56 protein-coding genes (1 of these 56 running past the window's edge) are annotated in these 56639 nt (G+C 64.0%); 38 read left to right on the top strand and 18 right to left on the bottom strand.

Annotated elements, in window-relative coordinates; translation table 11 throughout:
* Together BG61_RS22235 and BG61_RS22230 are read left to right on the top strand one after the other, a co-directional pair.
* Positions 1-694, top strand: the final stretch of a protein-coding gene (locus tag BG61_RS22235; protein ID WP_035928619.1) for a nitrite/sulfite reductase. It extends 1094 nt beyond the left edge of the window; only the last 694 of its 1788 coding nucleotides appear in the window; its start codon lies off the left edge, out of view; the stop codon is at positions 692-694.
* Positions 691-1071, top strand: coding sequence for a DUF934 domain-containing protein (locus BG61_RS22230; RefSeq protein ID WP_035928616.1), 381 nt, complete (start codon positions 691-693; stop codon positions 1069-1071). The genes BG61_RS22235 and BG61_RS22230 overlap by 4 nt, the downstream gene beginning before the upstream one ends.
* Before the next feature lie 109 nt (positions 1072-1180).
* On the opposite strand, the gene BG61_RS22225 is transcribed toward BG61_RS22230, so the two are convergent.
* Entirely contained in the window at positions 1181-1411 is a 231-nt protein-coding gene (locus tag BG61_RS22225) for a hypothetical protein (protein WP_035928612.1), read from the bottom strand.
* Positions 1412-1793: 382 nt separating this feature from the next.
* On the opposite strand from BG61_RS22225, the gene BG61_RS22220 reads away from it, so the two are divergent.
* Both BG61_RS22220 and BG61_RS22215 read left to right on the top strand, forming a co-directional pair.
* Positions 1794-2510 (top strand): SDR family NAD(P)-dependent oxidoreductase, encoded by a 717-nt coding sequence (locus tag BG61_RS22220; protein ID WP_035928610.1) that lies wholly within the window; start codon positions 1794-1796, stop codon positions 2508-2510.
* A gap of 148 nt (positions 2511-2658) precedes the next feature.
* Positions 2659-3204, top strand: a complete 546-nt coding sequence (locus BG61_RS22215; RefSeq protein ID WP_129572087.1) for a histidine phosphatase family protein — start codon at positions 2659-2661, stop codon at positions 3202-3204.
* 13 nt (positions 3205-3217) lie between these two features.
* On the opposite strand, the gene BG61_RS22210 is transcribed toward BG61_RS22215, so the two are convergent.
* Positions 3218-3430, bottom strand: a complete 213-nt coding sequence (locus BG61_RS22210) for a hypothetical protein (RefSeq protein ID WP_035928607.1) — start codon at positions 3428-3430, stop codon at positions 3218-3220.
* 106 nt (positions 3431-3536) lie between these two features.
* Between BG61_RS22210 and BG61_RS42085 the strand changes: the two genes are divergently transcribed.
* The 4 genes from BG61_RS42085 to BG61_RS39345 all read left to right on the top strand — a co-directional run bounded on the left by BG61_RS42085 (position 3537) and on the right by BG61_RS39345 (position 9480).
* The gene (locus tag BG61_RS42085) at positions 3537-3878 is read left to right on the top strand and encodes a hypothetical protein (protein WP_129572086.1); all 342 of its coding nucleotides are present in this window, start codon (positions 3537-3539) and stop codon (positions 3876-3878) included.
* Positions 3879-3955: 77 nt separating this feature from the next.
* Positions 3956-4411: a response regulator gene (locus BG61_RS22205; protein WP_035928604.1), complete on the top strand. Its 456-nt coding sequence runs from the start codon at positions 3956-3958 to the stop codon at positions 4409-4411.
* 218 nt (positions 4412-4629) lie between these two features.
* Positions 4630-5244 (top strand): dioxygenase family protein, encoded by a 615-nt coding sequence (locus tag BG61_RS22200; RefSeq protein WP_035928601.1) that lies wholly within the window; start codon positions 4630-4632, stop codon positions 5242-5244.
* Between the two features lie 192 nt (positions 5245-5436).
* Positions 5437-9480 (top strand): response regulator, encoded by a 4044-nt coding sequence (locus tag BG61_RS39345; protein ID WP_051672709.1) that lies wholly within the window; start codon positions 5437-5439, stop codon positions 9478-9480.
* A 28-nt stretch (positions 9481-9508) separates the two neighbouring features.
* Here the strand turns inward: BG61_RS39345 and BG61_RS22190 are convergent, their stop codons facing one another.
* A complete protein-coding gene (locus tag BG61_RS22190; RefSeq protein ID WP_035928599.1) occupies positions 9509-10198 on the bottom strand; it encodes a TetR/AcrR family transcriptional regulator in 690 nt (229 codons plus the stop codon).
* Between the two features lie 180 nt (positions 10199-10378).
* Between BG61_RS22190 and BG61_RS22185 the strand changes: the two genes are divergently transcribed.
* Complete coding sequence (locus BG61_RS22185; RefSeq protein WP_035928892.1) at positions 10379-10909, top strand: DUF6622 family protein; 531 nt, start codon at positions 10379-10381, stop codon at positions 10907-10909.
* A 145-nt stretch (positions 10910-11054) separates the two neighbouring features.
* Here the strand turns inward: BG61_RS22185 and BG61_RS22180 are convergent, their stop codons facing one another.
* From BG61_RS22180 to kdgD, 4 genes are all read right to left on the bottom strand, one after another.
* On the bottom strand, positions 11055-12017 hold the full coding sequence (locus BG61_RS22180) for a 2-hydroxy-3-oxopropionate reductase (protein ID WP_325099856.1): 963 nt from the start codon (positions 12015-12017) through the stop codon (positions 11055-11057).
* Positions 12018-12046: 29 nt separating this feature from the next.
* Positions 12047-12790, bottom strand: coding sequence for a FadR/GntR family transcriptional regulator (locus BG61_RS22175; RefSeq protein WP_035928592.1), 744 nt, complete (start codon positions 12788-12790; stop codon positions 12047-12049).
* A gap of 132 nt (positions 12791-12922) precedes the next feature.
* The gene (locus tag BG61_RS22170) at positions 12923-14296 is read right to left on the bottom strand and encodes an MFS transporter (protein WP_035928589.1); all 1374 of its coding nucleotides are present in this window, start codon (positions 14294-14296) and stop codon (positions 12923-12925) included.
* An 89-nt stretch (positions 14297-14385) separates the two neighbouring features.
* Positions 14386-15303, bottom strand: a complete 918-nt coding sequence (gene kdgD / locus BG61_RS22165; protein ID WP_035928584.1) for a 5-dehydro-4-deoxyglucarate dehydratase — start codon at positions 15301-15303, stop codon at positions 14386-14388.
* Positions 15304-15511: 208 nt separating this feature from the next.
* Between kdgD and garD the strand changes: the two genes are divergently transcribed.
* The gene (garD, locus tag BG61_RS22160; RefSeq protein ID WP_035928582.1) at positions 15512-17089 is read left to right on the top strand and encodes a galactarate dehydratase; all 1578 of its coding nucleotides are present in this window, start codon (positions 15512-15514) and stop codon (positions 17087-17089) included.
* Between the two features lie 154 nt (positions 17090-17243).
* Here the strand turns inward: garD and BG61_RS22155 are convergent, their stop codons facing one another.
* Complete coding sequence (locus tag BG61_RS22155) at positions 17244-18035, bottom strand: HpcH/HpaI aldolase family protein (protein WP_035928580.1); 792 nt, start codon at positions 18033-18035, stop codon at positions 17244-17246.
* A 618-nt stretch (positions 18036-18653) separates the two neighbouring features.
* On the opposite strand from BG61_RS22155, the gene BG61_RS22150 reads away from it, so the two are divergent.
* The 9 genes from BG61_RS22150 to BG61_RS22110 all read left to right on the top strand — a co-directional run bounded on the left by BG61_RS22150 (position 18654) and on the right by BG61_RS22110 (position 26512).
* The gene (locus BG61_RS22150) at positions 18654-19133 is read left to right on the top strand and encodes a carboxymuconolactone decarboxylase family protein (protein WP_035928575.1); all 480 of its coding nucleotides are present in this window, start codon (positions 18654-18656) and stop codon (positions 19131-19133) included.
* 70 nt (positions 19134-19203) lie between these two features.
* Entirely contained in the window at positions 19204-19608 is a 405-nt protein-coding gene (locus BG61_RS22145) for a cupin domain-containing protein (protein WP_035928572.1), read from the top strand.
* A gap of 109 nt (positions 19609-19717) precedes the next feature.
* Positions 19718-20731 (top strand): LysR family transcriptional regulator, encoded by a 1014-nt coding sequence (locus BG61_RS22140; RefSeq protein ID WP_035928569.1) that lies wholly within the window; start codon positions 19718-19720, stop codon positions 20729-20731.
* A 213-nt stretch (positions 20732-20944) separates the two neighbouring features.
* Entirely contained in the window at positions 20945-21700 is a 756-nt protein-coding gene (locus tag BG61_RS22135) for an SDR family oxidoreductase (protein WP_035928566.1), read from the top strand.
* A gap of 25 nt (positions 21701-21725) precedes the next feature.
* Positions 21726-22241 (top strand): Ohr family peroxiredoxin, encoded by a 516-nt coding sequence (locus BG61_RS22130; RefSeq protein WP_035928563.1) that lies wholly within the window; start codon positions 21726-21728, stop codon positions 22239-22241.
* A 501-nt stretch (positions 22242-22742) separates the two neighbouring features.
* The gene (locus tag BG61_RS22125) at positions 22743-23912 is read left to right on the top strand and encodes a hypothetical protein (RefSeq protein WP_035928560.1); all 1170 of its coding nucleotides are present in this window, start codon (positions 22743-22745) and stop codon (positions 23910-23912) included.
* Entirely contained in the window at positions 23909-25042 is a 1134-nt protein-coding gene (locus BG61_RS22120) for an HBL/NHE enterotoxin family protein (RefSeq protein WP_035928556.1), read from the top strand. Before BG61_RS22125 ends, BG61_RS22120 begins: the two co-directional genes overlap by 4 nt.
* 37 nt (positions 25043-25079) lie before the next feature.
* The gene (locus BG61_RS22115; RefSeq protein ID WP_035928553.1) at positions 25080-25877 is read left to right on the top strand and encodes a hypothetical protein; all 798 of its coding nucleotides are present in this window, start codon (positions 25080-25082) and stop codon (positions 25875-25877) included.
* 35 nt (positions 25878-25912) lie between these two features.
* Positions 25913-26512 (top strand): hypothetical protein, encoded by a 600-nt coding sequence (locus tag BG61_RS22110; RefSeq protein WP_035928550.1) that lies wholly within the window; start codon positions 25913-25915, stop codon positions 26510-26512.
* A 9-nt stretch (positions 26513-26521) separates the two neighbouring features.
* Here the strand turns inward: BG61_RS22110 and BG61_RS22105 are convergent, their stop codons facing one another.
* The gene (locus tag BG61_RS22105; RefSeq protein ID WP_035928548.1) at positions 26522-26971 is read right to left on the bottom strand and encodes a helix-turn-helix transcriptional regulator; all 450 of its coding nucleotides are present in this window, start codon (positions 26969-26971) and stop codon (positions 26522-26524) included.
* A gap of 936 nt (positions 26972-27907) precedes the next feature.
* On the opposite strand from BG61_RS22105, the gene BG61_RS22100 reads away from it, so the two are divergent.
* On the top strand, positions 27908-28663 hold the full coding sequence (locus BG61_RS22100; protein ID WP_051672708.1) for a hypothetical protein: 756 nt from the start codon (positions 27908-27910) through the stop codon (positions 28661-28663).
* A gap of 368 nt (positions 28664-29031) precedes the next feature.
* Here the strand turns inward: BG61_RS22100 and BG61_RS22095 are convergent, their stop codons facing one another.
* Positions 29032-30216, bottom strand: a complete 1185-nt coding sequence (locus tag BG61_RS22095) for an iron-containing alcohol dehydrogenase (protein WP_051672707.1) — start codon at positions 30214-30216, stop codon at positions 29032-29034.
* A gap of 241 nt (positions 30217-30457) precedes the next feature.
* Here BG61_RS22095 and BG61_RS22090 point away from each other — a divergent pair, with 241 nt between their 5' ends.
* Positions 30458-31276, top strand: coding sequence for an alpha/beta fold hydrolase (locus BG61_RS22090; RefSeq protein WP_035928545.1), 819 nt, complete (start codon positions 30458-30460; stop codon positions 31274-31276).
* 56 nt (positions 31277-31332) lie between these two features.
* Here the strand turns inward: BG61_RS22090 and BG61_RS22085 are convergent, their stop codons facing one another.
* On the bottom strand, positions 31333-31824 hold the full coding sequence (locus BG61_RS22085; protein WP_035928875.1) for a nucleoside deaminase: 492 nt from the start codon (positions 31822-31824) through the stop codon (positions 31333-31335).
* Positions 31825-31878: 54 nt separating this feature from the next.
* Positions 31879-32784, bottom strand: coding sequence for a LysR family transcriptional regulator (locus tag BG61_RS22080; RefSeq protein ID WP_035928542.1), 906 nt, complete (start codon positions 32782-32784; stop codon positions 31879-31881).
* Positions 32785-33179: 395 nt separating this feature from the next.
* Between BG61_RS22080 and BG61_RS22075 the strand changes: the two genes are divergently transcribed.
* Positions 33180-33788, top strand: a complete 609-nt coding sequence (locus BG61_RS22075; protein ID WP_081868151.1) for a 2,4'-dihydroxyacetophenone dioxygenase family protein — start codon at positions 33180-33182, stop codon at positions 33786-33788.
* A gap of 286 nt (positions 33789-34074) precedes the next feature.
* On the opposite strand, the gene BG61_RS22070 is transcribed toward BG61_RS22075, so the two are convergent.
* The gene (locus BG61_RS22070; protein ID WP_035928538.1) at positions 34075-35334 is read right to left on the bottom strand and encodes a PAS domain-containing protein; all 1260 of its coding nucleotides are present in this window, start codon (positions 35332-35334) and stop codon (positions 34075-34077) included.
* 209 nt (positions 35335-35543) lie between these two features.
* On the opposite strand from BG61_RS22070, the gene bufB reads away from it, so the two are divergent.
* On the top strand, positions 35544-36404 hold the full coding sequence (gene bufB / locus BG61_RS22065; RefSeq protein ID WP_035928534.1) for an MNIO family bufferin maturase: 861 nt from the start codon (positions 35544-35546) through the stop codon (positions 36402-36404).
* Entirely contained in the window at positions 36388-37161 is a 774-nt protein-coding gene (locus BG61_RS22060) for an HvfC/BufC N-terminal domain-containing protein (protein WP_035928531.1), read from the top strand. Before bufB ends, BG61_RS22060 begins: the two co-directional genes overlap by 17 nt.
* 27 nt (positions 37162-37188) lie before the next feature.
* Here the strand turns inward: BG61_RS22060 and BG61_RS22055 are convergent, their stop codons facing one another.
* Complete coding sequence (locus BG61_RS22055) at positions 37189-38241, bottom strand: sensor histidine kinase (protein ID WP_035928528.1); 1053 nt, start codon at positions 38239-38241, stop codon at positions 37189-37191.
* 7 nt (positions 38242-38248) lie between these two features.
* On the bottom strand, positions 38249-38956 hold the full coding sequence (locus BG61_RS22050) for a response regulator transcription factor (RefSeq protein WP_035928525.1): 708 nt from the start codon (positions 38954-38956) through the stop codon (positions 38249-38251).
* A 264-nt stretch (positions 38957-39220) separates the two neighbouring features.
* On the opposite strand from BG61_RS22050, the gene BG61_RS22045 reads away from it, so the two are divergent.
* The 4 genes from BG61_RS22045 to BG61_RS22030 all read left to right on the top strand — a co-directional run bounded on the left by BG61_RS22045 (position 39221) and on the right by BG61_RS22030 (position 42240).
* Positions 39221-39538, top strand: coding sequence for a BufA1 family periplasmic bufferin-type metallophore (locus tag BG61_RS22045; RefSeq protein ID WP_035928522.1), 318 nt, complete (start codon positions 39221-39223; stop codon positions 39536-39538).
* 84 nt (positions 39539-39622) lie between these two features.
* Entirely contained in the window at positions 39623-40132 is a 510-nt protein-coding gene (locus BG61_RS22040) for a DoxX family protein (RefSeq protein WP_081868150.1), read from the top strand.
* A gap of 37 nt (positions 40133-40169) precedes the next feature.
* Entirely contained in the window at positions 40170-41558 is a 1389-nt protein-coding gene (locus tag BG61_RS22035; RefSeq protein WP_035928519.1) for an NAD(P)/FAD-dependent oxidoreductase, read from the top strand.
* A gap of 382 nt (positions 41559-41940) precedes the next feature.
* Positions 41941-42240, top strand: a complete 300-nt coding sequence (locus BG61_RS22030; RefSeq protein WP_035928517.1) for a hypothetical protein — start codon at positions 41941-41943, stop codon at positions 42238-42240.
* 398 nt (positions 42241-42638) lie between these two features.
* Here the strand turns inward: BG61_RS22030 and BG61_RS22025 are convergent, their stop codons facing one another.
* Both BG61_RS22025 and BG61_RS22020 read right to left on the bottom strand, forming a co-directional pair.
* Positions 42639-43124 (bottom strand): DUF302 domain-containing protein, encoded by a 486-nt coding sequence (locus tag BG61_RS22025; protein WP_051672706.1) that lies wholly within the window; start codon positions 43122-43124, stop codon positions 42639-42641.
* Between the two features lie 340 nt (positions 43125-43464).
* The gene (locus BG61_RS22020) at positions 43465-44364 is read right to left on the bottom strand and encodes a LysR family transcriptional regulator (protein WP_035928514.1); all 900 of its coding nucleotides are present in this window, start codon (positions 44362-44364) and stop codon (positions 43465-43467) included.
* Positions 44365-44659: 295 nt separating this feature from the next.
* Between BG61_RS22020 and BG61_RS22015 the strand changes: the two genes are divergently transcribed.
* The 7 genes from BG61_RS22015 (at position 44660) to BG61_RS21985 (ending at position 52573) form a co-directional block, all read left to right on the top strand.
* Positions 44660-46540: a TRAP transporter large permease gene (locus tag BG61_RS22015; protein ID WP_035928512.1), complete on the top strand. Its 1881-nt coding sequence runs from the start codon at positions 44660-44662 to the stop codon at positions 46538-46540.
* A 67-nt stretch (positions 46541-46607) separates the two neighbouring features.
* Positions 46608-47651 carry a TRAP transporter substrate-binding protein gene (locus BG61_RS22010; protein ID WP_129572085.1) on the top strand — a complete coding sequence of 348 codons (1044 nt, stop codon included), beginning with the start codon at positions 46608-46610 and terminating at the stop codon, positions 47649-47651.
* A 25-nt stretch (positions 47652-47676) separates the two neighbouring features.
* On the top strand, positions 47677-48378 hold the full coding sequence (locus tag BG61_RS22005) for an HpcH/HpaI aldolase family protein (RefSeq protein ID WP_035928506.1): 702 nt from the start codon (positions 47677-47679) through the stop codon (positions 48376-48378).
* Between the two features lie 37 nt (positions 48379-48415).
* A complete protein-coding gene (locus BG61_RS22000; protein ID WP_035928504.1) occupies positions 48416-49150 on the top strand; it encodes a dienelactone hydrolase family protein in 735 nt (244 codons plus the stop codon).
* A gap of 76 nt (positions 49151-49226) precedes the next feature.
* Entirely contained in the window at positions 49227-50222 is a 996-nt protein-coding gene (locus tag BG61_RS21995; RefSeq protein WP_051672705.1) for a D-2-hydroxyacid dehydrogenase family protein, read from the top strand.
* Between the two features lie 57 nt (positions 50223-50279).
* Positions 50280-51032, top strand: coding sequence for a 2-keto-4-pentenoate hydratase (locus BG61_RS21990; protein ID WP_035928501.1), 753 nt, complete (start codon positions 50280-50282; stop codon positions 51030-51032).
* Positions 51033-51085: 53 nt separating this feature from the next.
* The gene (locus BG61_RS21985) at positions 51086-52573 is read left to right on the top strand and encodes an aldehyde dehydrogenase family protein (RefSeq protein ID WP_035928500.1); all 1488 of its coding nucleotides are present in this window, start codon (positions 51086-51088) and stop codon (positions 52571-52573) included.
* A gap of 156 nt (positions 52574-52729) precedes the next feature.
* Here the strand turns inward: BG61_RS21985 and BG61_RS21980 are convergent, their stop codons facing one another.
* On the bottom strand, positions 52730-53275 hold the full coding sequence (locus BG61_RS21980; RefSeq protein WP_035928497.1) for a Uma2 family endonuclease: 546 nt from the start codon (positions 53273-53275) through the stop codon (positions 52730-52732).
* Positions 53276-53891: 616 nt separating this feature from the next.
* On the opposite strand from BG61_RS21980, the gene BG61_RS21975 reads away from it, so the two are divergent.
* The 3 genes from BG61_RS21975 (at position 53892) to BG61_RS21965 (ending at position 56423) form a co-directional block, all read left to right on the top strand.
* Entirely contained in the window at positions 53892-54101 is a 210-nt protein-coding gene (locus tag BG61_RS21975) for a hypothetical protein (RefSeq protein ID WP_035928495.1), read from the top strand.
* A 442-nt stretch (positions 54102-54543) separates the two neighbouring features.
* Positions 54544-54831: a hypothetical protein gene (locus BG61_RS21970; protein ID WP_035928492.1), complete on the top strand. Its 288-nt coding sequence runs from the start codon at positions 54544-54546 to the stop codon at positions 54829-54831.
* A 758-nt stretch (positions 54832-55589) separates the two neighbouring features.
* Positions 55590-56423: a class II glutamine amidotransferase gene (locus BG61_RS21965; protein ID WP_035928489.1), complete on the top strand. Its 834-nt coding sequence runs from the start codon at positions 55590-55592 to the stop codon at positions 56421-56423.
* The last annotated feature ends 216 nt before the right edge of the window (positions 56424-56639 follow it).

Genomic DNA, 56639 nt, shown 5'->3' with positions numbered 1-56639 from the left:
CATCGTGACGCTCTCGTTCAAGCGCCTGCTGCAATCGCCGGGCGATGCGTCGGGGGACCAGCTGGACCTCGTCGCCGGACTTGCCGAGCGCTTTTCGGCGGGCGAGGCGCGCGTCACGCACACGCAGAACCTCGTGTTGCCGTGGGTGCATGCAGACGATCTGTTCGCACTCTGGGAGGCCGCCCGCGACGTGGGGCTCGCGAGCGCGAACGTGCATCTTCTCACCGACATGATCGCGTGCCCCGGCGGCGATTTCTGCGCCCTTGCCAACGCGCGCTCGCTTCCTGTCGCGCAGGCGATCACCGAGCGCTATCAGGACCTGGACGAACTCGACGACCTCGGCGAGATCGATTTGCACATCAGCGGCTGCATCAACTCGTGCGGCCATCATCACAGCGGGCACATCGGCATTCTGGGCGTCGACAAGGACGGCGAGGAGTGGTATCAGGTCACGCTCGGCGGCTCGGACGGATCGTCGGCGAGCGGCGCCGCGCAGCCGGGCAGGGTGATCGGACCGTCGTTCTCGGCGGAGCAGGTGCCGGACGTGATCGAGGCGATCCTCTCGACCTATCGCGACATGCGTGAAAGCGCGGGCAGGCGCGAAGCCTTCATCGACACGCTGCGCCGCGTCGGGCCCGAGCCCTTCAAGGCGGCCGCCAACGGTGTGCGCGCAAGCGTGGAGGCGGCGGCATGACGAACGCAGCCCGCATGAAGATCCTGACGCCGCTGGACCACGCGGAAAGCGGCGCTCTCAACGTGGTGCAGCTTGCCAACGACGACGACCCGTTCACGCTGAAGGACGGAATCGCCGGCATCGACCGGATCGAGCTCCACTTTCCGCATTTCACCGATGGCCGTGCCTACAGCCAGGCCTATTTGCTGCGTCGCAGGCTGGGTTTCAGGGGCGATCTGCGCGCGACCGGTGACGTGCTCATCGACCAGCTCGTGCAGATGGAGCGCACCGGTTTCTCGAGCGCCGTGCTCAAGGAAGGCGTGGACCCCGCGGATGCAGCGCGTGAATTCGAGCGATTCCCGGCTTTCTATCAGACGGACCTGTCGGGCGCCGTCTGAGCGGTGCTGTCTACATGAAGGAGCGGCACGCGCGGTGCCGCTCCGCATTCCTCGGGCGATTGGCGCTTGCCAATTGCCGCTTGCCGGGCAATGCGGCGATCAGATGGCTTCAGACCGCGTCGATCTGCCGACGCCTCCCATTGACGTGCTTCGCCGGCACGCGGGTTCCCGCACCCCCATCCGGATCATCGTGGTCCTCTTCTCCGAGCGTCGCGAAGCGGCCGTGCGGCTGCGATCGCTTCATGATCGCCTGCGGTATGGTCCAGACGAGCGCGAGCGTCCCGGCAGAACCGGTGATGATCAGCACGATCGCATAGATGATCAATGACGAGATGTCCATGTGCAATTCCTTTCTAGCCAGCCAAGCGGGGGCGGCTGCCCTTCAAACATGTTGCATTTGACCGGCATCCATACCTTCAGTTTGCTGACGCGCGCGTCTTGCCGCAACGGCGGCCATGCGCCGAAATCTGCCAACTTCACCCTGTTTTCAGCCCCTTGGGGAGCGCGCAGCCGCAGGCCCCGTGCCGTGGCGGCGCTCGCGGCGGTGTGTGGCCGGATGCGGCCGGCAGACGCGAAACTTGCAGGGAACAAAGGTCTCGTCGAAAGCGTTCTATAAGCAAGCGACAGAGTACTGCCATCTCGCGGCCACAATCAGCTTGGCAGCGCAGCTTTGCCGCGGAACCGGCATCGGTTCGCTCAACTGTTTGCGTCGGAGAACAAGCATGACCAGTGGAAAGAAAACGGCCATCGTCACGGGGATCTCGAGTGGCATAGGCTTCGCGATCGCGCAGGCGTATCTCGCGCGCGGCCTGAACGTCGTGGGCTGTGCGCGCACGCCCGAGCGTCTCAGGGCCGCCCAGAAGCTCGGCGGTCCGGGCCGGTTCGCGTTCCTGGCCGGTGACATCTCGAAGCCCGTGACCGCGAGGGCGCTGTTCCGGCATGCGATCGACTGCTTCGGAGCGGTCGATATCCTGATCAACAATGCCGAACTCTTCATTGCGAAGCCGATCGTCGACTATTCGGGTGAAGAGCTCGAAAGCATGGTCGATGCGGACCTGCGCGGATTCTTCTATCCGTCCCAGCAGGCCGCGAGGCACATGTCCGCGCGGGGACGAGGCCATATCGTGAACGTCACGGCAAGTCTCGCCGCGCAAGCCAGCGCCCGCGCACCGGCTGCGCTCGCCTCGCTGATGATAGGCGGCATCGACCACGCCACGCGCTCGCTCGCCCTGGAGCTTGCGCCGCATCACGTGAACGTGAACGCAGTGGTGCCGCGCGGCTACGACACGCCGGACGCCGGATCGCTTCATCGTGCGGCGAGCGAGGGCACGCGCGAAACGATCCGGGAAATCGTCGACGCCGTGCTGGACCTCACCGATACGGATTCGATGACGGGCAAGGTGATTCCCGTTGGCGGCTTGCTCGCGGACGCCGCCTGAGACTGCATCGGCGGGGGGATTCGTCTGAATAGAAGGCTGGCCCATATCGCCGGCATCCTCCAGTAAGCTGATTGTCACCGGATGCGTGTCTTCGATCCGCTTGCAGCAGGGTCGCAGCGCATCCAGACCGGACGATGGGGAGAAAGCCATGAAGCGATGGATGTTCCTGTTGCTCTTCGTGTGCGGCGTCGCGCGCGCGGATGTCGACCCGCTCGACGTGCTGCGCGAGCCGGGAGCGGTGGGCGTGATGCGCCATGCGCGTGCGCCCGGCACCGGCGATCCGCCCGGGTTCAGGCCGGGCGATTGCCCGACCCAGCGCAATCTCGATGCGGCGGGGCGCGAAGAAGCGCGCGCGTTCGGCGACATGCTGAGGGCGCGCGGCATCCGGGCCGAGGTGTTCAGCAGCGAGTGGTGCCGCACGCGCGATACGGCGGCGCTTCTCGGGCTGGGCCCGGTCACGCCTCTGCCGGCGCTCAATTCCTTTTTCGACGACCGCTCGCAGTCGGCGGCGCAGACCGCGGCGGTGCGCCGCTTCATTGCCGGCTGGCGAGGTCCGACCTTGATCCTCGTCACGCATCAGGTGAACATCACGGCGCTGACCGGCATGCATCCCGGCGACGGCGAGATGATCGTATTGCGGCGCAGCCCCGACGGCCTGGTCGTAGCCGGACGCATCTCGCCGCCGAAACGATGAAGACTCGAACCGACTACTGTCCGAAGAAGATATCGCAGTTGGGCGACGCGCTGCACGCTCCCTGACGATGTCCCGCGACCGTGCGCACGGTGCCCGTGCCGCCATACGCGGACTGGTCGGCCGATGTGGACGACGATCCGGCAAGCGAAGCGTCCTGCGCGCATCCCGACAGAAGCAGCACGAATGCGGTGGCGGTGCAGGCCGCGAGAATTTGCCTCGGTTTCATTTCACTCTCCTGAGTCATGCCGCCTTGCCGATAGCGAGATACGGACGCGGCAGCAAAGATGAGGACCGCTTTAAATGAACGAACGTACTGCTAGTTCGCCCGTTGCATGATCACCGCAGAACATGCCTCGCCACGTTCTGTCCAGCCGGCCCTCACGATTACCGGCCTACAAAATGCGCTATTGCTGTTCTTTTATAGTTCGACTGATAAAAAACGCAAACGCGAAATCATCGCGTGGCCGACGATCGATGCCGCTTTTCACCGGCTTGGCCCGAATACTGCCTTATGTGCCACTCGTGTCGAGAACCGTCTGGCGGGGAAGGCCCGCGCATCATGGCGTGAACCTGACTGGACACTGTCAGCGGCGACCCGACGCGCGCGAAGCGCGCCCGCGACTGGTGCCTTCATGCGCCACCATGGCGCGGACATGTTCGCGGCCGTGGCATGACGCGGTTCCTCCTGGTGGACCTCGGGATGGCTTTGACACCATCCGGGTAACGTATCGATGATCGGTCGAGGGGTGATGTGAACAATCGGGCAAAGGATCCGGGTCTGGCGCAATACGCGCTGTGGAACGCGAAGAAGCGCAAGGGCGCGCCGCAATCGAAGCGCGTGTTCCTCGCCTATGCGGACAAGGCGCTCGGCGAGTCGCTCGTGTCCCTTTTCGAGCTCAAGGGCTTTCCGGCGCAATACGCACTCGACGTCGCGTCGCTGCATCATGGTCTGCGCACGTGGAATCCGCAGGTGATCTTCCTCGACACGCGCATCGCGGGCTGCGGCAACTACGCGCTCGTGCGCAGCCTGCGCGAGTCCGACGATGGCGAGCGCCGCCTCATCATCGCGATGAGCGGCTTTCTTCCCGAAGAGCCCGTGCATCTGCTGAAGGAAGCCGGCTACGACGGACATTGCCGGCGGCCATGCCGGGTGTGGCAAATGACGGACCTGCTCGACGAGATTTTCGCGCGCGGCTCGCTTCGCTGACATCGCCATTCGACTTGGCGAGGCTCGCATACCGCTCGAAGAACATCGGCTTCCCGAGACCTCGGATGTGCCGCGCCGGATTCGCGATTTCGGCATACCATCACAGGCACAGGCACAGGCGCAGGCTTCGTGGGCACGGCAGCGCGGCTTCGCGCGCGCAGGCCGGCCACGCGAGCGGCGCGCCTTGACGATCGGTCGGCAAGCCGGGAGCATCCACGATGCGCACAGATCACCCAAGCGAAGCGCGGCGCAATTTTCTTCGGAAGTCGGGCGCGGTGCCCTCCACGTTGCTGCTGCTCGCACTCGCAACGGCCGACAGGGTCCGCGCCGACACGCTCCCGCCCACGCCCGCGTGCCCCGGCGATCACGGCCCGACGCCCCGGCAGACCGCCGGCCCGTTTTTCCTGCCGCGCTCGCCGGAGCGCGCGTCGCTCATCGAACAGGGAATCCATGGCACGAAGATCGTGCTGACCGGCCGCGTGCTGTCGACGCGCTGCACCGCCGTGCCCGGCGCGCTCCTCGATTTCTGGCAGGCCGATGACACCGGCGAATACGACGTCGACGGATTCCGTCTGCGCGGCCGCCAGTTCGCCGACAGCGCGGGACGCTACCGCCTCGAAACCGTCGTTCCCGGCGCGTATCCGGGCCGCACGCGGCACTTTCATGTGACGGTTCGGGCGAGCGGCGGCCCGCTCCTCACCACGCAGCTGTACTTCCCCGGCGAGGCGCGCAACGCGCGCGATTTCCTGTTCAACCGCCGCCTCCTGATGACCGTCGACGAGCGCGGCGGCATCAAGGCCGCGCACTTCGACTTCGTGCTTGCGCTCGCCTAGCGCATCACGCGCTTGCGGCCCACACGGGCCGGCCGCTGCCGGTTCGCCGCGTCCCGGCGCGCCTGTCTTTCATGCTGTGTTAGGATTTTGAGCGATCCGGCTCAGGCGACGGCGCAAGGCCGCGCGCCGGTTCTTGCCTCGCGGTTCACGTCGATAGCGGTGCCCACCGGAGATCCATCAAAAGAGTCTCACATGACGACCGAACCGCCCACGTCCGCCAACCTGGTCGATGTCCGTGGCGCTGCGCTCACGGCGGGCGATTCGCGCGAACGGCATCGGCAGGTGCTCGCGCGCATCACGCTCGATTCGATGGTCCAGTTCGTCGGCCTGCTGGACGCGCACGGCACGGTGCTCGAAATCAATCGCGTCGCGCTCGACGCCGTGGGCATCACGCTTTCCGAAGTCGAGGGCAAACCGTTCTGGACCACGTTCTGGTGGCAGGTCTCCGAGGAGATCCGCGCGACGCTGAGAGCGGCGATCGAGCGCGCCGCCCGGGGCGAGTTCGTGCGCTGGGATACCGAAATCTACGGGCGCGCCGGCGGCAGCGAAACGATCGTCATCGACGCGTCGCTCTGCCCGGTCAGGGACGAGCACGGCAACGTCGTGTACATCACGGCTGAAGGCCGCGACATCACCGAGAAGAAGGCGCAGGAGCGCGAGATTGCCCGCCAGCGCGAGGAACTGGCACGACTCGACGTGCTGAAGACGCAGTTCTTCGCCAACGTCAGCCACGAGTTCCGCACGCCCCTCACGCTCATGCTCGGTCCGCTCGAGGACGCGCTGGCCGACGTCGTCGAACCGCTCGGCGCACGCCAGCGCGAGCGCATCGCCATGATCCAGCGCAACGGCCTGCGTCTGCACAAGCTCGTCAATGCGCTGCTCGATTTCTCCCGCGTGGAGGCGGGCAGGATACGGGCGGTCTACCAGCCGACCGATCTCGCCGCACTCACGCGCGATCTCGCCAGCAGCTTCCGCTCGGCATGCGAGAAGGCGGGCCTCGCGCTCACGATCGACACGCCGCCCCTGCCGGAGCGGGTCTTCGTCGATCACGAGATGTGGGAGAAGATCGTCCTCAATCTGGTCTCGAACGCATTCAAGTTCACGCTCGAGGGCAGGGTCGGCGTCGCGCTGTCGGCGGAGGGCGGGCATGCGGTGCTGCGCGTCGCCGATACGGGCTCCGGCATTCCCGCGCCCGAAGTGCCGCGGATTTTCGAGCGCTTTCATCGCGTCGAGGGCGCGCGCGGACGCACGCACGAAGGCACGGGCATCGGGCTCGCGCTCGTCAGGGAGCTGATCGCGCTGCACGGAGGCACCGTGTCGGTCGAGAGCGTGATGGACAAAGGCACGACATTCGTCGTCCGGGTGCCGTTCGGCCACACGCATCTGCCGTACGGACGCACCGAGGCCGGCAGCACGCAGGTATCGACCGCGACGCGCGCCGACGCCTTCGTGAGCGAGGCGCTGCGCTGGCTGCCGGACGGCGTCGCGGCGGGCGGCCCGGATGCCGGGAGGGAGATGCCGCCCGCGCCTGCGAACGCGCGCGTGACGGATCGCCCGCGCGTGCTGCTCGCCGACGACAACGCGGACATGCGCGAATACCTGATGCGCCTGCTCGAGCCCGGGTACGAGGTCTCCGCAGCAGCCGACGGCGATGTGGCGCTCGCCGATGCGCGGCGCGTGCATCCCGATCTGATCCTCACCGATGTCATGATGCCCGGGCTCGACGGCTTCGGTCTGCTGCGCAAGCTGCGCGCCGATCCTTCGCTGCGCGACGTGCCGGTGGTGGTCCTGTCGGCGCGTGCGGGCGAGGACGCGAAGGTCGAAGGGCTGGAGATGGGTGCCGACGACTATCTCGTCAAGCCGTTCAGCGCGCGTGAATTGCTGGCGCGGGTCGCGGCCAATATCGAAATCTCGCGCTCGCGCTCGAAGACCGCTCTCGTGCTGCACGAAGAGGCGCAGATTCTGGAACTGCTCAACAAGGTCGGCACTGCGGTGGCCGCCGAGCTCGATCTCGACCGGGCCGTGCAGGTCGTCACCGACGCCGCGACGGAGCTGACCGGCGCCGCGTTCGGCTCGTTCTTCTACAACGTGCTCGACGAAGACGGCGAAAGCTACATGCTCTACACGCTGTCGGGCGTGCCGAGAGACGCGTTCTCGCGCTTCCCCATGCCGAGGAACACGGCTGTCTTCGCGCCGACGTTCAACGGCGAGGGCATCGTGCGTTCGGACGACATTCTCAAGGACCCGCGATACGGCCGCAACGAGCCGCACCACGGCATGCCGAAAGGGCACCTGCCCGTGCGCAGCTATCTGGCGGCGCCTGTCGTGTCGCGCTCGGGCGAGGTGCTGGGCGGGCTTTTCTTCGGGCATCCCGAGCCGGGCATCTTCACCGACCGGGCAGAGCGCCTGCTGGTCGGGATTGCCGCGCAGGCCGCCATCGCGATCGACAATGCGCGGCTCTATCAGGCCGCGCAAAAGGAGATCGCCGAGCGCACGCAGACCGAAGCCGCGCTGCGCGAAAGCGAGGAACTGCATGCGCGGCTCAACCAGTCGCTGGAACGCATGGTCGCCGAGCGCACCGCGAGCCTCGCAACCGCCAACCGGAAGCTGCTCGCGGAAGCCGAGGAGCGCGAGAAGATGGAGCATGCGCTGCGCCAGTCCCAGAAGATGGAGGCGGTCGGCAAGCTGACGGGCGGCATCGCGCACGACTTCAACAACCTCTTGCAGGTCGTTGCGGGAAATCTTCAGCTGCTGATGAGGGACGTCGGCGGCAACGAGCGCGCCGGGCAGCACCTGCGCAATGCGCTCGCAGGCGTGGCGCGCGGATCGAAGCTTGCGTCGCAGTTGCTGTCGTTCGGACGCCGCCAGCCGCTCGCGCCGAAAATCGTCAATCTCGGCCGTTTCGTGCGCGGCATGGACGACATGCTGCGCCGGGCGCTCGGCGAGGGGATCGAGGTCGAAACGGTCACCTCCGCCGGGCTGTGGAATACGCTCGTCGATACGTCGCAGGTCGAGAATGCGATCCTGAATCTCGCGATCAACGCGCGCGATGCGATGAACGGCCACGGCAAACTGACGATCGAGGCCGGCAACGCCGCGCTGACCGACGACTACGCCGCCGGGCACGTCGGCGCCGAGCCGGGCCAGTACGTGATGCTGGCCGTCACCGATACCGGCGCGGGCATCGCGCCCGAGATCCTGGAGCACGTCTTCGAGCCGTTCTTCACGACCAAGCCGGAGGGGCAGGGAACGGGCCTCGGCCTCAGCATGGTCTACGGCTTCGTCAAGCAATCGAACGGGCACATCAGGATCTACAGCGAGCCGGGGCTCGGCACGACCGTGCGCATTTATCTGCCGCGCGCGCATCAGGCCGAGGACCTTGCGACGGAAACCGACGCGGGGCCGGTCATCGGCGGCACGGAGACGATCCTCGTCGTGGAGGACGACGAGGACGTGCGCAACACGGTCGTCGAACTGCTCTCCGATCTGGGCTACGGAATTCTCAAGGCGAAGGATGCGCAAAGCGCGCTTGCGATCGTCGAAAGCGGCGCGCCGATCGATCTGCTCTTTACCGACGTCGTCATGCCGGGGCCGCTCGCAAGCCCTGAACTCGCCAGAAAGACCCGCGAGCGGCTGCCCGACGTCGCCGTGCTCTTCACCTCGGGATACACCGACAACGCGATCGTCCACGCGGGCCGGCTCGACCCGGGCATCGAGCTGCTGAGCAAGCCCTACACGCGCGAGGCGCTGGCGCGCAAGATCCGTCACGTGATGAAAAGCCGTTCGCAAGCCGATGCCGCGAAGCGAAGCGAAGCGGCTGTCGAACGCGCGACGGCGGACCCCGATGCGCCGAAGCATCCGATGACGATCCTGCTGGTCGAGGACGAAAGCCTGATCCGGCTCGCCACCGCCGAGTTGCTCGGGGAGCTTGGGCACACGGTCGTGCAGGCCGCGAACGGACACGACGCGCTCGCGCTGCTGCGCACGTCCGCGGTCGACGTGCTGATGGCCGATCTGGGCTTGCCGGACATGCACGGCCACCACCTCGCGGTAGAGGCGCGGCAACGCCTGCCGAGGCTGCCCGTGATCTTCGCGACCGGCAACGCCGACCCGTTCGACAAGGGCGCGGACCGCATCACCCACGCCATCACGCTGCGCAAGCCGTACGACCTCGCGTCGCTCACCGACGCGCTGGAAACGGCGCGCAAATCGATCCCGCAGCCGCCCGGCGCCTGATCCGACAGAGCTCCCGCGATACCGGCTGCTACAGATCCTCGATCACCGCATCGACGAGCGCGCGCGCGTCCGCGAACGTGCCGGTCGATGCGGCGAGCGAACTGAGCCGGTTGTCGATCAGGAGCGACGCCAGGCCGTGAACGTAGCTCCATGCGGAAGTCATCGCGATTGCCTGCGACGCGCTCAGCGCACCGAACCCCCCCTTGCGGCCCTGCGCTTCGCCTGGTTCGCGCGATTGCGTTTCGAAGACGCCGGCCAGTCCGCTCGCCGACAGACGCCGCGCGGCGATGAGCGAAGGGCGGTCCTGATCGAGCAATTCGTTGCGCGACATCAGGCGAAAGAGGTCGGGGTTCGTCGCCGCGAAATCGACATAGCCGTGCGCAATCGCCTTCTGGCGCGGCGCGCCCGGCGCGGCTCGCGCGGCATGTTCCGCCATCGCCGCGGTGAGCCGGCGGTGGCCGCTTGCAGCAAGTTCGCTCAAGACGCCGGCCGTATCGCCGAAATGATGCTGCGGCGCCGTGTGGGAGACGCCCGCCTCGCGGGCGATCGCCCGCAAGGTGAGGCCCCGCAAGCCGTCATGCCGCAGGACGGTTTCGGCCGCCGCCAGAAGCGCGTCGGGCAGCGAACCGTGGTGATAGGGATGGCTCTTCGCCGTGCCGGGCGGGGCGGAGGCGGCCGCCGGCCGGGCTCGTTTGCGCGCCGGACGCTGGTTCTCCATAGGAATCGGGGCCTCGTTTCAATTAATTTTTACAATGGAAAGATATCTTGACGCAGATCCCGTGTGAAGTCAAAATCTTTCCATCGTAAAGATACACGAACCGAAAGCAGCCAGGCCTCGATGCACCTGCTTTCCAAACCTTCATCCACTGCGGCGACCGTCCGCATCAAGGAGAACGTCATGTCCGTCAATGAAATCGTGAGTGGTACGCCGGTCTGGGTGTGGGCGCTGCTGGCCTTCCTCGTGTCGCGTGGCCTGAAGGCGCTCAACGGCGGCACGGCGCCGCTCGCCAAGCTGGCGATCGTGCCTGCCGTGTTCGCCGCCTGGGGCATCGTCCACCTGTCTCACGAGCCTGCGGCCGGCTGGGGCGCCGCGTGCGCGTGGATCGCGGGCGCGGCGGGCGGACTTGCCATCGGCGTGGCGCTGGCGCGCTCGAGCGCAATGACGATCGATCGCGAGCAAAGGACCGTCACGCTGCCCGGATCGGCCGCCCCGCTCATCCTGATCCTGCTGACGTTCGCATCGAAGTTCTGGCTCGGCGTCGAACTCGCGACCGCGACCGCGACCGCGACCAGCGCCGATGCCGTTTCGACGTATGTACTGCTGGATGGTCTCGTGTCGGGGATCGTCGCGGGGATTTTCGCGGGCCGCTTCCTGACGTACTGGCTGGCCTTCCGGCCGGTGCCAGCGGCAGCGATCGGCCAGCAGTGAGGGCAGGGAACGCCGGCGGCGGATGCAACTCGGCGCATCCGCGCCGCGGCGACAAGAGTCTGGATCGATCGGTGCGGCCCGCCCGAACGGTCCGGAGAGAAAAGTGCGCGGGCCCGCGGGCCGGCGCGTTGTCGCGCTGTGAGCCTTATTGCGCCTTTTGCCCGATCTCGTGGTTCGCCAGATACTCGAGCGCGCGGACCATCGCCGAGTGATCCCAGGCTTTGCCGCCATGCGCGGCGCACGCGTTGAAGAGCGCCTGGCAAGTCGAGGTGGCGGGCAGCGAGACGCCGAGCGCCTGCGCCGTCGAAAGCGCGAGATTCAGGTCCTTCTGATGCAGCTCGATGCGAAAGCCCGGATCGAACGTGCGTTTCGTCATGCGCTCGCCGTGCACTTCCAGAATCCGCGACGACGCGAAGCCGCCCATCAGAGCCTTGCGTACCTTCTCCGCGTCCACGCCTGCCTTCGACGCCAGCAAGAGCGCTTCCCCGACCGCCTCGATCGTCGCCGCGACGATCACCTGGTTCGCGACCTTGCAGACCTGTCCCGCTCCGACCTCGCCGATCAGCGAGACGTTCTTGCCCATCAGGTCGAAGAGCGGCTTCACGCGATCGAACGTGGCTTGCGCGCCGCCGACCATGATCGTGAGCGAGCCGGCCTTCGCGCCGACTTCGCCGCCCGACACGGGCGCATCCAGATAATCCGCGCCGCGTTCGCGCACGCGGGCGGCGAAATCGCGCGTGGCCATCGGCGAAATCGAGCTCATGTCGACCACGATCTGGCCTTTGCGCAATCCGTCCGCCACGCCGTTCTCGCCGAAAAGCACGCGTTCGACATCGGGCGTATCCGGCACCATGATGAACAGCACGTCGGCCTGAGCGGCGACCGCGGCGGGGCTGTCGCACGCGATCGCGCCAGCCTGCGTGAGTTCGTCGGGCACGCCGCTGCGCGTGAAGGCCGCGAGCGGCACGCTGTTCTTGAGTAGGTTCGCGGCCATGGGCTTGCCCATGATCCCGAGTCCGATGAAGCCTGCCTTTTCCATCTGTTTCTCCAGTTGATGTGGGTTCGCTGTGAGCCACTGGCGCCCGGCGGCGGACCCGGTCGACAACATCCGTCCTGCGACATCCCTTGCTTCAGGTGTTACGAATTCGCTTCTGTGGTCTCGTTCGCGCGGCGCAGCCGCTCGCGGCTGTTCGACAGATGCATGCGCATCGCGGCGCGGGCGCCGTCGGAGTCGTGGCGGCTGATTGCGTCGAGAATGCTCTCGTGCTCCAGATTGACGAGCGCGACGTACGCCTTCGGGTCGGCATGCGCGATGCCCGCCGAATCGATCCGGTTGCGCGGGATCAGCGCGCTGCCCATCTGCGACAGGATATCGACGAAATAGCGGTTGCCGGTCGCGCGCGCGACCGAGATATGGAACTGCAGGTCGGCCGCGACGCTGTCGCCGCCCATGCGGCTCGTCTGCTCGATCGCGTTGAGCGCCGCGCGCATGCGCGCCAGATCCTCGGGCTGGGCGCGCTGCGCCGCGAGGCCCGCGCTCTCGGTTTCGAGGCTGATGCGCAGTTCGAGCACGGAGAGCACGTCGCGCAGCGTGGTGGCGGGGACCATGTCGATGCCGAGCCGCTCGCGGCGCGGTTCGAGCACGAAGCTCCCGATACCGTGCCGCGTCTCGATCACTTCGCTCGCCTGCAGGCGCGAAATGCCTTCGCGAACCACGGTGCGGCTCACGCCCAGGCCGACCATGAGTTCCGATTCGGTGGGGAGCTTGTCGCCGGGCTTGAGGGCCTCTGACGCGATCTGCTGCTTCACGTAACTGACGACCGATTCGGCCAGATTACGCGAACGCCGTGGCTCGCCGGCGGATGTGACGTGTGCAGCCATCGAAGCGCTCCTTGGATCGGGTGACATGCGTTGGGGTATCCAAGTCATTATATCGTTGTCTGACGACTGGTCGAGAGGCCTTTGTGCGGCCTGTGTCCCGCGCAGGGCGTCGGCGCGGCGGGACATAAGTCGTCAGACGCCCCGGCGCGCGTCCTCGGCCGACGGCCGAAGCTCGACGCGCCTGATGTCCTTCACGATCACCAGATAGCTGAAGACGGTGAGCAGCGCATTGACGCCGACGAACACGAGCGCGCCGTTGAACGAGCCGCTCTGCGCGACGAGGTAGCCGATCACGATGGGCGTCACGATGCCGGCCACGTTGCCGAACATGTTGAAGATCGAGCCGGAGAGGCCGATCGCTTCCTTCGGCGACGTGTCGGCGACGACCGCCCAGCCGAGCGCGCCGATCCCCTTGCCGAAGAAGGCGAGCGACATCAGGGCGACGACGATCCAGTCGGTCGAGACATAGTTGCAGCCGATGATGCACACGGACAGTAGCATGCCGCCCACGATCGGCACCTTGCGGGCGACCGTGAGCGAGTGGCCGCGCCGGATCAGCGCATCCGACGCCACGCCGCCGAGCACGCCGCCCGTGAAGCCGCAGATCGCCGGCAGCGACGCGACGAGCCCCGCCTGCAGGATCGTCATGCCGCGCGCCTGGACGAGATAGATCGGAAACCAGGTCAGGAAGAAGTACGTCAGCACGTTGATGCAGTACTGCGCGAGATAGACGCCGAGCAGCATGCGGTTCGTAAGCAGCTGGCGCACATGCGACCAGCTGCCGACGCGCCGCAGCTCGCCCGGCGCGGCGCGCTTCGGCGCATTCACCACGCCGCCGCCCTGCTCGATGTGCTCGAGCTCGGCCCGGTTCACGCGCGGATGGTCGGCGGGATTCTTCATGGCCTTGAGCCACGTCAGCGCGAGCAGCAGGCCGGTCAGGCCCATCATGATGTAGACGTGATGCCAGCCGAACGCGTGCGTGACCCATGCCATCAGCGGCGTGAACACGACAGCCGCGAAATACTGGGCGGAGTTGAATATCGCCGACGCCGTGCCGCGCTCCGCGGTCGGAAACCAGCTCGCCACGACCTTGGCGTTGGCCGGAAACGCAGGCGATTCGGCGGCGCCCATCGCAAAGCGCAGCGCGAAGAGCGCAACCACCGCGCCCGCCGCGCTCCCGGCGAGGCCGATCGCGCTTTGCAGCAGCGTGAAAAGCGACCACAGGAAGATGCTCGCCGCATAGACCCGCCGCGCGCCGAACCGATCGAGCAGCCATCCGGCAGGCAACTGCGACAGCACGTAGGCCCAGCTGAACGCTGAAAAGATGTAGCCCATCCTGATCGCGTCGAAGCCGAACTCGGCGCGCATCGCGGAGCCGGTCACGGAGAGGGTTGCACGGTCCGCGTAATTGAACGTGGTGATGATGAAGATCATCGCCAGGATCGCGTAACGGACATTGCTGCGCTTCGCGACGCCGGCGGCGCTCGCAAGATGGCTCACTTCCATGGCGGATTCACCTGATGTCGTCTCGTCGTGTCTTGTCTGCGGCGCGGCGCATGGGCCACGCCGGTTCCCGGCTCAATGGGAGAGGCCGCTTATTGCGCGCCCAGCTTCCTGATGAGCGCGTCGAGCTGGGTCAGCTCGTCGTCGGTCAGGTCGGTGAGCGGCGCGCGCACAGGCCCGGCGCCGCGGCCCACGAGCTTCGCGCCCGCCTTCACGATGCTCACCGCGTAGCCCGCGCGGCGGTTGCGGATCGCGAGGTAGGGCAGGAAAAACTCGTCGATCAGGCGGCCGGTGGTCGCGTGGTCGTCCGCTGCGATCGCGCGGTAGAACTCCATCGCGGTCTTCGGAATGAAGTTGAATACCGCCGACGAGTACACCGGCACGCCGAGCGCCTTGTAGGCGGCGGCGTACACCTCGGCCGTCGGCAGGCCGCCGAGGTAGGAGAAGCGATCGCCGAGCCGGCGGCGGATCGTCACCATGTTTTCGATCTCGCCCACGCCGTCCTTGAAGCCGATGAGGTTCGGGCAACGGTCGGCGAGGCGCTCCAGCATGTCGGCGTTGAGCTTCGAGTTGGCGCGGTTGTAGACGATCACGCCGATGCCCTTCACCGCGTTGCAGACCTGCTCCACGTGCGCGGCGATGCCTTCCTGGCTCGCTTCGGTCAGATAATGCGGCATGAGCAGGACGCCGTTCGCGCCGAGCCGCTGCGCCTCCTGCGCGTACTCGATCGCCACGCGCGTCGGGCCGCCGGCGCCGGCGAGAATCGGCACCTTGCCCTTGCAGGTTTCGGTTGCCGTGCGGATCACGTTCGAATAGTCGCTCTTCGTGAGCGAGAAGAACTCGCCGGTGCCGCCGGCTGCAAAGAGGGCGGTCGCGCCATACGGGGCGAGCCATTCGAGACGCGTCGCATAGGTGTCGGCGCGGAAGTTGCCTTGTTCGTCGAAGTCGGTGACGGGAAAGGACAGCAGGCCTTCGGAGACGATTTGCTTGAGTTCTTGAGGTGTGGTCATGGGTGTGGTTATCCGTGCAACAAGTGGTACGACGACGTCTGATAAGATACGTCATCGTACAACACGATTTGCGTCGATTCAACGCGAAATGGCGGTCTAGCAGGCCATTCGAGGGAAAACCCCGACGACGATGTGGCGCGCACTACGTTGTAGGATGACATATGATTGCGGTACGGCATCGCTTTCGCAATTTCAGGAACCGGTTGAAATGGAACAGTCACCGCTTTACATACGCGTTCATCCCAACGACAACGTCGCCATCGTCGTCAATGACGGCGGGCTGCCCGAAGGCGCCGTGTTCGCCGACGGCCTCGTGCTGCGCGAGCGCGTGCCGCAGGGCCACAAGGTCGCGCTCGCCGATCTGGCCGAAGGCGACGAGGTCCTGCGCTACAACGTGGTGATCGGATATGCGCTGAAGGCGCTTCCGAAGGGCAGCTGGATCAACGAGCACGTGATCCGCATGCCGAGCCCGCCCGGTCTCGACGGGCTGCCGATCGCGACAGTCAGGGCGCCCGAGATGCCGCCGCTCGAGGGCTTCACGTTCGAGGGCTATCGCAATCCGGACGGCACGGCCGGCACGCGCAACATCCTTGCGATCACGACGACCGTGCAGTGCGTCGCCGACGTCGTGCAGCATGCGGTCACGCGCATCAAGTCCGAGCTGCTGCCGCGCTACCCGAATGTCGACGACGTCGTGAGTCTCGGCCACACCTACGGCTGCGGCGTCGCGATCGACGCGCCCGACGCGATGGTGCCGATCCGCACGGTGCGCAACATCAGCCTGAATCCGAACTTCGGCGGCGAGGTCATGATGGTGAGCCTCGGCTGCGAGAAGCTTCAGCCAGAGCGCCTGATGCCGCCGGGAACCATCCCGATTGCGGCCGCGAACGACGTGGCCGACGTCGGCGAGACGGGCGACATCAACGGTGACGTGGTGGTGCTCCAGGATGAGGCGCACATCGGCTTCCAGTCGATGATCGAGTCCATCATGAAGATGGCTGGACATCATCTCGAACGGCTCAACAACCGGCGGCGCGAGACGTGTCCCGCGTCCGACCTCGTGATCGGCGTGCAGTGCGGCGGCAGCGACGCGTTCTCCGGGCTCACGGCCAACCCCGCGGTCGGATTCGCAACGGACCTGCTGGTTCGCGCGGGCGCGACCGTGATGTTCTCGGAAGTCACCGAAGTGCGCGACGGCGTGGACCAGCTGACGAGCCGCGCGGCGAACCCGGAAGTCGCGCAGGCGATCATCCGCGAGATGCAGTGGTACGACGATTACCTGAAGCGCGGCGGCGCCGACCGCAGCGCGAACACGACGCCCGGCAACAAGAAGGGCGGCTTGTCGAACATCGTCGAAAAGGCGATGGGCTCGATCATCAAGTCCGGCAATTCGGCGATCTCGGGCGTGCTCTCGCCGGGCGAGAAGGTGAAGCAGAAGGGGCTCATCTACGCGGCGACGCCGGCGAGCGATTTCATCTGCGGCACGCTGCAGGTGGCGGCGGGCATCAACCTGCACGTGTTCACGACCGGCCGCGGCACGCCGTACAGCCTCGCGGAAGTGCCGGTCATCAAGGTCGCGACGCGCTCGGATCTCGCGCGCCGCTGGCACGACCTGATGGACGTCGACGCAGGCACGATCGCGACGGGCAAGGCGAGTATCGAGGACGTAGGCTGGGAGTTGTTCCGTCTGATGCTGGAAATCGCGAGCGGCCGCAAGAAGACCTGCGCGGAGACGCTCAAGCTGCACAATGCGCTCGTGCTGTTCAATCCGGCGCCGGTGACCTGAACCTGAAACGTGTGCGGCGCACGGAAGGTGCGCCGGCGCTGTCGTGGCCGTTCTGTTTTTCCCGTTCGTCCTGGCGTGCCGCGCGTTTGGCGCGCTGACGGATCGATCGCGAAGCGCGCCCGTCGGGCCACGCTTCGCTGCGGTCTCGCCCGAATCAATATCCCGAGGCGTCCGTCTCTTTCTTCGGCGCCGCGTTCATCTTCGCCATGATCTGCTGCGCGCCGGCGGCCATCAGCCGGGCGTCGGAACTGATGGTCACGAACTGGAAGCCCATCGCAATCCGTTCCAGCGCCTTCTCCGGCGTGCCGTTGTGTATGCCCGCGACCACGCCGTGCGCCTTCGCGCGAGCGAGGATGTGCTCGATCGCCTCGGCCACCGGCGGATCGACGTCGTCGAAGGTCGGCTTGCAGCCGAGCGCGAGCGACAGATCGGACGGGCCGATATAGATGGCGTCGAGCCCCGGCACCGAGACGATCTCTTCGAGGTTGTCGAGTGCCTCGCGCGTTTCGATCATCGCGAAGACGACGACGGTGTCGTTGGCCTGCGTCGGATAATCGGCGCCGCCATACAGCAGCGCCCGCACCGGCCCGAAGCTGCGCGTGCCGAGCGGCGGATAGTGCGTGGCCGCGACGAGCCGCTCCGCGTCCTTGCGGCAATTGACCATCGGGCAGATCACCGCGTAGGCGCCGGCATCGAGCACCTTCATCAGGATGCCCGGCTCGTTCCAGGGCACTCGCGCCATCGGCACCGTGCGGGTGGTCGAGATCGCGGTGAACATGTCCACCGCTTTCTGATAGTCGACCACGCCGTGCTGAAGGTCGACCGTCAGTGAATCCCAACCCTGATGGGCCATGGTCTCGGCCGAAAACGTGCTCGGAATGGCGAGCCAGCCGTTGACGACTGCACCGCCCGCCTTCCAGATCGAGCGAATTCGATTTTCACGCATGCTTGTGTTCCTCTTTTGTTGTGAAGCCTGTCTCCGTGATGCGGCGGCCGGTCGCGTCGTGGCGTACGCGGTACCGCAACAAATATGCGATGTCCTATAACTTGTTGCAAGTGTTCTCTACTGATCAAGCGACAAGATGTACGACAACTCTGGGCGAATTGCACGTGGTTGTCAACGGGAGTCGGGGTAAAACGGGTATACCCTCGTCGTCGTGATAGTTGATGGAAAGCAGGTTCAGCATTGATTTCATTCAGGATCAAACGTGCACGTTGATCTGGAGCATTGTCAGACAACAATGGCCATCAAACCTGAATCCTGCTTGCAGCACTTCACGTGAAACAATCTCTACATGGGTGATTAATGCCGTTATCTCATATGACATCTGACTTGTTCGCCAATCCTCTCGCCTGAGCGCGAACGAACCGCGAGCGGGACGCTGATCGCCCCGGGGCGCACGCGCAGTTCATGCCCTCGATTGGTGCCGCGCGGGCAACACCGTGAGCCCATGCATGCGCCTACCGCGACACGCCGCGCGCACCTACGATGCCTTCGTGCGGCCCATTGCCGCCAGCCGTGCCCGCAAAGCCCGGGTGGCCGCTCGCCATCGCAGGAAAAGTCATGACCCAGCGTATCAACTATATTCAGCAATCACCGCAGCTGTTCAAGAAGTTCCTGGAATTCAGCAATCTGCTGGAAGACAGCGCAATCGAAGAATCCGTGCGTGACCTCGTGTCGATCCGGGCGTCGCAGATCAATGGTTGTGGATTTTGCCTCGACATGCACGTGAAGGAAGCACGCATCCACGGCGAGCGGGAACTGCGCATCCATGATCTCGCGACGTGGCGCGAGTCGACGCTCTTCGCGCCGCGTGAACGCGCCGCGCTTGCCTGGGCGGAAGTGCTGACGAAGCTTCCCGAACACGGCGTGCCCGACGATATCTACGAGCGCGTACGCACCCAGTTCTCTGAAAAGGAACTGTCGGACCTCACGTTCGAAGTGATGGCCATCAATGCCTGGAACCGCGCGAACGTCGCGTTCAGGACCGTGCCGGGCTCGTCCGACAAGGCATTCGGTCTCGACAAGGCGAATCTTGCCTGAACGCACGGGTTCCGCTACTTACTTCAGCTTCGGCTCGCGCGCGGGCCGGGTCATTTGGGAACACACTGCCATGCTCCGCTTCAAACATGCCGCACTGGCCATGGTCGCTGTCATGGGCGCGTCGATGAACGCGGCCCACGCCGAGGCGCCGGCCGCAATCGTCACGCCGTTGATGACGAAGCCGCTCGACGACTATCCGGGCAAGGAAGCCTTGATGATCTCCGTCGTGTATCCGCCGGGGAGCGTCGATCCCGTCCACCGGCATCACGCGCACGCGTACGTCTATGTACTCGAAGGATCGATCGTGATGCAGGTCAAGGGAGGCAAGCAAGTCACGCTGACGCCCGGACAGACCTTCTATGAAGGCCCGGACGACGTTCATACGGTCGGACGCAACGCGAGCCAGACCAAGCCGGCAAAGTTCATCGTGCTGCTGCTCAAGGACAAGGGCGCGCCGGTTCTCGTGCCGGAGTAATAAGCCCGACCACCCGCGTCGATACAACCGCCGGAAAAACGGAGGACGATGTCACAAACGGCAGCGTACATACGTCTAGTCGTGCATGGACTCCACGACTCGCGCCTACATGTCAGATTACCCAGCACGCCCACCCGCCGCCGGCGCCGACGACCCGTTCGCAAGCAGTTTTGCGACCAGTTATGCCGGCGTCGTTTCCTTTCTGGCCGTTGCCACCGAAGGCAGCTTTTCCCGTGCGAGCGATCGCCTCGGCATCGGTCGTTCCTCGGTCAGCCGCAACGTGCAGAAACTCGAGGCTCAGCTCAACGTGCGGCTCTTCCAGCGCACGACGCGCAACACGTCGCTCACGCGCGAAGGCGAACTCTTCTACGAGAAGTGCCAGCCGGGCATAGAGCGCATCGCCCAGGCGCTGGAGGACATGCGCGAGCTGCGCAGCGGGCCGCCCAGCGGCCATCTGCGCATCGGCTCGACGCCCGCGTTCGGACGCAAGATCGTCGCGCCGCTGCTGCGAGGCTTTCACGCGCAATACCCCGGGATCGCGCTGGAATTGCTGCTGAACGACCGCCCCTGCGACTTCACGGCTGATCGCATCGACGTATCGTTTCGCGATGGACGCATGGAAGACAGCGGGATCGTGGCGCGGCAGCTGATTCCGATGCAGATGATCGTCTGCGCGTCGCCGGCCTATGCGCGGATTCACGGCTTGCCGCGCCATGTCGACGAGCTGGCGGATCATCGCTGCATCAATTTCCGGGCGTCGTCGGGCCGCGTCAGGGAGTGGCACTTCAAGGTGGACGGCCTTGCGCAGCGGCGCCAGCCTGTCGCGCTGCACACGTTCAACGACGCGGATCTGATCCTGCAGGCGGTGCTCGACGGGCTGGGCATCGCGCAGTTGCCGGCGTATCAGGTTTGCGACCTGCTCGGGGAGGGGCGACTCGTCAGTTGCCTCGCGCAGCACGCGCCCGACGATGGCGGCCACTACCTCTGCTATCTCTGCCGCAAGCATCTCCCCGCCCGGATCCGCGTGTTTATCGACTACATGACCGAGCACACGAGAAAACTCGACGTGCAGGGCCTGGCGACGACCATGACGACGATGACGGCGTTATCGGAGGTGGAGTGACGACGCCCCGACTGGTGTTCCTGATGCAACACCGTGGGTCTCTCGGCGGCTCTACCGCATGACGCGGTGCAAGCCTACGATGCTTCGTGTACGGACGGCACGCGATTCGCGGCTGCTCCGGCAAGGCACCGGCCGTCGCATGCGCTGAGATGCAAGCCGGTTTCGATCGATTGGCAGTGGCTAGACAGCTGCGCAAGCTCATGGAGAGCGATCATGAAGATTGTGGTGATCGGTGGCACGGGACTCATCGGTAGCAAAGTCGTCAAGGACCTGCGCGCGCGCGGGCATGCCGTCTTCGCGGCGTCGCCCTCGTCGGGCGTCAACACGATGACGGGCGAAGGCCTGAACGAAGCACTGGCCGGAGCGAACGTCGTGGTCGATCTCGCCAACTCGCCGTCGTTCGAAGATGCCGCTGTGCTCGAGTTCTTCGAGACATCGGGGCGCAATGTGTTTGCGGCGGAGATCGCAGCAGGCGTGCAGCATCACGTCGCGCTGTCCGTCGTCGGTACCGACCGGCTTGCAGAAAGCGGCTATTTCCGCGGCAAGATCGCTCAGGAAAAGCTGATCCGCGAGTCGGGTGTGCCGTACACGATCATCCATTCGACCCAGTTCTTCGAGTTTCTCGGCGGCATCGTGCAATCGGGCAGCGACGGCGAGACCATCCGGCTGTCGCCCGCATTCTTCCAGCCGATTGCGTCGGACGATGTGGCCGCCGCCGTCGCGGACTTCGCAGTTGGCGAGCCGCGCAACGGCATCGTGGAGATCGCGGGTCCGGAACGCGTGCGGCTCGCCGACATGGCGCAGCGTTTTCTCGCGGCGACGCACGATTCCCGCAAGGTCGTGGCAGATGCCACCGCCCGCTACTTCGGTGCGCAGTTGCAGGACGACACGCTCGTCCCGGGCGCCAACCCGCGTGTCGGCGCCGTGAACTTCGAAGCGTGGTTCGGCCGGACACAAGCCGCGAAATAAGGGGCGATCACGGACAAGGCCCGCCATGACCACATTGCGTCCACCGCCGCTGACGCTGCTCGACAAGTACCATGGGCAGGACACGCTGCCGCTCTATTCGACCACTGTCACGGTGACGGGCGGCGGCACGGGTCATGGACGCGCGTCGGGCATCGCACGTTCCGATGACGGCCAGCTCGCAGTCGACTTGCGATTGCCGAAGGAACTGGGCGGGCCAGGCGGCGGCACCAATCCGGAGCAACTGTTCGCGGCGGGCTACGCGGCCTGCTTTCACGGCGCGCTGAGCCTGCTTGCGGCACGGGCGCGCATTCCGATTCCCGGCGCTTCCGTCCACGTCACGGTCGATTTCTGCCGCGACGCGGTCGATGGCCTGTTCATCCTGACGGCGCACACCCGCATCCGTTTGCCCGGTGTCGAGCGTGCCGCTGCCGAGGAACTCGTGCGCAATACCGAACGCTTTTGCCCCTACACGAAGATGGCACGGCAGGGCATCGTGAACGTCGTTGCGCTCGTGCCGCCCGAGAACGCCGGCGAGTCGTAACGCGACGTCTTTTCCGGCCGCTCGCATGTGCGGGCGTCACGCCGGTGAATGCACATGATTCCCGCGAACGCCTTGCTGCGGGAAGGGCGGCGCGCTGTTCGGCAAGACCCTGGACACCGCCAGGCTCGGGCGGCGTCCCTCTGCGCCCGTCTGCGCCCGTCTGCGCCGATCGCGGCGCGCCGGCCGAACCTCCCTCCCAACGTTCCCTTCGCTGAATGACGGCACTGGCCGACGTACGTCATCGGCCTGAACGGACGCTCACTTGAGCCGACCATCAACCGGCTCGTCACCCCACCCGGATCTCGCTTCTGCCGAACCGAGGCGCCATATCAAGCGGCGCCGAACGCTCCACATCATTGATTTTTCTGCGAATACTCCGGCGCGCGATGCGGCGCTGCGTTTTGATGAGACGAATTGTCCGTAATTGAGATACCAGGACCTACGCGAGCGTAGGGGAAGCGCAAAGAATGAGCCCGTCCTCAATCAACCGGAGAAACCACGGTGAATATTTCCAATATTCCCAGCAACACCGGTATCAGCGCACTGCCCCTGATCATCGCTGTCGAGGATCTGGCTGGTGCTGCGTACGTGGGTCAGGTGCGGTCGCTGGTCGTGCAGCGGCAAACCGACCTCAGCCGGTTCGTGGCCGATACGGTGTTGTCGACAGAGCTTCAGGCCAGCCAGGCCGATCTCCGCCAGCACGTGACCCACTACCTCGACCGCCTGATTCCCGAGACGATTCGCGTGGTTACCACGCTCGAGAATTGCACGGCGATCGTATTGTCGGTGCGCAAGGAATTCAGCAGCGGACTCGATCGGGACACCGTCCAGGAAGTCCGGGGCGCGCTGCTGAGCGCCTTCGAGGAAGCCCTCGCGAGCGCCACCGAAACAGGCCGGCTGGTCGACCGGGAACTCCAGGCGGTGCGGCCGTCGGTCGGTGCAATGGCCCGGGTCATCGACGAGCACGTCAAGCAGTTGCTCGACGAAGAGCGCGGCCAGTTCGCGGTCCTCGAAACGGACATCGCGGCCGTCAGCAAGAACATGACCGATGCCGTGGAGCAAACCGTCAAGTCGGGGCGCAAGATCGGCGTTCAGGTCAAGAAGATCGTGACCTGGATATTTTCCCTCTTCGGCGCGGGCGGCGACGACAGCGAGAAACCGAAGGAAAAGGAAAAGCCCGAAGGCGAGGGCGACGGCGACAAGACGGAGAAGCCGGGCAAGCCGAACAGGCACACGCTCAAGAAGCCCGACGAGCCCTTCCCGGGTGAGACGATCGGCGAGATCTCGGACGAGACGTCCGCCGTGCTGGCCGCCGGCAGCGACCTCAACCGCCACGCTGCGCGGCTGCAGACGCTCTACTGCGAACTCTGCACGCTGCGCGCCACGCTCGGCGTTGCCGTCCTGATCAAGCAGCAGGGACTCGACTACCTGAACGCCGTGACCCAGCTGCGCGCGACAACAGCCGGCGTGGCCGAGGCCTGGCGGACGCTCGTCAAGGCTTGCGATGAGCTCGGCACGCCAGGCGCACCGGGTTTCGATGCCAGCTGGGAACAACTGGGCCGGCGTATCAACTGGATCAAGGATTCCTTCACCGGAGGCGCAGCGGCCATCCCGCAGCTCGGCCGCGTCGAGAACGTCGTTCCGATCGATCAACCAGGAGAGAACTCATGACCAACACGGCAGCCGTACCCGAGTCGCTGGAAGCCAGCATCGACGTGCAGCGGGAGAAGGTCAAGGCGCAATCCGCCGCCGGCCTGATTCTGCAGGCGCATTGCCTGAGCGTGGAAGCGCAGCAAGCGGTCAGTTTCGAGGGGTTCGAGAAGCTGCAGGATTGCAAGGTCCGCGCGAACAAGGCGCTCGACACGGCCAAGACCCATGCGAGGACCTACCTGGACACCATCCAGCCCAAGATCATCACGACGATCACGAGCATCGAAGAGTATTTCCTTCTGCAACGCGCGGTGGGCGATGCGCTGGCGAGCCTTCAGTCCCGTGAAGACGCCAAGACGTCCATCCGCCTGCTGCAGGAGCGCGTGGCCGAGTTCAAGAACCATTCGGTGTCCATTCGCACGTCACTGGAATCGCTGCGCACCGGTCTGGCGAACGACCAGGCCGCCTTCAGCGGTCTCGCTACCGAGCTGAATGGCCTGTTGCAAGGCGACAAGGGGGTGCTGGCCGAAATCAACGGGCAGTTGTCATCGATCGACGGAAAGATCGCCGGCGTCGCCGTGGGCATCGCCCTGGGCGGGCTGGCCGTGATAGCCGGCGGCATCATGTTCGTGGTGGGCGCATTCACCTCACTGGTGACAGGCGGCGCGGCGGTGGCGCTGTGTGTGGCGGGTGGCGCCGTGATCGGCGTCGGCGCGGCGGCGGCCGCGGGCTCATCCATCGCACTGGGAGGGCTGCTCAACATGAAGAGCGACCTGCTGACCCGGCAGGCCAAGCTGAGCGCCGAAGTCACGCTGGTCAACGGCATGATGAACGGCTTCGGCAACCTCGCAGGCAGCGCCGGACAGGCCCAGGAAAGCGCCCAGTCCATGGCCAATGCCTGGGGCTTCATGGGCGATCACCTCGAATCCCTGTACGGCAATCTCGACAAGGGCAAGTCGGACAACGCGATGCTGCGTCAGATCTTCCTCGCCGCGGCCGAGAAATCGGTGGCTCCCATCCTGCGCGACGTGGACATCATCAAAGGTCAGATGACTGCGCCGCAGCGGCGTCAGGACACCGGGCAGCGCGTGGGCGACATGGTCGTGCAGGAAGCCCAGAAGCAGGAAGAAGCAGCACGGCGCGCAGCCTGAACCCCGATCCGACCTACCCCAAGCGGAGGAAACCAGAATGTGGCAGAGCATGAAACAGCGGCTCGACGAAATCGTCGTCGAGGCCGGCACCTTGCCCGACTCGTCCGATGCAATCAGGGACGCCAAGCAGCACATCGCCCAGCTGCCTGCCGGCGCCGCCGGCCTGCTGGAGATGCAGGCGCGCATCCAGCGGCACGTGAGCGCCGCCAAGGAAAGCACGGCCAGGGCCCTGCTGCTCGCGACGGTGGGCGGTCCCGACATGACGCAGCAACTGAGTGCATACGCGAGCGGCATGAGCGGCGAAGTCGAGGCCCTCATGGGTGACATCCGCGAGGCCAGCGGCAAGGTCGCCAGCCGGCGGGCGATCATGGGCGAGGATGCGGCCCGGCTCAGCGCGGTGGCGATGGATGCCCGCGCGCGCCTGAAGGTTCTGGAGCAGCGCCGTCTGGAACTCGATGCCAAGGCGCGCGAACTGAAAGACCGTTCGGTCTGGACCTGGCTTTTTCTGCCGGCAAAAGCCATCGATGAACTGGTGTCCGCCATCCAGCACGGCAAGTCCACCGAGGCGGCTCTGGAAGACACGCTGCGCCAGATAGGCGATGCGCAGCGCGAAGCGTCCGGCCACATCCGCAGCTACGACATCTGCGTTGGCCTCTCGGACATCCTGAAACAGCTGGCCGCCGGCATCCAGGGCGTGGCGAACAAGCTTGAATTCCTGAAGGGATACCTGAGCAGCCAGGAAAACCTGGCGAGCCTCGCGGTCACCACGTCGGCCCAGGTCTGCCTCAACACCATCCTGACACTGCTCAACGTCGTTGAAACCGAGGCGGCCTGAACGGCGCTTCACCGCTTAGCCAACGGAGGATCATCATGCTGATGTTTTTCGGTAAGCCCAAGGGCAAGAATCAGGATATCGACGAGAACGCATCCCGTGCGGCCCGTCTCAAGGCTCTGCGCGAGCACTTCTACGCGTGGAAGCAATGGAGCGAGTTCGCACCGGGCAACGCGGGCTTCGCGCCCGTGCCGATCCAGCTCCTCGTCAACGAGATCAAGGACGGAAGTTCGAAGCGGCTGAAGGACTACGGCGACAACGCGCAGATTCTGGTGCTCAACGCCCATGGATCGTCGCGGACCTTCAATGGTTATGACGGCAGCGACGTCGCGGGCATGCTGGTTTCGCTTGGCATCAAGGACGCGGGAACGCGGGAGGTCTGGGTGGCGGCGTGCGATGTCGGTCACCAGACCCAGGACAACAGCAGCCCCGAGCCGTTCGCCGTGGATCTGCTGCGTCAACTTCGGCAGCACGGGCTCGACCCCAAGGTCTATGCACCGCGCGGCAACATCTCCTACCGGGACAAGTCGACGAAAACCGTGGGCGTCGAATCCGTCATCGCCTACGGCAAGGTGGTCATCCCCACGAAAGAGCGCACCTATCCGTTCGCCGAAGGCTGGGTGCTGGCTCATATCTGATGCGACGCTTCAATCCGGCACGCCGCGTTTCATCCATACGCCCAGCATACGGGCGCGAAACTCACCCGCGGTCGTGCCGAACTCGCGCCGGAAGCTGCGATTGAACGTCCTCACGTCCTCGAAGCCGCAGCGGTATGCGAGCGTCTCGATCGGCACGTTGAACGGGGGCGAGGCGAGCAGTGTGCAGACCAGCTGCAGGCGCATCGAGCGGATCACGCCGGCCACGGTCTGGTGGCGCTGGGCGAAGGCGCGGTAGACGGTAGGTCTCGAGCAGCGTACCGCCGACACGACGAAGTTGACCGTCAGCGAGCAGTCGCACAAATGCTGCTGGATGATTACGCAGGCCTGTCGATACACCCAGTCGAGCGTCGGGGCAGCGGAAGGAAGCCAGTCGCCCGGCGCGACCTCGGGCTGCGCGAGCAGCAGGCGCAGGAAGCAGCGCCGGCCGGGAGCAGTCATGGCGCATCCGGTGTCGTCCGGTTTTGCAGGGTCCGTTGCAAGGACGCCCATCGAGCCTCCCCTTCCTTTGTCCGACCGGCACGACAATCTCCGGCTTCAACGCAACCTCTGGAAGAAGTCCGGTGGCGCCAGACCAGAAAACACATCGAATCGAGTTCCGCTCCTGACGGTTGATTGTCGTGGCATGCGCGAACGGCAACGATGTCCGTCGCTCTGTCGCGCACAGGGATAAGACGCGCCGCGAACTCAAAATCTTGATTAATAGAGAGCCATCCGGCCGGCATGCATATCGACCGGTATTACGCTATTCATTAAGCAGCGTTCACGTCAGCCAGATGAAATGCCGGCTGCAACTGGCAATATTTTGTGACTCAATCGCATTCGCGCTGCAATACGTTCGGCCGAACAGAATTACCGTCATTCCAGAGAGGTAATTTCCCGTTGCAAAGGGAAATTACTCCGCGTGAAACGGATCATGGCGACCAATACCTCCGTCTGGTCACGCCCTATGCCTCTGACCGGGCACTGCGTTGTCGGAGCAAAGCTCGTGTTTCTCTCCAATATCCGCTGTTCAATCCCTTGCTTATTTAAAACAGCAGGGGATCGGGAAGATTACCTGAGCAAAAGGCACTCTAGGAAAAAACGGGAGCGGTTTCCAGTATCTTTTTTCAGGCTGGCGTTACCGGGCTCGCTTGAAGCGTTGCGGCGATTTTGAACGCGCAGGCAATCGCGTTATTGCCGCTTCGCACTGTCCGGGTGCATCAATCGAAAGTCCTCCGTTATGTTCGACATTCGTAATGTCGAACATAACGGAGCGCGACGCATGTGGTTGGCGCGACAAGCGGCTTCGGGGTATCGGGCCTAAAATAAAACACAGCGACAGTCACCTGGCGTGGCACGGGTCGCCTTGTCTTCATCCATCAACGGCAGACGGCCATGAACCTCAATGATGCGCGCGTCGTTCGTACGGCGTTGGCTACACTTTGCCTGGCGTCGCTCGCAACGCTCGTCGCGTGCGGTGGAAACGCCTGCATCGGATTCGATGGCTGTAGCGCTGCCAACGCGGCGCCAAACGTCGCCATATCCGGCACGGCCGCCACCGGCAATGCGCTCGCGAGCGCGGCGGTCAGCGTAAGTTGCGCGCAGGGTTCGGGCTCCGCCCTGTCAGACGGCGGTGGACACTACAGCGTCACGCTCAACGCCACGCTTCCCTGCATCCTCACCGTGACCTCCGGCGGCACGACTCTGCATTCGCTGGCATTTGCCAGCGGCACCTTCAATACGACGCCCGAGACCGAGCTGATGCTCGTCTACCTCGCTTCGCAACTCGGGACGACCGTGAGCGGCCTGATCGCGGGTTTTCCTGGCAACCTGCGCTTCCAGCAGGTGCTGGCCAACCAGAACGATGTGCTGGCTGCGCAATCGGCGGTCGTCGCGAATCTGCAGCAGGGTTACGCGGTCACGCTGACGGCGCCGCTGTTTCTGACGACACCGTTTGTCGTCGGGCAGGCAGGCGTCGATAGCGATCTCACCGCGCTGGCGAAAGCAGGCGCCATCGACGCCAACGGCATGCCCGATCCGGCCGCCGTCTCGATGCTGTCAGCGGCGGGGCTCACTCATCCGCTCTCCACGACTTCCACGCCTACATCCGGTGGCGGCGGCACAGGCGCCACCACGGGCGGCATGATGTGAGCCGATGATGTTGTCTTGTCGTGTGCTGTCGTGCGCAGGGAGGCTTGAGCGGACGATCGCCAGGGTTCGCCCGGACACCGCCGGTCATGCCTGACCGTGAGAAGGGTGGGGCGCTCTACGCACGGATGACATACCGGCGGTCGACAACTGGCGTCTCGCCAATGCAGCTGGATTCGACTCCGGCAAATTGCCAGCCGTTGCGCTCGTAATTCGAAACACGCGTGTCGCATGACTGCAGGGGATTCGGCTTTTCTGCGTGCCGAGCGCGATGCGACGCTTTCCCTTGGTCAGCGTGTTTCCCGTGCAAACGAACGAAGGTGCCGGACAAGGTCGATCAGGATCGAGGGCCTCTCCGTTCTCCGCTTCGATCAGTACGCGAGTTCAAGTATCTGCTCGATATCCCGAAGACTGTTCGCCGTGCGCGGGTTACCGTTGCAGCCCGGCAGCGACGTCATGTGCAACGCCTTTTCGGCGATACCCGCAAAGTCCCGGCGCTCGACCCCGACATCGCGCAGGCGAGCCGGCAACTCCAGCCGCGCGATCAGGGATGCAACGGCATCCGCCGCCGATTGTCCGGGATCGGCCCCGAGCAACTTCGCGACAATCGCCTGGCGTCCATCGTCGGCGGATTCGTTCCATCGAAGAACGGGTGCCAGCATGACGCAGGAGGTCACGCCATGAGGAACGTGATGAGCCCCGCCGAGCACGCGCCCGATGACGTGACTCAAGCCGATGGGAACGCCTGAGGCCAATCCCGACGTGGCCAGCCACGCAGCCATCTGACATTCGAGACGGCTGTCGAAATTGGCGCTGTCCGTTGTGGCCGCCACGAGATGGCGCGACAACATTTCGAGCGCCTTGCCTGTGACGGCATCCGCATACGGCGTTCGAGCGGTGGAACAGATCGCTTCCACACAGTGGTCGACGGCACGAATTCCGCTTGAGCTGAAAAGCTCTGGCGGCGTGAATCGCGTTGCTGCAGGATCGATAACGACGATGGACGGCACGTAGTCCGGATGCTGGAGTACCTCCTTCGTACCCCGCTGCGCGTTCGTGATGCCGGCGATCGTCGAAAATTCAGCCCCGGACAACGTAGTGGGCACCGCGACCATCCGGATGGGATCCCCTACTGCAAGAAGCCGGTCACTGAAATTCCCATCGCGCAGGTTGTCCATGTCCTGCTCGGTTTCGAGGTTCAACCAAAGACACGCCAGAACCACTTTCGATGTGTCGATGACCGAGCCGCCGCCGATTGCAACGATGATATCGGCACCGGCCATTCTGGCCGCCCTGCTTGCCGCCAGCACATCCTTGCGGGGCGAGTGCGCGACGCATTTGTCATAGATGCCGACGCATTGCGGCCCGAGACGGGAAACGATCCTGGAGACCAGGCCCGTGGCCATCAGCGACGCGTTGCAGATCACAAAGGCCCTTTGCTTGCCGAGCAGCGCCAGCTCTCTCGAAACTGCCACATCGGCGGGATCGCCCCACACCAGCCTGTCCTGCCGCAGGAAGCGATGAGTTCCGGATTTCGTCATTTGAATGTCGTCCATCGTAGGTCGTTGCAGGTAGTGTGGATATGCTTGACATTTGTGTCAACAACAACCGGGAAATTTCATGTAGCCGATGCGATTGCTCCGGCAATGCCGTGTTATCGCGACATTTCGAACGTCCAGTGCTGCTGGCACGATCTGAAAATCCGTGCTACTTTGTTGACACACGTGTCAATCATGGCAGTTATTGAAGCGATCCGGGATGTCGCGCCGTAACGGCCAATATGAAGGAGTGGATCAAATGCGAAGAGATTTCATAGAAGTGGATGGCGTGGCCACCAGTTATCTGACTGCGGGCGACGCGGGCCCCGTGGTGCTGATGCTTCACGGCACCTATTGGAGCCGTGTGTGGCAGCCGGTGCTCGCGGACCTCGCGGCGCGCGGCCTGCGCCCGGTTGCGGTCGATCTTCCGGGTCTCGGCCGTTCGTCAGGGGAGCTCACGCTCGAAACGGGAACGGTTCCGGCACTCGCGGCCTGGGTCGAACGCTTTGCCGGGGCGCTCGGCATCACCGGACCGGTGAAGCTGGCGGGGCACGATATCGGCGGCGGGATCGCGCAGCATCTGCTCGTGAAAGGAACAATCGAGATCGAACAGCTTGCGCTGGTCAATGCGGTGATGTACGACTCATGGCCGGTGCCCGCCGTGGCTCGCTACCGCGATCCGGCGGTCGTTGCGGCAACTTCGCCCGGCGATATCCTGAACGCGCGGCGGCAGGCCATTCGCAAAGGCCTCCTGGAAAGCGCGGCGTCCGAGGCACTCGTCGAGGAGTACCTCGATCCGTGGACCGACGCACGTGTGACACGCTCGTGGATGGCGCTTGCCGGCGCGGCGGACGGCCGCTATACAGTGGATCTCGTGTCCGCGTTGCGCGCATCGGCGGCTCCGAAACTGCTGGTGTGGGGCGAGGATGATCCTTATCAGCGCGTCGAATATGCCGAGCGTTTTGCGGCAGAGATGCCGAACACGAAACTGGTGCGAATTCCGCAAGCGGGGCACATCCCGACGGAGAACGACGCCAAAGCCGTGTCCATTGCGCTAGGCGATTTTTTTAAGGCTTAAGGCGTGTGACGGCGGCAGTGCCCAAGAGGCAATCCTTTACGCAACGAGGAATTCATCTAGGCACTGCGCGACGATGCCCATTCCTCCAGTATGCGCACCGCCTCTGCATCACGCTTTTGCTCCGCCGGCTGGGACCGCGTTTCGAGTGTCCCACCCGCTTCAAGGCGCAGACCGTCAACGTCGATCGGATGACGGTCGGCCCCCGACACGTTGGCAAACGCCTTGCTCGACTGCACCAGCGAGGCACCGTAGTAAAGCCCGCCGATGCCGCATATCTTCATCGCCGCGACGCAGAGCGCGCAAGGTTCACACGACGTATAGAGATCGCAACCGCTGAGATCGACCGTCCCGAGACGGCGGCAGGCGTCGCGGATCGCTTCGATCTCCCCATGCGACGTCGGGTCCCAGTTCGCGACTGAATGATTGAAGCCCTCTCCGACCGCCACGCCGTCTCGAACGACGACCGCCCCAAACGGCTCGGTGCCGGGTTCTGTCAGGGCCCTGGCGGACAAGGCGAGCGCGCGATCCATGAACTTTTCGTTGTACATCGACATTCTCCTCGGTTGATTGAATCGCAATTGGAAAGGGGCAGCCAGGCTTGCTCAACCGTTCCAGGGCATCGTCCTGATCTGCGTCTCCAGACAGGTGCAAAAGGCTCTGACGCGAGGACTTAGATTGCGCCGGCTAGGGTAGACGACATATATCGGCTCCTTCGTGTGGTCCTGATGCTCTGGCAAGACCTCGACAAGTCTTCCCGACGCCAGGTCGTCTGCGATGTGAAACTCGGCAAGCCGGACCACGCCCGCACCTTTGAGGGCAAGGTCGCGAAGCAACTCGCCCTGCGTAGTATTGACCTTGCCTCGCACGTCGATTCCGACCAGTGTGCCGTCATCGAGCTGAAAGGGCCACACGTTCCAGTCGCTCTTGAAGCTGAAGCCGAGACAGGGCAGATTGCGTAGCGCCTCGGGCGTAGCCGGTTGCCCATACCGCGTCAGAAAGTCTGGCGATGCGCACACAATCCATCTGCTGCTCGCGATCTTCCTCGCAACGCGGGACGAGTCGGGAAGAATCCCGCTGTGGATGGCGACATCGATGCCCTGGTCGAACATGTCGACGAATTGCGGGCCGACGTGAAACTCGACAGTCAGGTCCGGATGCTCCGCCAGGAAGTCCGGCAGCCACGGGAGAATCTGGTGCTTCGCGAACGTGAACATCGTATGTACGCGAATGGTGCCTCGCACCGACGTTGGAAGAGACTCCGCGACCGAATCTGCTTCGGCCATTGCTTCGATGACGCCGCGTGCGCTGTGCATGAACGCGTTGCCTTCCTCGGTGAGGGAAACGGTTCTGGCCTGACGCGTGAACAGACGCACGCGCAGCCGGTTTTCCAGTCGTGTGACAAGCTTGCTGACGGCGGAGGGTGTCAGTTCGAGCGTTCGCGCGGCAGCAGAAAAGCTCGCATGCTCCGCGGATGCGACGAATGCAACGATCTCTGCATATTTATCCATGGGCTGTCTCCTGCCCGAAAGTGTCTGCCTGCCGGTCCGCGATAGCGATGCTGCGACGCTTGCGAACCGGTTGCCTCATACGGTGACGTTCGCGCCGGTGCAATCGAGCGTGCGGTTCGCAGGTTTGCTTTGGGTGAAGGCAGAATAATGACACAAACGTCAAGAAAGCAAGATGATCCTCAGACGGCTCGTTTGGAGGAACCCCTGTCGCCGGCCGTAATCATTTCTTCAAATCCGATGTTGACGGTGGCGGGTCCTGCCGCCTGTGACCGAAATTCACAGTGGCTATTCCGTGGCAGAGGTGGTGATTCGCCCACTCGGCGCGCACAATCATTTCACCGGGCTTTTCGAAGTCCACCAATTCGCTCATAGGCACATTCAACTCTGGCTCCTCAATGCTTTACAGAAAAATCGAGGCCGATGTGTCGTGTTTTCACGAGCGGTTCCAGGTTCTATTTCAGGAGATAGTTGTGCCGCAATTTTCAAGAGACTTCCATAATCCTCTGGGTGTTCGGGCCGCACGTGATCCATTGCCGGCCGACGCGCGTCCGGACATCTTCTTCCAGAACGTGCATGACGTGGATGAGCGGATGTGGGTTACGCAGGCCGACGGCGTCCAGTTCCTGCCGCTGTGCTTCGGCGTGACGCAAGGCTACTACGTCAATCTTCTTCGAGTGCGCAAATCGGGTGTGCTCTCGTGTCACCGGCACCTGGGTGCGGTGCATGCCCACGTGATCAAGGGCCGCTGGTTCTATATGGAACACGAGGAGATGTACACCGAAGGCTCGTTCATCATGGAGCCGCCGGGTGAAGTCCATACGCTGGTGGTGCCCGGTGACGTCAAGGAGATGATCACCTGGTTTCATTCGGTAGCAGGGTACATCTATCTGGATGGTGACAGGATCACGGGATACGAGGACGTCTTCACCAAACTGGCTGCGGCACGAGCTCACTATGAAGAGCACGGCCTTGACCAGAAGCAGATCGACCGCCTCGTTCGTTAGAAAAGGCTGGCGTGCATGCACCGGACCACGATAGAGATCGCAGTCCGGTGCGAGAGGCGGAGCTGGATAGCCATCATCCGGCACGCCGCGCGCGACGAAAACAAACAGCGTCGGCGTTCGCCGACGTTTCCCGCCTTCATGGATACCCTGCATCGTGCTGGTCGCCGCGCGACCTGTACGCTGGCTGCTCCGTGACGCGGGACGGGAGATGCTTCTGCGGCTGACGCTCATCCGAAGCACAGGACACTTCGATTTGATCTCGAGCACGCGCGATGCGGCGAAACGGTTAGCGGGCAGTCGCGGCGGGGCCGGTGGCCGTGAGATCGGTTCGGGTCAGGCGGTCGAGCCCGGCCTTGCGCTCAATTTCGACAGCGGCGCGCGCCGTGAAGATGGAATAGACGGAGTCCATGAGGATGTCTTCTTCCTTCATTTCCTTGTCATCGAAGAAGGCCATGTGCCCGATGACCTGGCGCTCGCTGTTGAAGATCGGAAGCCCGTAATAGCTTTCGAATTTGTCGTCTCGCGGAAACAGCTTGCCGACATTCTGCGGATGAAACGCGGGACGCTTGAGACTGAAGACGGCCTCACAGGGTGTGCCGGCAAGTTCGAATTCGAAGTTCTCGCGAAAGCCGTCCTGGAACCAGAACGCGAGCGTGTGCACGCTCTTCGGCGGCCAGCCGGTGCATTCGGTGACGAAAGCACACGAGACGTCCAGTGCCGCCGCGAAATGACGCACCAGCGTGCGGAAAAAATCGTCGCCACTCTTGCCGGACGTTCCCTGAACAATGTGCTGGAGAATGTTTTCGATTCTCCGTACGCGTGTGATATCGGTATCGAGTGCGACGAAACGCGATGGCCGGCCGCTCGCGTGGCGAATCGCGCTGCCGATCGAACTGACCCAGCGGTAGCGGCCGTCCTTGTGCAAAAGGCGCAACTGCTGCTCGTAGCGGGGCGTCGCGCCTTCCAGATGCTGGAGCAACGCTGCCTCGACCGATGCAACGTCGGCGGGGTGCACGCATTGCAGCCAGGCCTGCCGCGTATTGGCCAACTCGTCGTCGTCATATCCGAGCATGCTCTTCCAGCGCGCGGACAGCATGAAATTCTGCGTCTGGAGGTTCCATTCCCACAGCCCGTCGTCGCAGGTACGCATCGCGAGCGCGTAGCGTTCCTCGCTCGAACGTAGCGTCACTTCCATCTGCCTGCGTTCGTCCGCCGCGAGTTTAAGCGCCCGCTCCAGATCGTCGACTCTCGTCCTCAGCGCGCGGAGTGCGGCGCCAACCTGCCCGATCTCATCGGGCGCATCCGCCATCGGCTCGCTGCTTCCGTGCGCTGCATGCAGAAGCATGGCCAACGGACGCCGCACATGAGCGTCGATGGCGAGGCTCGCGGTCGCCAGCACAAGAAGCAATCCCAGCGCGGCGACAATCACGATGCCGGGCCGCATCCCGGCAGGGCCCTCGCCGGGCACCCAGCCCACTGCGATATAGACGATCACGAGCAATCCGCACAGGGCGACGGGAAGAAGCAGCTTTTGCTTGAGTGTCATGGCTTCGATCCTAAGCGGGAACACGCGCAATGAGCTTGTCCCGGCAGTGCTGGGTGCAATCCGTACTGGTGCGCGGTTCCATGCATCCGGACGGTGGCGGATGGACGCAGGAGATTCATGCGGCAAGAAAGCCATACCGTCGTGATGATTCTGTGATTTTTATGCGCCAAATTACACGCTGGCAAGCAACCTTGCGACGGTGATCTCTGATGCAAACGCTGAATAGCCGATTCGCCGCGCCTGCTGCGATTCCTCATGACGTCGGAATCGGACTGCGCGCGGCGCATTACCGGCAGATTCTCGAGGAACGTCCTGCGATCGGATGGATGGAGGTGCATAGCGAAAACTACTTCGGCGACGGTGGCCAGCCCTTGCACTACCTTCGGCAGATCCGTGACGCCTATCCGATCAGCCTGCATGGGGTCGGACTGTGCCTCGGGACGACCGATCGCATCGACCGCGAGCACTTGAAGCGCCTGCGCAGACTCGCGGAGTGCTTCGAGCCGGGGCTGGTTTCGGAGCATCTCAGCTGGGGCGTCGTTGCCGGGCGATTCCTGAACGACCTGCTGCCGCTGCCCTATACGGAAGAAGCGCTGGCAGTGGTGTGCGAGCATGTTCATGAAGCACAGGATTACCTGGGCAGGCAAATCCTCATCGAGAATGTGTCGAGCTATATCCGCTTTCGCCACTCCACGATATCCGAGCACGAGTTCATCGCGGCGCTCGCGGCATGCACGGGATGCGGCATTCTTCTCGATGTCAACAACGTCCACGTGAACGCCGTGAACCACGGACTGGACCCGGTGCGCCATATCGACGCCATGCCGGCCCAGGCGGTCAAGGAAATCCATCTTGCGGGCTTCGACCGCGCAGGCGACCTGCTGATCGACACCCATGGGCAACGGGTTGCCGACCCCGTATGGACGCTCTACCGGCACGCGGTCGCGCGCTTCGGGGCGGTGCCCACGCTGATCGAATGGGACACGGATATCCCGGAGCTATCGGTCCTCATCGATGAAGCCGCCACGGCCGCTGCGATTCTCGGAGCCCGACATGCCATCGCTGCGTGAACTGCAACTCGGGTTTGCCGCCGCTATCGTCGAGCAGGACGCGGCACACATCGCCCATTACGTGGCGCCCCGCGGCGAGGGAACCGGCGACGGCCTGAACGTGTATCTGAACAACATGTACGCGAACCTGCGCGAAGCGTTGCAAGACGTCTTCCCGGTGGTCGAACGGCTCGTGGGAGAAGCGTTCTTTCATCACGCGGCGAATCGCTATATCCGCGAGCACCCGTCGACGAGCGGTGACATGCAGCGCTTCGGCAGTACGTTTGCGGCTTTTCTCGCGGAGTTCGCCCCGGCCGCATCGCTGCCCTATCTACCCGACACCGCGAGACTCGAATGGGCAATGCACGAGGTCTTTCACGCGGCCGACCACGCACCGCTCGCGATCGAGCATCTCGCCAGTGTGCTGCAAGCCGACTGCGGGGCTTTGCGCTGCACGGTGAACCCCGCCTGCCGTTTGCTCGCATCGGCGTTCCCGGTATCGCGCATCTGGTCGGTCAATCAGCCCTTGCCGGACGAACCCGGCGAAGTCGACGCCGACAGCGGCGGCGAGTTCCTGCTCATCCGGCGGCACGGCTTCATGGTCGAAGCCGTGCCGCTCGAGCGGGCGGCATTTGCGATGCTGCAATCGCTTAGCGCGGGCACAACCGTTGGTTTGGCGTGCGAGCGTGCCATGCTCATCGACGGGAATTTCCCGCTGGCGGCGCAGATTCAACGGCACATTCTCGACGGAACGATCGTCGGCTTTGCAGCGCAGTGATGTCGTGCGCGAGCGTGGAGGCACGCGTCACGCGACCGCGAAATCCACAATGAACGTCGTGCCGAGCCCCGGCGTACTCTGAACCTGGATGTCCCCGCCATGCAGTTCGACGATGCGGCGGGTGATCGCCAGCCCGAGCCCCGCGTTGCCGGTCGCGCCGAACTCCGCCCGGTCGACCCGATAGTACCGGTCGAAGATGTTGTGCAGTTCCTCCCCGTCGATGCCTCGTCCGGTGTCGCGCACGCGAAGTTCGACGCGCGTCCCCGCTCGCCGGACTTCGACGCCGATCTCGCCGCCTTCCGGCGTATAGCGCATCGCGTTTTCGATCAGGTTTTCGAGCACCCGCTCGATCATGCCGATATCGGCGCGCACCGGCGGGCAGTCCGGCTCGCACGTCGTCACGAGCGCAAGCCGGCGCTTCTGAGCCTTCAAGGCGAATTTCTGAACGACGTCCTGAGCCAGTTCCGCTATCGGAAATACTTCGATATGCGGACTCACCTCGTGCGCTTCCAGCTTGGTGAGTTCGAACAGATCCTGAACCAGCTTGCCGAGCCGCTCGCAGTGCTTCACTGCGACCTGCAGATACCGGTTCCTTTCCTCGGAAGAGAGTTCTTCCGACTTGATGAGCAAGGTCTCGAGATAGCCCTGCATCGACGCGAGCGGCGTGCGCAGGTCATGGGAGACATTCGCGAGCAGTTCGCGCCGCTGCCGGTCGACGTCTTCGAGCTGGCGCAGCTGCATGGCGATGCGTTCGGACATCTCCTGGAACGCCGCACTCAGACGACAGATCTCGTCGTCGAGATTGCCGGGCAGTTCGAGCGGAACGGGTGTGGTGAAGCCGCTCGCACGAAACGCTTCGATCGACTCCGACAACATGCGCAACCGGACCGTGAGGAACCGGAACACGATCAGCGCGGCGACAAGGCTGAATACGACCGTGCCGATGATCAGGTCCGTCGCGAGTTCGAGGAGCCGGTGCGTCTCGACCATCTTCTGCGACGCGAGAATCATCATCGCGCCAATCGCGATGAACACCGTCATCAGCAAGACCGCGAGCCTGCCGTAGAGGGTGCGGAGCATGAGCGCTTTAGTCCCGCGAAGCGTTGCGGAACTTGTAGCCGACACCCCAGACGGTCTGGATGTATTCGGGCTCGTTCGGATCGGTCTCGATCTTCGCGCGCAAGCGGTTGATATGGGAGTTGACCGTATGCTCGTAGCCGCTGTGGCTGTAGCCCCATACCTGGTCGAGCAGCTGGCTGCGGCTGTAGACGCGCCCCGGGTTCTGCGCGAAATGCAGCAGTAGCTGAAACTCCTTCGCCGTGAGGCAGATGGGCGCGCGGCGCACCGTCACCTCGCGCTTTTCGATATCGATTCTGAGGTCCTTCGCTTCGATCGCCTTCGGCGCGTCCGCTGGCGGATTCACGAGCACGTCCACCAGCCGGAACAACGCCTTCACCCGCGCGACGAGTTCGAGGACGCTGAACGGCTTGGTCAGGTAATCATCCGCGCCCATTTCAAGGCCGAGTACACGGTCCAGTTCCGTGGAGCGCGCAGTGAGCATGAGGATCGGCGTATAGCGCTGTTCGCTGCGCAAGCGCCTGCAGATTTCCAGGCCGTCGACGCCCGGCAGCATCAGATCGAGCACGAGCAGATCGTACGGCTGCGCGAGTGCTTCAGCGAGCCCGGCACGGCCGTCGTTGATCACCCTCACGTCGCACGACAGTCCGGCCAGTTGCAGCTTGACCAGTTGCGCGATGTCGTCATCGTCTTCGATCACAAGAACCTGGCGTGACATGGCTTCACCTCTTCGCGCACATGACGGCGCAAACGCAACTCGACGAACGCGGCCCCGCGGCCCCGAACGCCTGCCGCCCGACCCGGCGCCCCTGAACCATTCTAGTCCGTGCCAAACGGTGTTCCAACCGGCGAAGCCGCGAATCGGGCGTCGTGACAGAAATTTGATTTATCGCGGATGAGCGCGTGAGTTCTGCTGCGCACACTGCTTCCCAGAGACAGGCAAACGGTCTGTCCGACTCCCAACCCTCCTGGAGAACCGATCATGAAAAGCGAACACATCATCCGCGGCGCACTGGCGAGCCTGCTCGCAATCGGCGCAGTCGGCGCGAGCACGCATGCTTTTGCCGCCGACTTCGAAAAGTGCGCGGGCATCGCGAAGGCCGGCAAGAACGATTGCGGCACGAGCAAGAGCTCATGCGCGGCGACGGTCAAGACCGATCGCGACGCCGAAGCATGGGTGCTCGTGCCGAAAGGAACCTGCGACAAGATCGCGGGCGGCCATTTGCAGTTGTCGGAGAACGCGAAACCCGGCGGCAAGAGCGGCGTGCTGAGCCCCGCCGCCAAGGCTGCACACGGCTGAAGCGGCATCGCTGTCTGCCGGCGTCCGATGCGGCACGCCCGTGTGCGGCGTGCCGTCACCACCTAACGAGTCGAGGGAACAGAAATGAAGTCGTCATCCAACCCGTCCGGAATTGCGTCGGCTTCGCCCGGCTTCGTTCCGGTCAAGGCGATCGTCGCCGGCAAGGCCATCGTCTGCGCGCTGCAAGTGCTCACTCCGGTACTCGATCTGGGCATCCGCATCATGATCGGCCTCGTGTTCTTCCAGTCGGGCCTGAGCAAGATTGCAAGCTGGGCGACCACGCTTGGGCTCTTTCACAGCGAATACTCCGTTCCGCTGCTGTCTCCCACGCTCGCCGCCTGTCTGGGCACCGCTGCCGAACTGGGTTTCCCGGTGCTGCTCGTGCTCGGTCTCGGCACGCGCGGTGCGGCGTTCGGCCTCTTCATCTTCAACATCATCGCGGTGCTCTCGTATCCGGGTCTCGGCGATGTCGGGCTGAGGGACCATCAGTACTGGGGCGTCTTCCTTCTCGTGATCCTGCTGCATGGTCCAGGCAAGCTCTCGCTCGACTACCTTCTCGGCCGCCATGTATGGCGCACATTGGGCCGCGGGTAAACCGCGCGGACGACTCACTCCACTATGAGGAGCGGACATGGACAGAAACATCGTCATCATCGGCGGCGGATTCGCGGGCACCACCCTCGCGAGGCATCTCGAGAAACTCGTGCGGCCTCCGTACCGCGTGATCCTCGTGAGCGAGGAGAGCTACACGACGTTCAACCCGATGCTCGCGGAAGTGGTCGGCGCATCGGTCTTCCCCGAGCAGGTCATCGTGCCGATCCGCCAGATGCTGACGCGCTCGCGATTCATCATGGCGAGCGTCACGGATGTGGACTACGCGCGTCGCGTCGTGCATGGCAGGACGCTCGCGGGGAACCGCGAGATTCCGTTCGAGCATCTGATCCTCGCTTTCGGCACGCGGGCGAATCTCGACCTCGTGCCGGGCATGGCCGAGCATTCGCTGCCGCTCAAGCTCGTCGGCGATGCAATGTTCATTCGCAACCGCGTCCTGCGCCAGCTTGCGCGGATCGAACTGGAGACGTGCCCTGAAATACGGCGCCGGCTCGGGCACTTCATCGTGATCGGCGGCGGGTTCTCGGGCGTCGAGGTCGCGGGGGAACTGGCTGACTACATCCACAGCATCCGGCGCTTTTACAAGCTGGTAAAGGACGACGAGCTGGCCGTCACGATCCTGCAGGATGGCGAGCGGCTGCTGCCGGAGATGCCGGGGTCGCTCGGCATCGAAGCCGCGCGGCTGATGTGCGGACGCGGCATCAACGTGCGCCTGAAGACGCGCGCAGCGCAAGTGCGCGCCGATGGCGTCACGCTGCTCGACGGCACGACGATCGACGGCGGCACGGTGATCTGCACAATCGGCACGAAGCCGAATCCGCTCGTGCAGAAGCTCATGCAGAGCATCTCGCTCCCCGTGCAGCGCGGACGTATCGGAACGCAAGCGGACATGTCGGTGCCGGGCCTTGAAGGCCTATGGGCCATCGGTGATTGCGCGCGCGTGACGAACGCGGCGACCGACAGCATCTCGCCGCCCACCGCACAGTTCGCGATTGCGCAGGCACGGCAGCTCGCGGCCAATGTCGCGCGCACGCTGCAGAAGCAGCCCGGCAAAGCGTTTGCCTACACGACGAAGGGAGCGATGGCGACCATCGGCCACATGAAGGGCGTCGCGCAGATCTACGGCGTTCATGTCACGGGTTTGCCGGCGTGGCTGCTGTGGCGGGCCTTGTATCTGGCGCGCATGCCGACGCTCGGCCGCAAGCTGCGCGTTTTCGTCGAATGGACGTGGAGCATGTTCTTCCCGACGGATATCACGCATCTGCGCTTCACCCGCACCCATGAGGCAGATGAAGAGCCGCGGGAAGCGATCATCGACGCGCCCGCCAGGACAGGTGCCGCTGCCCGCCGCATCTCTTATCGGCCGACCCTGCGGCTGCGCGTGCAGCACCCCAACACCAATTTCTGAAGGTGGGTGTTGCGAGGCGGGGCGCGCGGCGTCGTGGCATCGCTTCCTGCGCGTTGGTCCGGCGCAATCCTTCAGAGGGTTCATACTCGACGATCGCGGGTCGCATACTTTCGAAAAGCGGCCCGACGATCCTTAATGATCTGGCACCATGCAAAGGGCATAGTTGATCACGGGTTCGCACGGTTGCTGAAGAACTGCATCGCGCCGTCGTGCATATTCCGCGCGCTGAATCGACCAGACATGGATGATGCTGCGGTTAGCCCGTACTGCTCGCCGTCCACTCTGGCACGCATATTCAGTCGAACTAGACCGGCGCGGCACGGACTAATACTGACGAAGGACAAGACACCGGCTTGCGCCGGAAACTGCGGTAGGGGATGAGATGCGATTCGAGAAGCGGCAATGGAGGCTCAACCGGAATAACGCGAACTTTCGTTCGGGTGCAACGGGCTTGCCAGGCAAGATCCTGGCGTTTGCGGGAGGCGCTGCGCTGCTGGTCGCGGCGGTGATGGTTTCGCTGGTGATGCTGGCAGTGGTTTTGACGGGCGCGCTATTCATAGGGGGCTACGTTTGGTGGAAGACGCGCGAACTGCGCAAGCAGATGCGCGAGCAGGCACGCGAACGCGTCATCAAGGGTGGCGTGATCGAGGACGTCAAGTTCGACGACAGGATAGAACGCTGACTGCCACGCGGCAGTGCGTGGCTTCACAACGTTTCGCGCGGAGCCTCCGCGCGCGATCGGACCTCGGAAGGCTGCGTTTGGTTGGCATACACCGGTGGAGCGAACTTGCGAAAATATCCGAAGCGGATTTCTGTTCTTGCCTGCCGGAGCCGGTGTTTGTGTTCTGCTAGTGGCCGCACGCGTCTTCAACAACGGCGTGAGGCGCAGTCCATGGCCGGTGCGTGGACACTGAAACTACGCATGGATCCATGAGTTCGTGCGATAGGCTCGTGAAGGAGATATGCCCTTGGGCATTGACGCATCGGTGCAGCGCTACGAGGCGATGAAGGCAGTTCACCCATCATCCAGGAAGCTATAGGCTGACGATCACACGTGGATGGCGGGTTTTGACATTCACCTCATGGAGTGCGTGCCGCATCTTCCAGCAATTCCCGCAGCTTCAGATCAAGCGCTTGCGCGACCTCATCGATTTTCTGGTTTTCGAATTGGGCGAACTGACTTGAAGGTTTGTCATAGTCAATTCGAACTCCCTTTTCATATTGGTAGACGAGGACGGTGAGAGGCGCATACAGGCCCGCCCGAATGTCCTCGCGTGCCATTTCATGTGCAATCAAAGGGTTGCCTATGTGAAAGCGTATCGCGTTGCGATGGACGCCATCGATCGCAAATAGTGCGCCATGGTTCTGCATTCCGAACAGCATCAGATCATGCGCGCCCCTCATGTCTTCAATGCGTCTGACCGCGTCAAGCGGATCCTTGAGGTCAGACATGACGGTGCTATCGAACCTGCCCAGCAACTTCTCGAGTCGCGAAACATAGAGTTCGAAATCGACATCAAAGCAGGTGGTGAGATGAACGAGTTCAAGTTTTCTCGCGGTGGTCATATCGATACCCAGCTCCAATAATTCACGGCAATCACGGGGACAACGTCTCCGGCATGAAGATCTGCAGAGAACAAGCGGGTGTCATGCAAGCCGCGGACCGTACTCCGCTTGATTAGTGCAGATCATGCTCCGGATTATGGTCCGCGCACTTTGCGCTGGGCGATCAATAAGATTACAAATATGAAATGTCGGGCGGGAAAAGCCTGGTGAGAGCGCGAGCGCATGACGAGTCGGTTCCATCGCAAAGAGACGGACCAGCCCCCGTTCACCATCGCGCGGTTCGGCCGGGCAGGTTGAGCGTCGGCCAAGACCCGCCGACTTCGCGATCACGGCATCCTGCTCAGAACAATTGATGATGCGCGATCAGTTCGCGGATCAGGTCGACGAGCGTGTTCAATCCCGGACCGAACTCGCTCGCCTGATAGCAAATGGAGACGCTGTGCGCGGGGACCTCCGGCGCGACCGGCAATTGCTTGACCCGCTTGGCTTCGACCTCTGCCTGAATGATCCGTATCGGCACCAGCGCGACGCCGAGCCCCTTCACCACCGCCTGCACGGTGACCGACAGGCTGTTGCACGTGCTCACGCGCTCCGGCGTGACGCGCGCGTCCGCGAACCACTTCATGACCGTCGCGTGCAGCTTGGCGGTCGGCGGACTGATGATCAGATGCAGCGGCGCCAGATCGGACGGTGACAGGAGTTCGCGTGTCTTCGGAAAGCCGGCATGGACGAACCATCCGAGGCGATTCCTGCCGATGTACTCCTGCTTCACGTGTCCCTCGACGCGTGCTTCGGAGACGATCGCCACGTCGAGCGCCTGCTCGTTGAGCATCCGGCTCACGGTTCCGGTGTCGCCCACGAACAGGGACGTCCTGATCCCCGGATAGAGGCGCTCGATCCGCTCGATCAGGTCCGTCGCGGATATCAGCGCGAAGCTCTCGTTCAGGCCGAGCCGCAGCACGCCCATCAGCGGGTCGCGCGTGCGGAAGCGCTCGACCAGATCGCTCGCCGCATTGAGCGTGCGGTCGGCGAATTCGATCAGCGCGTGACCCTCCGCCGTCAGCCGGATGCGCGGTCCCTGCCGCACGAACAACTGCACGTTCAGCGCCGTCTCCAGCTCCTTCACCCGCGCCGACACGCTTGGCTGCGTCAGGTGCAGGTCGAGCGCGGCCGCGTGGAAACTGCCCAGCCGCACGACCCGTTCAAATGCCTTCAGTTGATCAAGCGTGACGTTCATCATAGAAAATTTTGATTATTACCCCACCGAACAATCGATTTTTCCTTGTGAAGCGCCGCGATTACTATCGTGGACATGAGAACAAGGAAGCCGGCGAAGAGGCTCTCCGAAACATGCAGGAGACAACGAAATGCTGAACACTAACCGAATCGCGACCCTTGCGGGCAGCCCCGCGCGGGCAGTGGGCGCCGTCATGCCGGCGCCGGGCGAGCCTTTGGACCGTTCCCGCCCTCGCGCGGAATCGATCCGGCTGTCCGGACTTCGCGGCGCCACGCCGCACGTCGGGTAGGGGCGGCGCATGCAACCCGCAAACACGCAAATCCACGGCCCGATGACCGGATCGTGCCGCGCCGGCACGCCCGCCTGGGTGAGGGCGGCGGACCGCGTCGTCCTCACCGCGCTCAACCTCATGCTGGTGATGCAGGTCATCCTGATCTTCACGAGCACGATCGCGCGCTCCTGGTTTCACTCGTCCGCGTTGATGGGGGTCGACGAACTCTCGCCGCTCTTCCTTGTCACGGCGGCCTTTCTGGGCGGTGCGGTGGCCTACAGCCGCGGGCAGTTCCTGTCCATCATGCTGGTGGTCGACCGGACGCCCAGGGTCTGGCAGGAGATCCTGCAGGGCGCGGCGGAATGGATCGTCATCATCGTCTCGTTGCTCATCGGCGGCTATTCGATTCCGCTGCTGATCTCGAATGCCGACGAAACCACCGTCCTCCTCGGCATCCCGTACGCGTGGATGACCCTGCCCATCACCTTCGGCTCGGCGCTATTCGTGATACATGCGAGCCTCTCGATGCTCAAGCGGCCCAACCTCGCGAAGCTGGCCGCCACCGCGATCGTCTGGGTGCCGACGCTGCTGTTCCTGCTCTTCAAGACCTACCTGGGCCTCCACGCGCCAGTTCTCTACGTGCTGCTGCTCGTCCTGTTCCTTGGCCTGATCGCGATCGGCGTGCCGGTGGGATTCGTGCTCGCGGTAATCGGCATTGTCTGCGTGCAGGCGATCGGTTCGGCCGACATGATGTCGGCGGTCGCGAATGCGCAGCGCGGTTCGGGCGGCTTCATCTATCTCGCGTTGCCGTTCTTCATCCTCGCCGGCTTCATCATGGACCGTGCGGATGTCGGGCTGCGCATCGTGGAGTTCGTCGGCAGCCTGATCGGGCACAAGAAGGGCGGGCTGTTTCAGGTGATGATCATCGGCGTGTATATCTCGTCCTGCATCTCGGGCTCCAAGGCCGCCGACATGGCGATGGTCGGCCTGCCGATGAACAAGAAGCTGCAGCAGCACGGCTACGCGGCCGAAGAGCGGGCGGCGCTGCTCGCTTCTTCCGCGGCGATGTCGGAGTCGGTGCCGCCTAGCATCGCGCTCATCCTGATGGGTTCGGCCACGTCGATATCGACCGGGGCCCTGTTCGTGGCCGGCCTGATTCCCGCGGCGACGCTCGCGATCTGTCTGATGATTCTCGTGCGCGTGCGTGCATCGTTCGCAGGCTGGGCGCCCACGCCGCGTGCCACGCGCGCCGAGGTGCGGGCCGCCGGCAAGCGCGCAATCCTTCCGCTGATGATGCCGGTCATCCTCATCGGCGGAATCGCGGGCGGCTTCGGCACGCCGACGGAAGTGTCGACCTTCGCCGTGATCTATGCGCTGGCGCTCGGGCTGGGCGGCAAGAAGATCAACCGGCAGAACTTCTGGGAGACGCTGGGCCAGGCTTCGCTGCTCAACGGCATGATCTTTTTCACCGTGAGCGCAGCCACCATATTTTCCTGGGCGCTCACGCTCGAAGGTGTCACGACGGCCATCGCCAATACGGTCGCGAGCTTCGGGGCGGCTACGTTCCTGCCGGCGGTCGTGATCATTACCGTGCTGCTCGGTTCGCTGCTCGAGAGCTTCGTGACCATCATCATCATCGCTCCGCTGCTGTTGCCGGTGGCGATCCAGCTCGGCATCAATCCGTTGCACTACGGGATCGTGATGGCGGAGTCCTTCGGCATCGGCGTGATCCTGCCGCCCATCGGCATTGCGCTGTACGTGGCCTGCGCGATCTGCGGCGCGAAAGTGGAACGCGCGATGAAGCCGATGCTCTGCTATCTGCTGGTGCTGCTCGTCGGGCTGGTCGTCGTGGTCTACGTGCCGGGGCTCACGTCGTTCCTGCCGAATCTGCTCGGCTTCAAGACCTGACAGGCGATTTCAACACGAGAAAGCGGCCACCTCGACCCAGGATGGGCGCAAGCAAGGAGACAAGACTGTGAATCACGAAGGCAAACCAATTCGAGAAAGCCAGCCGGACACGACACGGCGCACGTTGATGCGCGCGGCCGCGGGTTCCGCGCTCGCCGCCTCGCTGCTGCCGTTCGCGGGCACCCGTGTGCTCGCCCAGACGCCGGTGCGGCGCATCCGGCTCGCGCATACCGCGCCGGCCGCGCACGGCTGGAACGTCTGGTCGGAGAGTTTCAAGAAGTCCATCGAAGCGAAGAGCAACGGAGCGATCCAGGTGCAGATCTACCCCAATGCGCAAATGGGCAATGAGCGCGACATCGGCCAGGCGGTGCGAAGCGGCGCGCTCGAAGTCGGCGTGATCGGCGTGGGGCTGACCAACTGGGTGCCGGAAGTGTCGATCACCGACGCGCCGTATCTGTGGAAGACGCGTGCGCAGGCTTACCGCGCGTTCGCGGGCACCTTCGGCGACGAGCTGCGCGCGCGCGCCCGCGACAAGGGTTTCGTGCTGATCGGCTGGACCGATCTCGGCTTTCGGTGCATCACGAACAGCAAGCGCCAGATCAGCTCGGTCAAGGACATGCAGGGGCTGAAGATGCGCGTGCCGATCTCGAAGGCATATATCGCGATGGTGCAGGCGATGGGGGCGACCACCGCCGCCGTCGATCTGAGCGAACTGTATCTGGCGTTGCGCCAGGGCGTGGCGGATGGGCAGGAGACGCCGCCGACCGTCGTGAAGTCGAACAAGTACTACGAGGTTCAGAAATACATCGCGAGAACGGACCACGTGCTCACGACCGGCTATTCGGTGACCAACCCGAAGTTTTTCGACGGACTGAGCCCCGCCGAAAAGACGACCTTCATGGCAGCCGCAAGCGATGCGGACAACTTCCTGCGCGCGCATACGCAGAAGGAGGAAGTCGACGCATACGAATTCCTGCGCAAGCAGGGGATGCAGGTCAACCTGAACGTCGACATCGAGACGTTCCGGCAGGTCTGCACGCCGCTCGTGGACAAGCTCACCGACCAGTTTCCTCCCAAGCTCGTGCAGATAGCCAGAGCGACGCCAGTTTGACCACCACCCTATCGGGAACCGAACAATGAACCATGTAAAGAACGCCGCGGCGTCCGGGCAGCAAATCCGCGGGGTGCACCTGACTTTCGCAGCGCCGACGATCATCGAAGTGATGAGCGCCGCCGATCTCCAGTTCATCTACATCGACGGCGAACACGGCTGCTTCGACTGGCGCGATGTCGAAGCGGCATGCATCGCGTCGGAACGCCACGGACTCACGCCCATCGCGCGCGTTCCGGACATCTCGGTTGCCACCATCACCCGGTTCATGGATCGCGGCGTGAAGGGTATCGTCGCGCCGCATATCGAGTCGGTGGACGCGGCGCAACGCGTGATCAGCGCGACCTATTTCGCGCCGCTCGGCAATCGCTCGTTCGGCGCGGGGCGCCCGGAATACGGGCAGCGCATCGCGGACCGCACCGCCTACATGCAGGCGTGCAACTCGACCGCCTCGATCTGCCTGATGATCGAAAGCCGCGCGGGGCTCGAGATCGCGGGCGATCTGGCGGCGCTCGAAGGCATCGACTATCTGAGCTTCGGGCTGCTCGATCTCGCGCAGGACCTGGGGTATCCGGGGCAGTCCGAGCATCCGGAGGTGAAGGCGGCCGTGGCCGATGCCACGCGGCGCATTGCCGAATCGGGCAAGCGCACGCGCGAGAGCTTCATGAAGTACGCGTGGATCAACGAAGTGCTGGTGGCCGGCGCGCGCAAGCTCCTCGACAGCTGAAACCCGCTGCCTGCACCCCGTTCCAGGAGGAGAAGTCATGATCGAAAGCGAAGTCGTCATTCCGACGAAGTACGGCAGCCTTCCGGCGTTTACCGCCTGCCCGTCCGAAGCGGGCCCGTATCCGGCCGTGATCCTGTTCATGGACGCGCCCGGCATTCGCGAGGAGTTGCGCAACATGGCGCGGCGCATCGCGAAGCACGGCTACTACTGCCTGCTGCCCGACCTGTACTACCGGCTCGGCACGCTGCGCTTCGATGTCCCGCGCCGCAACGAGGCCATGTCGGTGCTGATTCGCGGCGCAATGTCGAGCCTCACCAACGCGGATGTGTTCGATGACACCGCGGGGATGATCGCGTTCCTCGACGGGCAGGACCAGGTGAGCCCGGGTCCCGTGGGCGCGATCGGCCACTGCATGAGCGGGCCGTTCGTGGTGAGCGCCGCGGCGCGGCTGAGCCGGGTGGCCGCCGTGGCGTCGCTATACGGCGTGAACATGGTCACCGACAAGCCGGACTCGCCGCATCTGATCGCAGGCAGGATCAAGGGCGAGGTCTACGCGGCGTTCGCGGAGGTCGACCCGTCCGTGCCAGCGGGCGTCGTGCCGGAGTTCAGGCGGGCGCTGCAGGACGCCGGCGTCGCGCACAACGTCGAGGTCGTGCCGGGCACTCACCACGGTTTCTGCTTCGCGGCCCGCAACGACTACCACCCCGAAGCGGCGGAGGCCGTTTGGCACGACATCATGGACATGTTCGACCGAACCCTGCGTGAACCGTAAGAGCGGCAACGAAGTCCACGCGGCCCGGCCATCAGGCGCGGAGTGCACACCATGTTTTCGACAAGAGGAACAGGCGATGAGCCAAGGCATCGACACGATCGACACGACATCCTGCCGGGTCGCCGTGCTGGACGACTGGCAGGATGCTGCGAGAGCCAGCGCGGACTGGTCGCGGCTAGGTGCTCGCGCGACACTCGAATTCTTCGGCGCCCCGTTCGCAGGCGAAGATGAGGCCGCCGACAGGCTCGCGCCGTTCGACATCATCCTCGCGATGCGCGAGCGCACGCCGTTTCCCGCGTCGTTGATCCGGCGCCTGCCACGCCTGCGCATGTTCGGGCTCACCGGGTCGCGGGCCGCCCTCGTCGACATGGCGTTCATGCGGGATCGCGGCATCACCGTGTGCCTCACCGATTCCGGTCCCGGCGCCGAATCCACGGCCGAACTGGCACTCGCGCTGATGCTCGCGGCCGCGCGGGACATTCCCGCCGCTTCTGCGGCCGCGCGCTCGGGCGCGTTTCAGCGAGGAACGAAGCCCGGCATGCTGCTTGACGGCAAGACGCTCGGCGTGATCGGCCTGGGCAAGATCGGCACGCGTCTCGCGAAGTTCGGCAACGCGCTCGGCATGCACGTGCAGGCCTGGAGCGAGAACATGACCGCGGAGCGCGCCGCGGCCGCCGGTGCGGCCTTTGTCCCGAAGGACGAACTGCTTGCAACGTCCGATGTCGTGAGCCTGCATCTGGTGCTCTCGGAGCGTACGCTGGGCCTGATCGGACGCGACGAACTCGCGAAGATGAAGCCGGGTGCGATTCTGGTCAATACATCGCGGGCGAATCTGGTGGACGAAGCCGCGTTGATCGAAGCGGTGGAAGCGAAGCGCATCGTGGCGGCACTCGATGTCTTTCGAGAAGAGCCGCTGCCCGTGAATCACCCGCTCGCGCACTGCCGCAACGCCGTGTTGACACCTCACCTCGGCTACAGCACGCAGGAGGTGCTCGCCGTGTTCCACGCGCAGCAGATCGAAAACACGCTGGCTTACCTCGACGGCAAGCCGATCCGCACCATGACCCGGTAGGGCGTCATGCGCATGTATTCAGACGGGCGGTTGCGTACCGCCAACCGGGGAATATCGATGAGTCCGGATACGATCCAGAGAGCGGCGCGGCGACTGATCGGCGCGCGAACGGGCGGTGATCTGATCGAGGAACTGGATGCCGATCTGCGGCCAGTCACCGTCGCCGACGCGCACGCCATACAGGACGCGACCGTCGCGCTGCTCGGCGAGAGCGTCTCCGGGTGGAAAGTCACCACGTCGCCTGACGGCGAGTTCGTGCGCGGCGTGGTGCTCGCGTCGAGAGTCTTTGACAGTCCCGCGTGCGTGCCCGCGGCGCTCGTTCCGATGCTCGCGGTCGAGGTCGAAATCGCCTTCCGGTTTGATCACGATCTGCCGGCGAGAGCGCGCCCCTATGACGCCGCCGAGATCGCCGGCGCGGTCACGCCGTTCGCAGCCATCGAAGTCGTGGATTCGCGTTTCAGGCGCTACGCGGACACGCCCGTGCTGCACCGTATGGCCGACTGCGTGTCGAATGGAGCGTTCGTCGCGGGCAGCGGCCCGCGTGACTGGCGCGGGCTGGATCTGTCGGCGCTCGAGGTGTCGCTCGCCGTTGAAGGCGAGGTGATCGTGAGGAGAGTGGGGGGCCATCCGACGGTCGATCCGATGCTCCCCGTCGTCGCGCTCGTGAACAACTTTCGCGCGATCGACGGCGTGCGAGCAGGGCAGTTCGTCACCACCGGCACGTTCACCGGCCTGACCCGCGTCAGGGCGGGCGAGTCCGTCGCCGGCAGTTTCGCGGGGTTCGGCTCCGTGCAGCTCACCTTCGTCTGACTGCGCCGCCGGGGCAGCGGCCGCCATCCTTTCCCTTCTTCAACGAGAGATTCATGAACGCATCGACTCCCCTCAACCTGCTTCCGGAAGTAGTCGACTTCCTGGCTGCTTCGCCCTTGAAGGCCGTGGTCGGCGGCCGCGATACCGATGCCCTCGATGGCGGCACCTTCGCAACGCTCGACCCCGGCACGGGCGAACACCTGGCTCACGTCGTGTCGATGCAGGCGCCGGATATCGACCTTGCCGTGCAGGCAGCGGCAAAGGCATTTCCGGCATGGTCGGCGCTGCACGCCAACGAGCGCGCCGTGCTGATCCATCGGCTCGCCGATGCGATCGAACGGCGCAAGCCGATCATCGCGCAGATCGAGGCGCTGGATGCGGGCAAGGTCGTGTCGCAGGCGCAGAACGATGTGCAGGTTTGCGTCGACACGCTGCGCTACTTCAACAACATGGCATTGCACGTGCAGCGGCGCACCGCATTGCCGGTGTCCGGGCATGACGCCTGGACGATGCGGCACGCATGGGGTCCGTGCGGCTTCATCTTTCCCTGGAACTTCCCGTTCCTCCTGATCGGATGGGGCGTGTCGCCGGCGCTTGCCGCGGGCAACACGGTCGTGATCAAGCCAGCAGAGGACACGCCGCTGTCGGCGCTCTATCTGGCACACATCGCGCGCGAGATCGGCTTTCCCGACGGCGTCATCAACGTCGTCACCGGCACCGGCCCGAGCGCAGGCGCGGCGCTGGCGGCGCACCCCGGCCTCAAGCGCTTTTCATTTACGGGCTCGCCGGAAGTCGGACGCCTCGTCGGCGCCGCGTGCGGCAACAATCTCACGCCGTGCAAGCTGGAGCTGGGTGGCAAGGGTGCCGCGGTGGTGTTCGACGACGTCGATGTCGAGGAGACGGCTCGCCGGCTGGCCGTCGCGATCACGACGCACGCGGGACAGGTCTGCTGCGATGCGACCCGCTGGCTGGTGCACGAGAGGATCTACGACCGCTTCGTGAGCGCGAGCGTGACTTGTCTGGAGCAGATCACGGTCGGCTATCAGATGGACAGCGCATCGCAGATGGGGCCGGTCGTGAATGCAAAGCAAAAGGCTCGCGTGCTTGGCTACCTCGAGCGCGGCCGCGAGGAGGGCGCGCGCATGCTGCTGCCGGGCGGCGCGCTCGATCTGCCCGGCCGCGGCGGCTTCTACGTCAAGCCGGCTCTCATGGCGGGCAGTCTTTCCAACATCGCCGCCCGCGAGGAAATCTTCGGTCCGGTTGCCTACCTCGCGCCGTTCAAGGATGAGCGGCAGGCCGTCGACATGGCGAACGCGACCGATTATGGCCTCGCCAACAGCGTGTGGAGCGCTGATCTGAAGCGCGCGTCGCGCGTCGCGGAATGCATGGTGGCGGGCAACAGCTGGATCAACGCGCACAACGTGTTTCCGCACGGCGTACCGTATGGCGGTGTGAACAGGAGTGGTGCGGGCGGCGGGGTCAACAGTCCGGAAACGCTTTTCGACTATTGGCGCAGCCAGTCGGTCGTGCGCCCGCATTGATCGTTCTGCGTTGTGATATGTGATGCGCGTCGTCACACGTCGCGCTGCTTCAGGGTATTCAAGGACTTGCCTGTCGAGGCAATACACTGGACGCCTCGGCGAATGACAGCATGGCGGTATCGTTCTTGGGCGGCCCCTCGCCGCCTGAGCCCGTACTCAGGCTGGTCCGGCGACGCCGCCTTCTTCGAAGTACATGCGATCAAGCGAGAGCGTTATCCCGAACATCGAAGCTTGCCGCTGGCCCTGAGCTCCCCAATATTCGACCTGCCCGCGCTGGCCGACGACGATCACCTCGCGGGCGCCGCCTTCCAGATACGCAAGGATCCTCCGGTGGATGTCCTGCATCCTGTCGCTATCGAGCAGCACCTCGACGCAAAGGTCGGGCACGAACGGCACCGGGTCGTCGCGGTCGAAACTTTCCCACCTGTCGCACGGCATCCATACGACATCCGGGACCCTGATGCCAAATGAAGGGGTCGTAACGGCCACCGACATGGCGGCAAGGTGACCGATATGTTCGGTCAGGTGACAGTAGACGTCTGTGAGCACTATCTGGCGTCTGGCTGACGGGAAGGGATTCAGTATCGTTTCGCCGAGTTCGTCCAGCTCGTATGGGTCGCGCCCGGCAAGTTCTGCCTGCGGAATGAGGCGATGCCACGCGGCAAGCAGTTCATAGCGGTCCAGAAGAGCAGGCGTGCCCATAGTCGTCTCGTGGGGAAGTCGTCCAAGCGTAAACCCTCCCCCGGCGCTTTGACAACCATTATGCATTTGTGCGACGCACAAATTGAGCTATGCTGGTTGTCATCTGGCGATGATATCGTTCGCGGTGGCCGCATCGTCTGATGCTGTCGATACCATGCGTTGCTGGCAATCGCAGTCTAAATCTCATGTGGTTTCTCAGATTTATTGTGCAGTGCGGTGACGGTACGATGTAACTGCCGTAATTCATCCTCTCAACTGATGGTTTAGGATGTGAGGCAGACCATGGGTTGCAATGGTGGGCCCCGGGGCCGCACCACGAATGCCACGCGCCGTCCAAAGAATGCGACGGGCTTGAACATGCGGAGTGGGCGGCGCCCAAGCGGGCAATCCGTCACTCTTTTCGGCGTTCGAGCCGCGAACCGCGAACCGCGGGATGCGAGCGCCGGCTCTACCTGGACGGGCCCCGATCTGATACGTCCCTCAAAGGCGGGACCGTTAAAACTTCGTTGTGCCCTGGCGAGCAGGCCGGACTGGCGAGACTGGCCGGGTGTAGCCAAAGCACTGGTGCGGGTCCCTTCAGGACGCGCTCTTCAGGCTGACGACAGGAGGTCCAAAGATGAAACTTGACGACGCCACCTTTCGGCGATTGCGCCGTCTCGCTCCGGTTCTCGATGACGTACTCAATGCAGGAGAAGTCGAACACGCAGACCAGGCCGTCGACCTCGCTTCACTTGCTCAGTTATGCTCGCAGCTGTTCGACGCGTACCAGTCCCGAAACCCGGGCGCCATTGCGCAGGCGCAACTCGAAGCCATCGAGTCGCGATAACCCACTCATTCTGAACTGGCTGGGGGCGTGAGGTATTCACAGAGCAATCGAGGGACCTGTTGCATCTATTGCATGGACCTCGGAACGTGACTGCACACCCGTGCGTACATGGCTGTACAAAGAGTTTCGCAGTGCTCCTCCTTCCGATTGCGCCTGTGTAGCGCCCGCTTACTCCGACGCCGTGGTCGCGTTCGTCAACACGTATATTCCACCCCATGAACTTCTGAATCGTCGCCTTGTTCAAGGGGACATCGAACTTGTCAGCAGGCACCGGCCGTCTCTGCCTCGACGCCAACGGGTCGGGGAAGTCGTCGGCATGCGGAATCCGGACGCGCTGCGATGTCCCATTGCGAATAACCTCATGACTTCAAGAGGAGAGGCTACGCAGGATTGTCATATCACTTTGCTACAAGCGTGTAGGTCTAGTCGCGTTGGAGAGAATGTGAGCTACAAGTCGGCCGCCTTGCGAGTACCCGATTCGAAGCAGCACCCCTTCGAGCATTGTTTCACCACGCTGGCCGATTACTCGCCCGAAAAGGCAATCGGCGCGCTGTGTGAAGCTGTTCACGCGGGCAAACGAGGCATGAGCGCCTATGCCTGGATTCAAGAAGCGCTCCCGGGCGCCGAACTAAAACCGGCTTTCGCCTTAGGCACGGTCGGCGAGCTATATCGCAGCTACAGCCGGGGGCAGGAGTACAGCCGGTACAAGGGGACGTTGCGCGCAGCGTAAGGCGCCTCGACACCGTCCGCGTGACGGGCGCGAACCGTACGTGAAAGCGATCGGCGCTACGTTCCTGACGAGCTGAACTGTTGCTGCCCGGACCAGTGATGACGGGAGCTACGGCGAGCGCCGTCTATGCGCCAAACGGCGCTGAGTTCGTTGCCCCTGAAACTCAACGACCTGGTTCCCGCCGACACGGTTTCGTCGTACGCGTCGACTGGCCACCCGGCCAGACGGAGCGAGTGTGACGACTTCCATTGGCGTGGATACCGATGATGCGAAGTCGCCACCTCTCGCACAGTACAGGCGGGCGGATCCAAATCATGTGCGGAGGAGAATTGAGCGCATGCGTGTTCTGCAAATATTCAGCCGACAATTGCCGCCGCTTCGCGCAGCGCATGCATGAGCGCCCCGGCATTGAGGTTACGACGGCTGATTCCCCTGAAGATACGGTACGCGATCCCTGTCCTGAGTGCGGCGTGGCTCAACCCTGCATGCATGTCGCCGCGTTGACGACGTGTGAGTTCGATCCCACGGTGGCGCCGCGACCACAGCGTGTGTGTTGAATGGAAACGCTGGAGGTTTGAAAGAAGAGGGCGTGCACCGTGCCGCAGACAAATGCATTTGCAAGGCCGCCGATTCCGATGGGAAGGCCGCCTGGTCGATGTGTCGCGTGGTACGCTGGCAGTTCGCCAAACCTTGCAATAAGCGGCAGGCATGCGGTCGTCGTCGTAGCGCAGGCGAACGTGCATATCAGGAGGTGGCTCATGTGTCGCTGGCTGGCTTATACCGGAAACCCCATTCAGCTCGAGACGGTGCTGTTCGGTGCGCAGCACTCGCTGATCGATCAGAGCCTGCACTCGCGTCTCGGGCAGACGACGACCAATGGCGACGGATTCGGCATCGGCTGGTACGGAAATCCGACCGATATCCCGTTTCGCTATCGATGCCTGCATCCCGCCTGGAGCGACCGCAATCTGCGTGAAGCCGCGCGTGCCGTGAAAGCGCCGCTCTTTGTCGCTCATATACGCGCGGCGACCGATACCCCTGCACAGGAAACCAACTGCCACCCGTTTCGCTACGGGCGCTGGCTCTTCGTGCACAACGGTCTGATTCGGGATTATCCGAAGGTCAGGCGAGACCTGATGCTGGCGATCGATCCCGATCTGTTCGCATCAGTCGAAGGTTCCACCGATTCGGAAGTGATGTTCTTTCTCGCGCTGACGTTCGGACTCGAGAGCGCGCCAGTGCAGGCGCTGGAGCGGATGGTCGCGCTGGTGGAGGAAACCGGCCGGCGACACGGCGTCGAGCATCCGTTGAACATGACCGTGTGCGCGACGGATGGCGAGCAGATCGTCGCGGTGCGTTATTCGAGCGAGGGCGCATCACGGTCACTCTTTCACAGCACGTCGATTCGTCAACTATGCGAACTGTATCCCGAGAACCCGCGAATCAAGGCCGCGGGCGATGATGCCTTCATGGTGCTCTCGGAGCCGCTCGTCGACCTGCAGGGCGCATGGGAAGAAATTCCGGAGAGCACGGTCATTGTCGCGCGGGGCCCGGCGATCGAACATTATTCGTTCAAACCCGTCCCGGCCTGAGCGGTGTCAGGCGCGGCAACATGATCACTCGTCGAAGGTGGAATCGCCAATAGTGCGTCGAACGCGAGAACACGAATCGCGGGCTGATCTCGACTGCCGGCGGATCGTCGGTTTCGCTGTCCACCATCGCAACGAGCCGTCCTTCGTGCTGGGGTCGCGAATCGCCGCGGGGCATGCTTCGACCGGTGGTCGTCGATCGACGTCCGCTACCGAAAC

Source organism: Caballeronia glathei (assembly GCF_000698595.1).
GTDB classification, from domain to species: Bacteria; Pseudomonadota; Gammaproteobacteria; order Burkholderiales; family Burkholderiaceae; genus Caballeronia; species Caballeronia glathei.
Note: the sequence above shows the minus strand (reverse complement) of the source record. Positions and strands in the feature narration are given on the sequence as shown.

Bases quoted from the DNA above. Each gene is read 5' to 3' on its own strand.
- BG61_RS22045 (WP_035928522.1), top strand. From the start codon at position 39,221: ATGAAAAGCGAACACATCATCCGCGGCGCACTGGCGAGCCTGCTCGCA.
- BG61_RS21975 (WP_035928495.1), top strand. From the start codon at position 53,892: ATGAAACTTGACGACGCCACCTTTCGGCGATTGCGCCGTCTCGCTCCG.
- BG61_RS22040 (WP_081868150.1), top strand. From the start codon at position 39,623: ATGAAGTCGTCATCCAACCCGTCCGGAATTGCGTCGGCTTCGCCCGGC.
- BG61_RS21995 (WP_051672705.1), top strand. From the start codon at position 49,227: ATGAGCCAAGGCATCGACACGATCGACACGACATCCTGCCGGGTCGCC.
- BG61_RS22150 (WP_035928575.1), top strand. From the start codon at position 18,654: ATGACCCAGCGTATCAACTATATTCAGCAATCACCGCAGCTGTTCAAG.
- kdgD (WP_035928584.1), bottom strand. From the start codon at position 15,303: ATGACCACACCTCAAGAACTCAAGCAAATCGTCTCCGAAGGCCTGCTG.
- BG61_RS22190 (WP_035928599.1), bottom strand. From the start codon at position 10,198: ATGGAGAACCAGCGTCCGGCGCGCAAACGAGCCCGGCCGGCGGCCGCC.
- BG61_RS22130 (WP_035928563.1), top strand. From the start codon at position 21,726: ATGACCACATTGCGTCCACCGCCGCTGACGCTGCTCGACAAGTACCAT.
- BG61_RS22090 (WP_035928545.1), top strand. From the start codon at position 30,458: ATGCGAAGAGATTTCATAGAAGTGGATGGCGTGGCCACCAGTTATCTG.
- bufB (WP_035928534.1), top strand. From the start codon at position 35,544: ATGCAAACGCTGAATAGCCGATTCGCCGCGCCTGCTGCGATTCCTCAT.
- BG61_RS22050 (WP_035928525.1), bottom strand. From the start codon at position 38,956: ATGTCACGCCAGGTTCTTGTGATCGAAGACGATGACGACATCGCGCAA.
- BG61_RS22095 (WP_051672707.1), bottom strand. From the start codon at position 30,216: ATGGACGACATTCAAATGACGAAATCCGGAACTCATCGCTTCCTGCGG.
- BG61_RS22145 (WP_035928572.1), top strand. From the start codon at position 19,204: ATGCTCCGCTTCAAACATGCCGCACTGGCCATGGTCGCTGTCATGGGC.
- BG61_RS22120 (WP_035928556.1), top strand. From the start codon at position 23,909: ATGACCAACACGGCAGCCGTACCCGAGTCGCTGGAAGCCAGCATCGAC.
- BG61_RS22030 (WP_035928517.1), top strand. From the start codon at position 41,941: ATGCGATTCGAGAAGCGGCAATGGAGGCTCAACCGGAATAACGCGAAC.
- BG61_RS42085 (WP_129572086.1), top strand. From the start codon at position 3,537: ATGATCACCGCAGAACATGCCTCGCCACGTTCTGTCCAGCCGGCCCTC.
- BG61_RS22175 (WP_035928592.1), bottom strand. From the start codon at position 12,790: ATGGCTGCACACGTCACATCCGCCGGCGAGCCACGGCGTTCGCGTAAT.
- BG61_RS22035 (WP_035928519.1), top strand. From the start codon at position 40,170: ATGGACAGAAACATCGTCATCATCGGCGGCGGATTCGCGGGCACCACC.
- BG61_RS22085 (WP_035928875.1), bottom strand. From the start codon at position 31,824: ATGTACAACGAAAAGTTCATGGATCGCGCGCTCGCCTTGTCCGCCAGG.
- BG61_RS21965 (WP_035928489.1), top strand. From the start codon at position 55,590: ATGTGTCGCTGGCTGGCTTATACCGGAAACCCCATTCAGCTCGAGACG.
- garD (WP_035928582.1), top strand. From the start codon at position 15,512: ATGGAACAGTCACCGCTTTACATACGCGTTCATCCCAACGACAACGTC.
- BG61_RS22105 (WP_035928548.1), bottom strand. From the start codon at position 26,971: ATGACTGCTCCCGGCCGGCGCTGCTTCCTGCGCCTGCTGCTCGCGCAG.
- BG61_RS22140 (WP_035928569.1), top strand. From the start codon at position 19,718: ATGTCAGATTACCCAGCACGCCCACCCGCCGCCGGCGCCGACGACCCG.
- BG61_RS22115 (WP_035928553.1), top strand. From the start codon at position 25,080: ATGTGGCAGAGCATGAAACAGCGGCTCGACGAAATCGTCGTCGAGGCC.
- BG61_RS39345 (WP_051672709.1), top strand. From the start codon at position 5,437: ATGACGACCGAACCGCCCACGTCCGCCAACCTGGTCGATGTCCGTGGC.
- BG61_RS22170 (WP_035928589.1), bottom strand. From the start codon at position 14,296: ATGGAAGTGAGCCATCTTGCGAGCGCCGCCGGCGTCGCGAAGCGCAGC.
- BG61_RS22020 (WP_035928514.1), bottom strand. From the start codon at position 44,364: ATGATGAACGTCACGCTTGATCAACTGAAGGCATTTGAACGGGTCGTG.
- BG61_RS22000 (WP_035928504.1), top strand. From the start codon at position 48,416: ATGATCGAAAGCGAAGTCGTCATTCCGACGAAGTACGGCAGCCTTCCG.
- BG61_RS22180 (WP_325099856.1), bottom strand. From the start codon at position 12,017: ATGTTGTCGACCGGGTCCGCCGCCGGGCGCCAGTGGCTCACAGCGAAC.
- BG61_RS21990 (WP_035928501.1), top strand. From the start codon at position 50,280: ATGAGTCCGGATACGATCCAGAGAGCGGCGCGGCGACTGATCGGCGCG.
- BG61_RS22005 (WP_035928506.1), top strand. From the start codon at position 47,677: ATGAACCATGTAAAGAACGCCGCGGCGTCCGGGCAGCAAATCCGCGGG.
- BG61_RS21980 (WP_035928497.1), bottom strand. From the start codon at position 53,275: ATGGGCACGCCTGCTCTTCTGGACCGCTATGAACTGCTTGCCGCGTGG.
- BG61_RS22075 (WP_081868151.1), top strand. From the start codon at position 33,180: ATGCTTTACAGAAAAATCGAGGCCGATGTGTCGTGTTTTCACGAGCGG.
- BG61_RS21985 (WP_035928500.1), top strand. From the start codon at position 51,086: ATGAACGCATCGACTCCCCTCAACCTGCTTCCGGAAGTAGTCGACTTC.
- BG61_RS22100 (WP_051672708.1), top strand. From the start codon at position 27,908: ATGAACCTCAATGATGCGCGCGTCGTTCGTACGGCGTTGGCTACACTT.
- BG61_RS22200 (WP_035928601.1), top strand. From the start codon at position 4,630: ATGCGCACAGATCACCCAAGCGAAGCGCGGCGCAATTTTCTTCGGAAG.
- BG61_RS22025 (WP_051672706.1), bottom strand. From the start codon at position 43,124: ATGACCACCGCGAGAAAACTTGAACTCGTTCATCTCACCACCTGCTTT.
- BG61_RS22210 (WP_035928607.1), bottom strand. From the start codon at position 3,430: ATGAAACCGAGGCAAATTCTCGCGGCCTGCACCGCCACCGCATTCGTG.
- BG61_RS22225 (WP_035928612.1), bottom strand. From the start codon at position 1,411: ATGGACATCTCGTCATTGATCATCTATGCGATCGTGCTGATCATCACC.
- BG61_RS22055 (WP_035928528.1), bottom strand. From the start codon at position 38,241: ATGCTCCGCACCCTCTACGGCAGGCTCGCGGTCTTGCTGATGACGGTG.
- BG61_RS22110 (WP_035928550.1), top strand. From the start codon at position 25,913: ATGCTGATGTTTTTCGGTAAGCCCAAGGGCAAGAATCAGGATATCGAC.
- BG61_RS22015 (WP_035928512.1), top strand. From the start codon at position 44,660: ATGCAACCCGCAAACACGCAAATCCACGGCCCGATGACCGGATCGTGC.
- BG61_RS22070 (WP_035928538.1), bottom strand. From the start codon at position 35,334: ATGACACTCAAGCAAAAGCTGCTTCTTCCCGTCGCCCTGTGCGGATTG.
- BG61_RS22060 (WP_035928531.1), top strand. From the start codon at position 36,388: ATGCCATCGCTGCGTGAACTGCAACTCGGGTTTGCCGCCGCTATCGTC.
- BG61_RS22185 (WP_035928892.1), top strand. From the start codon at position 10,379: ATGTCCGTCAATGAAATCGTGAGTGGTACGCCGGTCTGGGTGTGGGCG.
- BG61_RS22215 (WP_129572087.1), top strand. From the start codon at position 2,659: ATGAAGCGATGGATGTTCCTGTTGCTCTTCGTGTGCGGCGTCGCGCGC.
- BG61_RS22080 (WP_035928542.1), bottom strand. From the start codon at position 32,784: ATGGATAAATATGCAGAGATCGTTGCATTCGTCGCATCCGCGGAGCAT.
- BG61_RS22135 (WP_035928566.1), top strand. From the start codon at position 20,945: ATGAAGATTGTGGTGATCGGTGGCACGGGACTCATCGGTAGCAAAGTC.
- BG61_RS22230 (WP_035928616.1), top strand. From the start codon at position 691: ATGACGAACGCAGCCCGCATGAAGATCCTGACGCCGCTGGACCACGCG.
- BG61_RS22155 (WP_035928580.1), bottom strand. From the start codon at position 18,035: ATGCGTGAAAATCGAATTCGCTCGATCTGGAAGGCGGGCGGTGCAGTC.
- BG61_RS22220 (WP_035928610.1), top strand. From the start codon at position 1,794: ATGACCAGTGGAAAGAAAACGGCCATCGTCACGGGGATCTCGAGTGGC.